The organism is Paeniglutamicibacter selenitireducens, from assembly GCF_051550675.1.
GTDB lineage: Bacteria > Actinomycetota > Actinomycetes > Actinomycetales > Micrococcaceae > Paeniglutamicibacter.
This window is the reverse complement of record NZ_JBPULF010000003.1, coordinates 225,411-282,248: the sequence shown is the minus strand read 5'-3', so window position 1 is coordinate 282,248 and position 56,838 is coordinate 225,411. Positions and strand designations below refer to the sequence as shown.

At 68.1% G+C, this 56,838-nt stretch carries 50 protein-coding genes and 1 tRNA gene (2 of these 51 running past the window's edge); 34 read left to right on the top strand and 17 right to left on the bottom strand.

What is annotated here, in order from left to right; translation table 11 throughout:
- Positions 1-465, bottom strand: partial view of an SDR family NAD(P)-dependent oxidoreductase gene (locus ACSYDW_RS08050; protein WP_438338207.1) — the 5' portion only. The gene continues 309 nt to the left of window position 1, outside the view; 465 of the gene's 774 nt are visible here — the first part of the coding sequence; its start codon is at positions 463-465; its stop codon lies off the left edge, out of view.
- Between the two features lie 217 nt (positions 466-682).
- Between ACSYDW_RS08050 and ACSYDW_RS08045 the strand changes: the two genes are divergently transcribed.
- From ACSYDW_RS08045 to ACSYDW_RS07985, 13 genes are all read left to right on the top strand, one after another.
- Positions 683-3,007, top strand: coding sequence for an aminotransferase class III-fold pyridoxal phosphate-dependent enzyme (locus ACSYDW_RS08045; protein WP_438338206.1), 2,325 nt, complete (start codon positions 683-685; stop codon positions 3,005-3,007).
- Positions 3,004-3,654 carry a TetR/AcrR family transcriptional regulator gene (locus tag ACSYDW_RS08040; RefSeq protein ID WP_438338205.1) on the top strand — a complete coding sequence of 217 codons (651 nt, stop codon included), beginning with the start codon at positions 3,004-3,006 and terminating at the stop codon, positions 3,652-3,654. The genes ACSYDW_RS08045 and ACSYDW_RS08040 overlap by 4 nt, the downstream gene beginning before the upstream one ends.
- A 123-nt stretch (positions 3,655-3,777) precedes the next feature.
- Positions 3,778-4,275, top strand: a complete 498-nt coding sequence (bcp, locus tag ACSYDW_RS08035) for a thioredoxin-dependent thiol peroxidase (RefSeq protein ID WP_438338204.1) — start codon at positions 3,778-3,780, stop codon at positions 4,273-4,275.
- Positions 4,276-4,363: 88 nt separating this feature from the next.
- Positions 4,364-4,445: transfer RNA gene (locus ACSYDW_RS08030), tRNA-Leu, on the top strand.
- 133 nt (positions 4,446-4,578) lie between these two features.
- Entirely contained in the window at positions 4,579-6,426 is a 1,848-nt protein-coding gene (locus tag ACSYDW_RS08025) for an ABC transporter substrate-binding protein (protein ID WP_438338203.1), read from the top strand.
- A gap of 89 nt (positions 6,427-6,515) precedes the next feature.
- Positions 6,516-7,997 (top strand): malate:quinone oxidoreductase, encoded by a 1,482-nt coding sequence (locus ACSYDW_RS08020; protein ID WP_438338202.1) that lies wholly within the window; start codon positions 6,516-6,518, stop codon positions 7,995-7,997.
- Between the two features lie 333 nt (positions 7,998-8,330).
- Positions 8,331-8,987, top strand: a complete 657-nt coding sequence (locus ACSYDW_RS08015) for a DUF4352 domain-containing protein (protein WP_438338201.1) — start codon at positions 8,331-8,333, stop codon at positions 8,985-8,987.
- On the top strand, positions 8,980-10,434 hold the full coding sequence (locus ACSYDW_RS08010; RefSeq protein WP_438338200.1) for a multicopper oxidase domain-containing protein: 1,455 nt from the start codon (positions 8,980-8,982) through the stop codon (positions 10,432-10,434). Before ACSYDW_RS08015 ends, ACSYDW_RS08010 begins: the two co-directional genes overlap by 8 nt.
- A 4-nt stretch (positions 10,435-10,438) precedes the next feature.
- Positions 10,439-11,968, top strand: coding sequence for a multicopper oxidase domain-containing protein (locus ACSYDW_RS08005; protein ID WP_438338199.1), 1,530 nt, complete (start codon positions 10,439-10,441; stop codon positions 11,966-11,968).
- Positions 11,969-12,032: 64 nt separating this feature from the next.
- A complete protein-coding gene (locus ACSYDW_RS08000) occupies positions 12,033-12,416 on the top strand; it encodes a PRC-barrel domain-containing protein (protein WP_438338198.1) in 384 nt (127 codons plus the stop codon).
- Between the two features lie 103 nt (positions 12,417-12,519).
- Positions 12,520-13,074 (top strand): PRC-barrel domain-containing protein, encoded by a 555-nt coding sequence (locus tag ACSYDW_RS07995; RefSeq protein WP_438338197.1) that lies wholly within the window; start codon positions 12,520-12,522, stop codon positions 13,072-13,074.
- Positions 13,075-13,160: 86 nt separating this feature from the next.
- Entirely contained in the window at positions 13,161-16,502 is a 3,342-nt protein-coding gene (locus ACSYDW_RS07990; protein WP_438338196.1) for an efflux RND transporter permease subunit, read from the top strand.
- A gap of 140 nt (positions 16,503-16,642) precedes the next feature.
- Positions 16,643-17,095, top strand: a complete 453-nt coding sequence (locus ACSYDW_RS07985) for a pyridoxamine 5'-phosphate oxidase family protein (RefSeq protein WP_438338195.1) — start codon at positions 16,643-16,645, stop codon at positions 17,093-17,095.
- Between the two features lie 23 nt (positions 17,096-17,118).
- Here the strand turns inward: ACSYDW_RS07985 and ACSYDW_RS07980 are convergent, their stop codons facing one another.
- Complete coding sequence (locus ACSYDW_RS07980) at positions 17,119-18,642, bottom strand: MFS transporter (protein ID WP_438338194.1); 1,524 nt, start codon at positions 18,640-18,642, stop codon at positions 17,119-17,121.
- A gap of 149 nt (positions 18,643-18,791) precedes the next feature.
- Here ACSYDW_RS07980 and ACSYDW_RS07975 point away from each other — a divergent pair, with 149 nt between their 5' ends.
- Complete coding sequence (locus tag ACSYDW_RS07975; protein ID WP_438338193.1) at positions 18,792-19,916, top strand: LLM class flavin-dependent oxidoreductase; 1,125 nt, start codon at positions 18,792-18,794, stop codon at positions 19,914-19,916.
- Positions 19,909-20,361 (top strand): MarR family winged helix-turn-helix transcriptional regulator, encoded by a 453-nt coding sequence (locus ACSYDW_RS07970; RefSeq protein ID WP_438338192.1) that lies wholly within the window; start codon positions 19,909-19,911, stop codon positions 20,359-20,361. Before ACSYDW_RS07975 ends, ACSYDW_RS07970 begins: the two co-directional genes overlap by 8 nt.
- Before the next feature lie 32 nt (positions 20,362-20,393).
- Here the strand turns inward: ACSYDW_RS07970 and ACSYDW_RS07965 are convergent, their stop codons facing one another.
- Together ACSYDW_RS07965 and ACSYDW_RS07960 are read right to left on the bottom strand one after the other, a co-directional pair.
- Complete coding sequence (locus ACSYDW_RS07965) at positions 20,394-20,903, bottom strand: GNAT family N-acetyltransferase (RefSeq protein ID WP_438338191.1); 510 nt, start codon at positions 20,901-20,903, stop codon at positions 20,394-20,396.
- 78 nt (positions 20,904-20,981) lie between these two features.
- The gene (locus ACSYDW_RS07960; protein WP_438338190.1) at positions 20,982-21,347 is read right to left on the bottom strand and encodes an SPW repeat domain-containing protein; all 366 of its coding nucleotides are present in this window, start codon (positions 21,345-21,347) and stop codon (positions 20,982-20,984) included.
- A gap of 212 nt (positions 21,348-21,559) precedes the next feature.
- Between ACSYDW_RS07960 and ACSYDW_RS07955 the strand changes: the two genes are divergently transcribed.
- From ACSYDW_RS07955 to ACSYDW_RS07930, 6 genes are all read left to right on the top strand, one after another.
- Complete coding sequence (locus tag ACSYDW_RS07955; RefSeq protein ID WP_438338189.1) at positions 21,560-21,769, top strand: DUF4287 domain-containing protein; 210 nt, start codon at positions 21,560-21,562, stop codon at positions 21,767-21,769.
- A gap of 116 nt (positions 21,770-21,885) precedes the next feature.
- The gene (locus ACSYDW_RS07950) at positions 21,886-22,794 is read left to right on the top strand and encodes a D-alanyl-D-alanine carboxypeptidase family protein (protein WP_438338188.1); all 909 of its coding nucleotides are present in this window, start codon (positions 21,886-21,888) and stop codon (positions 22,792-22,794) included.
- 89 nt (positions 22,795-22,883) lie between these two features.
- Complete coding sequence (locus tag ACSYDW_RS07945; protein WP_438338187.1) at positions 22,884-24,530, top strand: ABC-F family ATP-binding cassette domain-containing protein; 1,647 nt, start codon at positions 22,884-22,886, stop codon at positions 24,528-24,530.
- Between the two features lie 312 nt (positions 24,531-24,842).
- Complete coding sequence (locus ACSYDW_RS07940; protein ID WP_438338186.1) at positions 24,843-26,126, top strand: HNH endonuclease; 1,284 nt, start codon at positions 24,843-24,845, stop codon at positions 26,124-26,126.
- 40 nt (positions 26,127-26,166) lie between these two features.
- Positions 26,167-26,787 (top strand): GNAT family N-acetyltransferase, encoded by a 621-nt coding sequence (locus ACSYDW_RS07935; RefSeq protein ID WP_438338185.1) that lies wholly within the window; start codon positions 26,167-26,169, stop codon positions 26,785-26,787.
- Between the two features lie 50 nt (positions 26,788-26,837).
- Positions 26,838-27,542 (top strand): response regulator, encoded by a 705-nt coding sequence (locus ACSYDW_RS07930; protein ID WP_438338184.1) that lies wholly within the window; start codon positions 26,838-26,840, stop codon positions 27,540-27,542.
- A 5-nt stretch (positions 27,543-27,547) separates the two neighbouring features.
- Here ACSYDW_RS07930 and ACSYDW_RS07925 read toward each other — a convergent pair whose 3' ends face one another.
- Entirely contained in the window at positions 27,548-29,077 is a 1,530-nt protein-coding gene (locus ACSYDW_RS07925; protein ID WP_438338183.1) for a sensor histidine kinase, read from the bottom strand.
- A gap of 215 nt (positions 29,078-29,292) precedes the next feature.
- Here ACSYDW_RS07925 and ACSYDW_RS07920 point away from each other — a divergent pair, with 215 nt between their 5' ends.
- Positions 29,293-29,724, top strand: coding sequence for a hypothetical protein (locus ACSYDW_RS07920; RefSeq protein WP_438338182.1), 432 nt, complete (start codon positions 29,293-29,295; stop codon positions 29,722-29,724).
- Between the two features lie 75 nt (positions 29,725-29,799).
- Positions 29,800-30,360, top strand: a complete 561-nt coding sequence (locus ACSYDW_RS07915) for a Dps family protein (protein ID WP_438338181.1) — start codon at positions 29,800-29,802, stop codon at positions 30,358-30,360.
- Between the two features lie 276 nt (positions 30,361-30,636).
- Here ACSYDW_RS07915 and ACSYDW_RS07910 read toward each other — a convergent pair whose 3' ends face one another.
- The 8 genes from ACSYDW_RS07910 to ACSYDW_RS07875 form a co-directional block, all read right to left on the bottom strand.
- On the bottom strand, positions 30,637-31,986 hold the full coding sequence (locus ACSYDW_RS07910; protein WP_438338180.1) for a M20/M25/M40 family metallo-hydrolase: 1,350 nt from the start codon (positions 31,984-31,986) through the stop codon (positions 30,637-30,639).
- Positions 31,983-32,522 carry an ATP-dependent endonuclease gene (locus ACSYDW_RS07905; protein ID WP_438338179.1) on the bottom strand — a complete coding sequence of 180 codons (540 nt, stop codon included), beginning with the start codon at positions 32,520-32,522 and terminating at the stop codon, positions 31,983-31,985. Before ACSYDW_RS07905 ends, ACSYDW_RS07910 begins: the two co-directional genes overlap by 4 nt.
- Positions 32,523-32,555: 33 nt before the next feature.
- A complete protein-coding gene (locus ACSYDW_RS07900) occupies positions 32,556-33,701 on the bottom strand; it encodes a cysteine desulfurase family protein (RefSeq protein WP_438338178.1) in 1,146 nt (381 codons plus the stop codon).
- The gene (gene nadC / locus ACSYDW_RS07895) at positions 33,698-34,588 is read right to left on the bottom strand and encodes a carboxylating nicotinate-nucleotide diphosphorylase (protein WP_438338177.1); all 891 of its coding nucleotides are present in this window, start codon (positions 34,586-34,588) and stop codon (positions 33,698-33,700) included. Before nadC ends, ACSYDW_RS07900 begins: the two co-directional genes overlap by 4 nt.
- Before the next feature lie 2 nt (positions 34,589-34,590).
- On the bottom strand, positions 34,591-36,240 hold the full coding sequence (nadB, locus tag ACSYDW_RS07890) for an L-aspartate oxidase (protein WP_438338176.1): 1,650 nt from the start codon (positions 36,238-36,240) through the stop codon (positions 34,591-34,593).
- Entirely contained in the window at positions 36,237-37,505 is a 1,269-nt protein-coding gene (gene nadA / locus ACSYDW_RS07885; RefSeq protein ID WP_438338175.1) for a quinolinate synthase NadA, read from the bottom strand. The genes nadB and nadA overlap by 4 nt, the downstream gene beginning before the upstream one ends.
- Entirely contained in the window at positions 37,502-38,266 is a 765-nt protein-coding gene (locus ACSYDW_RS07880; protein WP_438338174.1) for an NUDIX hydrolase, read from the bottom strand. Before ACSYDW_RS07880 ends, nadA begins: the two co-directional genes overlap by 4 nt.
- 254 nt (positions 38,267-38,520) lie before the next feature.
- Positions 38,521-39,378: an aldo/keto reductase gene (locus tag ACSYDW_RS07875; protein ID WP_438338173.1), complete on the bottom strand. Its 858-nt coding sequence runs from the start codon at positions 39,376-39,378 to the stop codon at positions 38,521-38,523.
- A 195-nt stretch (positions 39,379-39,573) separates the two neighbouring features.
- On the opposite strand from ACSYDW_RS07875, the gene ACSYDW_RS07870 reads away from it, so the two are divergent.
- The 9 genes from ACSYDW_RS07870 to ACSYDW_RS07830 all read left to right on the top strand — a co-directional run bounded on the left by ACSYDW_RS07870 (position 39,574) and on the right by ACSYDW_RS07830 (position 50,441).
- Positions 39,574-40,485: a helix-turn-helix transcriptional regulator gene (locus ACSYDW_RS07870; RefSeq protein ID WP_438338172.1), complete on the top strand. Its 912-nt coding sequence runs from the start codon at positions 39,574-39,576 to the stop codon at positions 40,483-40,485.
- A 354-nt stretch (positions 40,486-40,839) separates the two neighbouring features.
- Positions 40,840-41,652, top strand: a complete 813-nt coding sequence (locus ACSYDW_RS07865; protein ID WP_438338171.1) for an alpha/beta fold hydrolase — start codon at positions 40,840-40,842, stop codon at positions 41,650-41,652.
- Between the two features lie 767 nt (positions 41,653-42,419).
- Positions 42,420-44,048, top strand: coding sequence for a hypothetical protein (locus ACSYDW_RS07860; protein ID WP_438338170.1), 1,629 nt, complete (start codon positions 42,420-42,422; stop codon positions 44,046-44,048).
- 221 nt (positions 44,049-44,269) lie between these two features.
- Positions 44,270-45,775 carry a fumarylacetoacetate hydrolase family protein gene (locus ACSYDW_RS07855; protein ID WP_438338169.1) on the top strand — a complete coding sequence of 502 codons (1,506 nt, stop codon included), beginning with the start codon at positions 44,270-44,272 and terminating at the stop codon, positions 45,773-45,775.
- A gap of 7 nt (positions 45,776-45,782) precedes the next feature.
- Complete coding sequence (locus ACSYDW_RS07850; RefSeq protein WP_438338168.1) at positions 45,783-46,442, top strand: GntR family transcriptional regulator; 660 nt, start codon at positions 45,783-45,785, stop codon at positions 46,440-46,442.
- 79 nt (positions 46,443-46,521) lie between these two features.
- Complete coding sequence (gene hpaE / locus ACSYDW_RS07845; protein WP_438338167.1) at positions 46,522-48,027, top strand: 5-carboxymethyl-2-hydroxymuconate semialdehyde dehydrogenase; 1,506 nt, start codon at positions 46,522-46,524, stop codon at positions 48,025-48,027.
- A gap of 40 nt (positions 48,028-48,067) precedes the next feature.
- Positions 48,068-49,177: a 3,4-dihydroxyphenylacetate 2,3-dioxygenase gene (gene hpaD / locus ACSYDW_RS07840; RefSeq protein ID WP_438338166.1), complete on the top strand. Its 1,110-nt coding sequence runs from the start codon at positions 48,068-48,070 to the stop codon at positions 49,175-49,177.
- A gap of 164 nt (positions 49,178-49,341) precedes the next feature.
- Positions 49,342-50,013, top strand: coding sequence for a phosphoribosyltransferase (locus tag ACSYDW_RS07835; protein WP_438338165.1), 672 nt, complete (start codon positions 49,342-49,344; stop codon positions 50,011-50,013).
- A 149-nt stretch (positions 50,014-50,162) separates the two neighbouring features.
- Positions 50,163-50,441 carry a GlsB/YeaQ/YmgE family stress response membrane protein gene (locus tag ACSYDW_RS07830; protein ID WP_438338164.1) on the top strand — a complete coding sequence of 93 codons (279 nt, stop codon included), beginning with the start codon at positions 50,163-50,165 and terminating at the stop codon, positions 50,439-50,441.
- 31 nt (positions 50,442-50,472) lie between these two features.
- Here the strand turns inward: ACSYDW_RS07830 and ACSYDW_RS07825 are convergent, their stop codons facing one another.
- Complete coding sequence (locus ACSYDW_RS07825) at positions 50,473-50,850, bottom strand: META domain-containing protein (protein ID WP_438338163.1); 378 nt, start codon at positions 50,848-50,850, stop codon at positions 50,473-50,475.
- Between the two features lie 106 nt (positions 50,851-50,956).
- Between ACSYDW_RS07825 and ACSYDW_RS07820 the strand changes: the two genes are divergently transcribed.
- Positions 50,957-51,637 carry a phosphoribosyltransferase gene (locus ACSYDW_RS07820; protein WP_438338162.1) on the top strand — a complete coding sequence of 227 codons (681 nt, stop codon included), beginning with the start codon at positions 50,957-50,959 and terminating at the stop codon, positions 51,635-51,637.
- Positions 51,638-51,769: 132 nt separating this feature from the next.
- Here ACSYDW_RS07820 and ACSYDW_RS07815 read toward each other — a convergent pair whose 3' ends face one another.
- On the bottom strand, positions 51,770-53,140 hold the full coding sequence (locus tag ACSYDW_RS07815) for an MFS transporter (RefSeq protein ID WP_438338161.1): 1,371 nt from the start codon (positions 53,138-53,140) through the stop codon (positions 51,770-51,772).
- Between the two features lie 518 nt (positions 53,141-53,658).
- Here ACSYDW_RS07815 and ACSYDW_RS07810 point away from each other — a divergent pair.
- Entirely contained in the window at positions 53,659-54,375 is a 717-nt protein-coding gene (locus ACSYDW_RS07810; protein ID WP_438338160.1) for an IclR family transcriptional regulator, read from the top strand.
- A gap of 29 nt (positions 54,376-54,404) precedes the next feature.
- On the opposite strand, the gene ACSYDW_RS07805 is transcribed toward ACSYDW_RS07810, so the two are convergent.
- Positions 54,405-55,664, bottom strand: coding sequence for an MFS transporter (locus ACSYDW_RS07805; RefSeq protein ID WP_438338159.1), 1,260 nt, complete (start codon positions 55,662-55,664; stop codon positions 54,405-54,407).
- 99 nt (positions 55,665-55,763) lie between these two features.
- Positions 55,764-56,838: the final stretch of an AAA family ATPase gene (locus tag ACSYDW_RS07800; RefSeq protein ID WP_438338158.1), read on the bottom strand. It continues 2,060 nt past the right edge of the window; 1,075 of the gene's 3,135 nt are visible here — the last part of the coding sequence; the start codon falls outside the window, past its right edge; it ends in the stop codon at positions 55,764-55,766.

Genomic DNA, 56,838 nt, shown 5'->3' with positions numbered 1-56,838 from the left:
GGCAACGAACCCCGAATCCGATCCCACGATCACGACGCTTGCCGACGGGGATTGCTTCAGGTGCGGCAAGGCGTGTTTCACGGCCAGGAATGTTCCAAGCACGTTCACGTCAAGCACGTCGCGAAACGATGCGGCCGTCACGTCCTCGCACGCGGCCCCCATTTCGCCGTCGGTCCCCGCCGAGGCGACGACGAGGCCGATGCCGCCCAGCTTCTGCGCAAGCTCGTCCATCGCGGCCCGGACTTCATCCTCGTCGGCGACGTTTGCCTGCGCCACCGCCAGCCGGTCCGGCGACGCCGGGGCCAGTTGGGCCACGGCGTCGCCCAACTTGGCGGCGTCGCGCCCGATGATCCCGACACTGGCCGACCGATCGAGAAAGTACCTGGCGACGGCCAACCCGATTCCGGATGAACCTCCGGTGATGACCACCCGCTGCGGCAGGCCCAAAGCGTCAAGGGCACCCATGATCCCCACTCTTCCTTTCACTTCAACCGGACTGCCGAAGCTGCTGGATCGGCGTGAAGTGAATCTACAGATGTGACGCGGGCCATTTGAATAGCGTTCTGGAACCTAGAATCAGATTCTGGTAACTAGAACGCTATTCCTCGCCGGCGCCAGCGCTGGGAGTATTGGTTCCAGAATCCACGTTCGGTCCCACGAGGACACATCCGAAAGGACCACCATGTCGAAGCTGTCCCGCGACGAAGCGCTCTCACTTGCCCGACGGGCCTTGCCGCACTTTTCGCTGTCCGCCGATTCCGAGATCTCCTTCGTGAAGCACCGGGAGAACGTCGTGTTCCGCGTCGCCGACCGGCAAGCCTCCTTCGCCCTGCGCATCCACCGGCACGGCCACCGCAGCGACGAGCAGGTGCGCACCGAGAACGCGTATGTCGTTGCCCTGCATGAGACCGGTTTTGCCGTACCCGATGTCGTTCGTTCACAGGACGGCGAACTTTTTGCCCTCGTGCCGGACGACCGGGGAACCGCCCACCAGGTGGATCTCCAGCGCTGGGTCGAAGACTCCTCTCCCCTGGGCGATGCCGATGATGCACTGGTTGGCCTGGACAATCCCGACGTGCAGGTCTTTGTGCAACTGGGGGATCTGTGTGGGCGCTTCCACCGCGTTTCCCGCGAGGTCGGCCGCATCCCGGGCTATTCACGCGACGCGTGGGATGCCGAGGGACTGGTGGGGCCTTCTCCGCTCTGGGGCGACCCGCGCGGCCTGGCGGACTCCGCTGCGGACCGCACCCTGATCGACGCCACCATGGCTTCGCTGCGCCAGGTGCTGGCGGACCTCGGCACCGGCCCCGAGGTCTACGGCGTGGTCCATTCCGACTTCAGCCCCGAGAACGTGCTCACCTCGAAAGCAGGCCTCACGCTGATCGACTTCGACGACTTCGGCGAGGGCTGGTGGCTCTTTGACATTGCGACGGTGTTGTTCTGGTACCACCGCCATCCACGGGGCCTCGAGTACAAGGACGCACTGCTGGCGGCCTACGAAAAACACATGGACATCCCCGCCGCCGCGCGGGCGGCCCTGGACGCCTTCGTCCTGGCCCGCGGGCTCACCTACCTCGGCTGGGCGGCGGACCGACCCGAAGTGGACACCAGCGCCTTCCTGCGCGCCGAGGCCCTTCCGGCGGTCCTGGAACTCTGCCGCACCTTCAACACCACCCACTCCCCCCTGGAAGGGAACACCATGTCCGACAGTGACCTGGACCTGCTCGCTCGACGCGCACGGACCCTTGGACCGTACTCGCCGCTCTTCTACGACCGCCCCCGCCACTTCGTGGCCGGCGAGGGGGTCTGGCTGACCGACGCCGACGGGCAGCGCTACCTCGACGCCTACAACAACGTGCCGCAGGTGGGGCACGCCAACCGCCGCGTGGCCGATGCCGTCGCCGAACAGTTGCGCACCTACAACCTGCATACCCGCTACCTCAGCGAACCGGTTGTCGACTACGCGGAGGAGCTGCTGGCGACCTTCGGCGGACAGCTGGACCGGGTGTACCTGACCAACAGCGGATCGGAGGCCAACGAACTTGCGCTGCGCATCGCCCGGCACCGGACGGGCCGCCGCGGCGTCATCGTCACCGACCACAGCTACCACGGCAACACGATTTCCCTTGCCGCCCTCACCACGGGGCTGCAGGTTTCCGAACCCCTGGGCGACCACGTACGGACCATCACCGTCCCCGACCTCGACGCAGCGCATGGCACGCACCCGGACCACTTGCTGGCCGAGTCCCTGGCCCAGGTCGATGCCGCGATTTCCGCGCTCCAGGCGGACGGGCACGGGCTTGCGGCGCTGTTGATCGAGCCCGCGTTTTCCACCGAGGGGCTGCCGCGCCTCCCGGAGCGCTACCTGGCCGGGCTGGTCGAGCGGGTCCACGCAGCGGGTGGACTCGTCATTTCCGACGAGGTCCAGGTTGGACTCGGGCGGCTGGGGGACGTGTGGTGGGGCCACCAGGCAACCGGCATCGACCCGGACCTGGTGACGCTGGGCAAGCCGCTGGGCAACGGCTACCCCATGGGCGGGGTCGTCACCAGCGAGGCGGTGCTCAACGACTTCAGCAGCGCCAACCTGTACTTCAACACGTTCGCCGGAACGCCCGCCGCCGCGGCGGCGGGCCTGGCGGTGCTGCGGGAGGTCAAGGACCGGGACCTCGTGGCCCGCACCGGGGACCTCGGGCGCCTTGTCGCGGAACGGCTCGGGTCGATTGCCGCGAAGCACGCGACGGTGGCGGCAGCCAAGGGCCGGGGGTTGTTCTTCGGGCTGGCCCTCGTCGACGTGGACGGCAAGCCAAACGGCCCGCTCGCCAAGGCCGTCGTGGAGGCGCTGCTGGGCGAGAACATCCTGATCAGCCGGATCGGCCCTCACGAAAACGTACTCAAGATCCGCCCGCCGCTGGTGATCGAGAAGCACGAGCTCGAGCAGGTGCTCGATGCCCTGGACACCGCGCTGCATGCCGCGGCGGGCGCCGCCGCGGAACGGGCCCGGGCATGACGGCGGATCCCGCGGCAGCCCTCGCGCCCCCGCAGGGCGACGGCCTCGAACCCGACGGGCCTCCCACATCGCTCAGGCAACGCCAGCAGATGCGGACCCGCCGGGACCTGGTGCGCACCGTCATCGGGATCATCGGCGCCGGCGGGCTCACCTCGGCCACCATCGAACGCATCACCAAGCGGGCCGGGACCTCGCGGGCGACCCTTTACGCACATTTCCCCGGCGGCAGGACGGAACTGGTCTCGGAGGCGTACCAGCAAATGGGCCGGGACCTGATCGCCGCCGCGGAACGCGATGCCGCACAGCAGTCGGATTGGATCGAACGGCTGTGCGCCTACCCCCGGGCCATGCTGGAACTGGCGACCATGCGTGAACTGGGACTGTTCTACAACGTGTCCGGGCCGCAGATCGTTGGCATGGAACGCCGGGGCGCCGGCTCGCAGCGCACGCTCGACGCGCTTGTCGATGGGCTGCGCGGCGCCCAGGAAGCCGGCGAGATAGCACCCAGCTTCGACGTGGAGGCGATTGCCTCCCTGCTCGTGGGCGCGATCAGGGAGACGGGGATCGACGCCTCCCGCGATCCCGCGACGGCCCGGCGCCGACTCGACGCCTTCCGGCAGCTGCTGGAGGCGATCGCGGCCCGCTGACCCGGCCGCCGGGACGTCGTCGACTCCGCGTGCGCGGCACATTGGCGATAGGCTCGTGTGAAAGACCAACGGGTTACCGGGTGCTTCGCCGCGCCCGGAACCACGACCAGGGAGCGCACCCCCATGAGCGAAAACGCAACAACCGAAGCCGTCCGCCTCGCGGCAGGCGACGCCGCACCGGAGTTCACCCTTCCGGACGCGAACGGCGAGAGCCTGTCGCTGGCCTCGCTGCGCGGCAAGAAGACCATCGTCTACTTCTACCCGGCGGCATCCACCCCGGGCTGCACCAAGCAGGCCTGCGACTTCCGCGATTCCCTGGGATCCCTGAAGTCCGCCGGCTACCAGGTCGTCGGCATCTCCCCCGACGCCCCTGCCAAGCTTGCCAAGTTCGCCGCCAAGGAGGAGCTCGGCTTCCCCCTGCTTTCCGACGAGGACCACGCCGTTGCCGCGGCGTACGGCGCCTGGGGCGAGAAGAAGAACTACGGCCGCGTCTACGAGGGCCTGATCCGTTCGACCTTCGCCATCGGCGAGGACGGAAACATCGAGGTGGCGCAGTACAACGTGCGCGCCACGGGGCACGTCGCGAAACTCCGCCGTGATCTGGGACTCGATCCGAAGTAACATTCGCCTGCAGCCCCCAAGTGGACAAAGAGGCCGCCGGAATCCGCTACACTGATTCATGCTGAACCACGAAAGCGGTTGCGGCCTTGCGAGCGTGGCGAAATTGGCAGACGCGCTGGATTTAGGTTCCAGTGTCTTCGGACGTGGGGGTTCAAGTCCCCCCGCTCGCACAAACCGCCGAAGGGCAATCCATTCCCCCAGGCACCCGAACGAGGCCCCCGGATATTTCCGGGGGCCTCGTTCGTTAGTACAGTGCAGGGGTCCGTGCGTTGCGGGCCCAACCCACGTGAAGGAGTCCCCCAGGTGCCCACGCCGCCGCCAGTTCCCGTTTCGGCAGCAGCCTCCCGCCGCGCTTTCCTTGCCGGAGGACTAGGGGTCGCCGCGCTGGCACTCACCGCCTGCGTCCCCGAGCGGACCCCGGGCCCGACGGCCTCCCCCACGGGAACCACCGCACCCGCGGCCAAGACCTTCCGGCTGGGCACCGCAGCCAACCCCGCAACCCTTGATCCGGCGGTCTCCGGGGACAACGAGGCCTTCCGCATCACCCGGCAGATCTACGAGGGCCTGATCGGGGTCGACGGCGAAACCGGCGCCCCGATCCCCCTGCTGGCGACCGACTGGATCTCCAGCCCCGACCGCCTGCAGCACACCTTCATCCTGCGCCGCGGCGTGAAGTTCCATGACGGGACCGAGTTCAACGCCGAGGCCGTCGTCATCAACTTCCAGCGTTGGGCGGCGCTTCCGAAGGATGCCAAGGCCGACTCGGACCAAGGGTTCAACCAGGTCTTCCGGTACAGCGACTCGATTCCCAAGCTGCCCGACTCGATCCCCGCGCCGAAGCCCGTCAAGGGGCCGGACGGCCAGGACGTTGTCGACCCGCAGGCGGAGGCCGCCCACCAGTCCGAGGTGCAACGCCTTGAGGCCCTGCGCGCGCAGCTGAAGTCCAACCCGTTCACCGGGGCCAGCACCGGGGGCAGCGCCAGCTACTTCGGTTCGATCAAGACCGCCGGCACCCACACCGTCGTGCTGACGCTGCGCCGCCCCATCACCGGGCTCATCGAGGCGCTGACACTGCCGGGACTGGTCATCGCCTCCCCCAAGGCGCTGGCCGGGGAAGCCACCGAACCGGGGCACTCCTCATCGGTTTCCAGCCACCCGGTGGGCACCGGCCCCTACGCCTTTGCCTCATGGAAGGACCAGACCGTCGAAGTGACCCGCTTCGAGGGCTACTGGGATGCCGCGGCCGCCGCCGCAAACACCGAGGCACCGACCCGGGTGGCCTTCCGCGAAACCAGCACGCCCGCCAAGCGGCTGGGCGACCTGCGTCGCGGAGACATCGACGGATTCGACATGGTCACCGTCTCGGGCCTGCGCGAGCTTGTCCGCGAGGGCAAGCTGATCGTGCAGCGCGACCCGTTCTCCGTGTCCTACCTGGGCATGAACCAGCAGAACAAGTGGCTCGCGAAACCCGGCTTCCGCCAGGCCGTCGCACATGCCATCGACCGGCAGCGCCTCATCGACGCCTTCTACATCTCGGGGACCAAGGAAGCGCGCAGCTTCCTTCCCGCCTCGCTGGGCGTCAAGCCCTCCGACACCTATTTCGCCCCGGACCTGCAACGGTCCAAGGACTTGCTGGCCGAGGCCGGCTACGACGGATCCCCCATCCCGTTCCTGTACCCGCTGAACATCTCCCGCGCCTACCTGCCGCTGCCCGAGCTCATCTATGCGGAGATCTCCCGCCAGCTGGCGACAGCGGGCATCGTCGTCGAACCGATCCCCGTGGACTGGACGGAAGGCTACGTCGGCCGGGTGCGCTCGGGCACCACCCCCGGGCTGCACCTGCTGGGCTTCAACGGCGGCTACAGGGATCCCGACGACTTCCTGGGCGGGATCTTCTCCGAGACCACCAAGCAGTTCGGCTACAGTTCCCCGGTCCTGCAGGCGCAGATCCTGCTCGCCCGTTCGATTCCCGGCGGGGAGGAGCGCGTGAATGCGTACCAGGACATTTCCCGCACGCTGGCCTCGGAGCTGCCGGCGCTGCCCCTGGTGTTCCCCATTTCCGCGTTGGCATTCAACGACACCGTGAAGAACTACCCGTCCTCGCCGGTGCTGGACGAGGTTTTCTCGGACGTGAAACTAAACAGCAAGTGACGAAGTAGTCAAGACCCCAATTTCTTGGAGTCGGAAGCACCGCGCTATTCTTGGCTGGAGTCTAGAAGAACTTTCAACGGAGATAGCCTGTGCCTTCTGCAGCCACCAGTCAATCATTTGACGTCGTTCTCATCGGCGCCGGTGTCATGAGCGCAACGCTCGGAACCCTGATCAAGCAGCTGGAGCCGGGGTGGAGCATCGGGCTGTTCGAGAACCTGGACCAGGCGGGCCTCGAATCCTCGTCGCCCTGGAACAACGCCGGCACCGGCCACTCGGCCCTGTGCGAGCTGAACTACACGGCCGCGGCGGCCGACGGATCCATCGACCCGACCAAGGCCATCGGCATCAACGAGCAGTTCCAGGTCTCGCGCCAGTTCTACTCCCACCTGGTGCAGAACAAGCACGTCGGCGATGCCTCGAGCTTCATCAACGCGCTGCCTCACATGAGCTTCGTCATCGGCGACGACCACTCGGACTACCTCAAGACCCGCTACGAGGCCCTCAAGCCCCACACGCTGTTCAACGAGATCGAGCACACCGAGGACCTGTCCACCATCGAGTCCTGGACCCCGCTGGTCGCCAAGGGCCGCGACGGTTCGCAGCGCGTTGCCGCATCCCGCGTCACCTCCGGCACCGACGTCGACTTCGGCTCGCTGACTCGCCAGATGACCGAAAACCTTGCCGCCAACGGCGTCGAGGTCAACTACGGCCACAAGGTCAAGGGCATCAAGCGCGACGGCGCCGGCTGGTCCCTGACGGTCAAGGACAACGCGACGAACGCCAAGCGCACCGTCAACGCGAAATTCGTCTTCGTTGGCGCCGGCGGCGGCGCACTGGGCCTGCTGCAGAAAGCGGGCATCGAGGAGATCAAGGGCTTCGGCGGCTTCCCCGTCTCCGGCCAGTTCCTGCGCTGCACCGATGAAACCGTCATCGACCAGCACCACGCCAAGGTCTACGGCCAGGCCTCGGTCGGCGCCCCGCCGATGAGCGTCCCGCACCTTGACACCCGCTTTGTCGACGGCAAGCGTTCGCTGATGTTCGGCCCGTACGCCGGCTTCTCCACGAACTTCCTGAAGTCGTCCTCGCTGTGGGACCTGCCGCTGTCGATCCGCCCGCACAACATCATCCCGATGCTGGCCGTGGGCAAGGACAACATGTCCCTCACCGCCTACCTGATCAAGGAGGTGCTCAAGTCGCGTGCGAAGAAGGACGATTCGCTGCGCGAGTACTTCCCGGAGGCCAACGGCGAGAAGTGGGAACTGATCACCGCCGGGCAGCGCGTCCAGGTCATCAAGAAGGACGCCAAGAAGGGCGGCGCCCTGCAGTTCGGCACCGAGGTCATCACCTCCGCCGACGGCACCATCTCCGGCCTGCTCGGTGCCTCCCCGGGCGCCTCGACGGCCACCCCGATCATGATCGGACTGCTGGGCCGCTGCTTCCCGAAGCAGTTCTCCGGCTGGGAGTCCAAGCTCAAGGAGATCATTCCCTCCTACGGCGTGAAGCTCAATGAGAATCCGTCGCTGTACGCAGAGGTCCGCGCGGAGACCGACAAGGTCCTGAAGCTGGCATAGCCCCGCGGCCGGTTGAGTCCCGGCCGGCGAACATGTTCCACCGGCGAATGCCCGGTTCACTTGCACGTCCCCCACGGGGGCGGGCGGTGGACCGGGCATCCGTGTTTCCACGCCCTTGACACACCCCGGAACCCGTGTCCCGGGGACAGCCGAAACCTTGGAGAAACCTTGTGACTAGGGCAAATGCAGCCCGGCACACCTTTACACCCCGGCCGCAGCCGCGGCATACTGGGCCTCACCACGGAGGCGGGATCCACGTACTTGGGGGGGAATCGCATTCCCCGGATCCGCCGTCCGCGGGGACAGGCTCGGCACCACAGGGGGAACAAGATCATGCTTGCGGTTTGGGGAAAACAGCACAAGGCACGCCACCGGTTCCACGGGGCGGATCCCGCCGAGCCGGGCCCAGGGGAAGAACGGCTGCTCTCGCGGCGCACCCTGGGCATCACTCTGGGAACCTCACTGGTGGTGGGTTCCGGCGGCATCACCGCGCTGGCGATGGCTTTCGCGGCCGCCGGCCCTCCCGGGACCACCACCGTGGGCACCTCCTTCGGCAAGGCCAGGATCTCGCGGGCCGAACGCCAATCAAGGCTCCCCTCCGACTCCGCCTCGTCAACCACACATGCCGGGCACGGAACTTCCGGCGGCAGGTCCTCGCAGCCGGTGAACATGACCTACGGCGACCACGTACTGGTCCAGCTCGAGGTCTTCAACGAAAGCGACAAGGACCAGATGTTCTCCCCGGGGCAGCTTCGACTGCGGGGAAACAGCCAGCCGTGGCTGGTCGTCAACCGGTGGAACGACCTGCTGCCGGGCCTGCTCGCACCGGGCGAAAGCGTACGGGCCAACATCAGTTTCCTCGTCCCGTCCGACGCGACGGCCTTCACCGCGCTCTTCGAGGACATTGGCAGCCCGGGTGAGGCACCCGTCGAACTGCCGCTGCCCTCCGTTTCATGGCGCCCCGGGTTCCTGGAGGCCAACCATGTCTGAGTCCCGGATTCCCGCCACCCGGGGCGAGCGCCCCGGGGAACAGTCCCCGGGGGCAACGTCCGCCGAGACGAAGCCCGGCATCCTCGACCGGGCCGGTGCCCTGAGGCTCGGCGCCGCCGCCGGGTTCGGCGTGTTGGCGGCCATGGCCTCCGTCGCCCGGCCCGCCCAGGCCGCCCCCGTCTCGGCTCGCAGCCGCGTCGCCGCGGCCGCAGCCACCCCGCTGCCCGGGGTGCTGGACCTCTACATCAACGAGGGCTACGCCCGGATGGTCGACGACTCGCTCGTCTACCAGCGCGGCTTCGGCGACAAGCCCACGGACCTGCGCGACACCCGCCCGTCCCTGCGCATTGCACCGAGGATCTTCACCCGCGGCGGCGACGTTGTCGAATCGCGGACCTATCCGCTGGGTGCTGCGCTTCCCCCCGAAGGAACACCGCTGCCCGCCGGGCCCGACCCGGCGAACCCCGGCCAATTCCTGATCCGGCGCAACCACTGGGCCAGCTATTTCCCGCAGCGCACCATCATCGCCGAAACCGGGTCGACCATCAGGATCCGCGTCTTCAACCGCCTGGCGAAAACCCACGAGCTGACCTTCGCGCAGGCCGCGCACGGCCGGCAGGACGTCTCGACCGGGCCGATCCCCCCGGGCGGGGAGGGCTACCTCCAGTTCCCCGCCCCCTACGCCGGGACCTACATCTACCACGATCCGACAAACGCCCCGGTGCAGCGGGCCCTGGGCCTCTTCGGCAGCCTCGTGGTGCTCAACCCCGACGACGCCTGGCGGGTGGCACCGGGACAGGCAGGTTTCGAGCGGCAGTGGCTGTGGGTCACCCACGCGGTGGACACCGTCTGGGCCGGCATCGAGGCCGCCGGGGGAAACGTCGACCCGACGTCGGACCCCGCGGTGCCACGCTACTTCCTGCTCAACGACCGCAGCGGCTACGAGGCACTGGGCCACTCGCCGGACCGTGCGATCAACCGTGCGGCGCACGAGGAATCCCTGGTCTCCGGCTACCCGCGGCAGATCGACATCCGCGAGTTCGGCGAGGACCTCGCCCTCGGAACGATCAGGGCCGGCCAGATGGTCCGGATGGTCAACCCCGGGATCGCCAACCACCAGATCCACTTCCACGGCAACCACCTGTGGACGGTGCGCCGCAACAACGTCGAGTGGCCGCGCGAGTTCGGGCATGTCGATGACCGGGGGCACGTGGTGCTCCAGCAGTGGGAGGACGTCGTCGAGCTCTCGCCCATGGACCGCAAGGACTGCATGATCCCGATGAAGCGGCCGCCCGACGCCACGGACCAGGTGTGGAACAACAGGGCCGAGGACTGGAAGTACCCCATGCACTGCCACGCGGAGATGTCGCAGACCGCGGCCGGCGGGCTCTACCCCGGCGGGCTGGTTGCCCACTGGGAACTCAAATCAGCGGTGAGCGGAGGCTAGGACCATGAACACGCCATTCTGGGGATCGCTCGGAGCCGCAGCACCCGGCGGCAGCCGCGACATGGCCCGGGACAAGCCAAAGAAGAAGCGCCGGCCCAAGGCCACCGCCACGAAGCCCAAGCCCAAGCCCAAGCCCAAGCCAACGGCAAAGCCCAAGCCAAAGCCCACACCCAAGCCGACACCAAAACCAACGCCAAAGCCGCCACCAAAGCCAACACCGAAACCCACGTCGACCCCGACGTCTTCCCCGTCAACCAGTGCCGCGCCAACCACTGCAGCGCCAACCAGTGCCGCATCGACGAGCGCGGCCCCGACCACGGGCCCGGCACCGACCACCGCCGCGACGCAGTCCACGGCATCGACCTCCCCCTCGCCGCGCCCCACCGTCGCGCCGCCCTCGCCCACGGGCGATGACGACGACCATGAGCCGCGGGACTACGATTCCCAGGCGGACTTCGCCTCGCACCAGATGCAGCAGGACGCCCCGGAAACGCAGTTCCGCCAGGACCCGCAGCTCGCCGTGGACCTGGACGTCGCCAACAAGCGGCTGCTCTTCCCGGACGGGGCGGAGTTCGAGATGTGGGTCTTCCACTCCCCCGAATCGGGCCGCGGGTTCCCCGGGCCCACGCTGCGGCCCCGCGAACGGGACATCTTCCACGCCCGGGTCGAGCCGAGCATGGGCCCGCACACCATCCACTGGCACGGCATGGAACCGGACCCGCGCAACGACGGGGTGGGGCACACCTCCTTCGAGATCGACGACCACTACACCTACCAGTGGCAGCCCGAACCCGGGCGGGTGCGCGACCCCAACTACGGGGCGGCGGGCACCTACTTCTACCACTGCCACGTCAATACGCCCCTGCACGCGCAGATGGGGCTGCTCGGACCGCTGGTCATCGATCCCGTGGTGCTGCCGGACTTCCCGGTGGGCCCGGGCAACCGCCGGGCCTTCGCCGACGGGCCCGAGTACGACATCGCCACCGAGTCGCTGATCATGATGTACTCGGTCGACGCCCGCTGGCACGATCTGGGCCACGCCGCCGGCCTCTCCGGCGAGGACGTGGGGCTCAACCGCTTCGAGCCCCAACACTTCTACATCACCGGCGGCCTGCTGGACGCGCGCCGCGAACGCGAGGGCGCCGTGTGGGCGCCCACGCAGCTGCCGGTCAACGTGGCCGGCGGCGGGAAGGCCCCGACGCTGATGCGGCTGCTCGATGGCAACTACCTGCCCAACCGCGTCTCGTTCCACACCGCGGACGGAACCCCCGCCCGCATCGCGGAGCTCATCGCGCACGACGGGCGTCCCTACCGGCACACGGCCCACCCGGGCGCCCCGGCCATCCCGACGAGCATGCACGAGGACCCGCGTGCCCACCTCTTCACCGACGTGGTGGCGATGGGCGCCGCCGAGCGCTACGACGTGCTGCTGCACCCGCCGACGGCCGGGGACTACATCCTGCGCATCGAGTGGAACGACTGGATCACCGGGGCCAGGTTGGCCAGGCGGGAACTCCGGCTCGTGGCCGGCTGAGGCAGGCCCGCGACAGCATCCCGCCGATGCCTTGAAAGGGCACCGGCGGGATGCTTTGCTTGGCATGGATGCCCGTGCCACCGGCGGCAGGGCGCGAGAATCCGGCAAGGAAGCGGCAATGCTCGGCCACGGCTACGTGATCGCCCTGAAGCGGGCCAAGAGCGGTGTCCTCGGGCCCCGCGGCGAGCGGATCGGCACGCTGGGCAGCATCTTCATGGACCTGGCCACCGGGGACGCGGACTTCGTCACGGTGCGGCTGGGGCCCTTCGGCGCCCGGGAGTGCTTCGTCTCCCTCGCCGGCGCCCGGATCGAGCACGGACACCTGCACGTCGCCTTCGGGAAGGAACGGATCCGGCGCGCCCCGCCCCTGGACCCGGCCGGCCCGCTGAGCGACGAGGGCAAGGCGCTGCTCGAGCGCCACTACGCGCCGGGTCCCTGCGCCCCTTGAACCGGGCCGCGCACGGTGCTTAGCTGGGAATGGATGCCCGCCGGCACGAACGCCCCCCGCTGCGGCACGGCCGGCAGAACACACATCCGGTGAGGACACCGCCATGCTTGGCCGCGAGGAACTGCGCCCGCTGCTGGAAGACCATGCCCCCGTCGTCGGCCCGACCGGGGAGCGGATCGGCACCGCCGGCCACCTGCTCATCGACGCCAGGACCGGGGAACCGGGATTCGTCACCGTGGACACCGGCCTCTTCGGCACGGCCCACAGCATCGCCCCGCTCGCCGGCGCCGGCATCGTCCGCGGCGTGCTCCACCTTGCCTACGACAAGGACACCGTGCGGCATGCCCCGAACATCGACCCCGTCGCGGAGCTGGGTCTCCCCGACGAGGACCGGCTCTTCGCGTACTACGGGATGGAACCCGGGCCGCGGCACGGTGCCCACGCTGCGGATGCCCCTGCGGCCCACGCGGGCCGCAGCTCCGGTTTCGAGACCGAGGAGCGGGTCATCGCCGTGGACGACGCCCAGGGCCGCCCGCTGCTGCGCAAGTACGTGGTGACGGCCACCGAAGCCGCGCCGGAGGGCACCGGCGGCACGGCGCGGCGGCATGCACGGAACCCGCGGCACGAGGCACCGCCGGAGCCCCGAACCGGGCCCTGACGCCCGCCGGTTCCCCCTGGGGCGTGCCGGGTCGATAGAGTGGTGGGAGCGCACAACCACACACCACGAATTCACAAGGATGGCAGATGCATCGGCTGGCCGCACTCTCCCTGGGCAACCGCGCCCTGATCGCGTTGATCACCGTGTTCGTCGCGGTCTTCGGCGTGATCACCATGGGGCAACTCAAGCAGGAACTGATCCCCTCGCTGGAGTTCCCGCGGATCTCGGTCGTCGCCTCCCAGCCCGGTGCCTCCCCGGAGGTCATCGACAAGCAGGTCGCCCAGCCGCTGGAGGGAGCGCTGCAGGCCGTGGAGGGCCTCGAGTCCTCCACCTCGACCTCGCAGACCGGCTTCACCACCGTCTCGCTGTCCTTCGCCTACGGCACCGACCTCGACCGCGCGCGCGCCCAGGTGGACAAGGCCATCTCCAACGCCAAGGCCACGCTGCCGCAGGACGTCGAGCCTTCGGCCTTCGCCGGCTCCATCTCCGACTTCCCGATCGTCTACCTGGCGGTGGCCGGCGACGGTGACCTGAACACGCTGCGCGCCGACGTCGAGCGCCTGGTGCTGCCCAAACTCTCCAAGGTGGAGGGCGTGCGCACCGCGGAGGTCTCCGGCGGCACCTCCCAGCACATCGCCGTGCTGCCCGACGCCAAGAAACTCGCCGCCGAGAAGCTCACCGTCAACGACCTGAAGGACGCCATCGAGGAGGGCTCCGGCCTGATGCCGGTGGGCCGGCTGGAGACCGGCGGGCTCGACCTGCCTGTGACAAGCGGCTCCCCCGTCGACTCGCTCAAGGCCGTGAAGGACCTGCCGCTCAAGGGCTCCTCCGGCGTGGTCAAGGTCTCCGAGCTGGCCACGGTGAAGATGCAGGACGACGCCGCAACCTCCGTGACGCGCACCAACGGCGTCGAGACCCTCGCGGTCTCCGTGACGAAGAAGCCCGACGGGGACACCGTGGGCATCTCCCACGCCGTGAACGCCATGCTCCCGGAGCTCGCCGCGCAGCTGGGCGACGGCGCCACGTTCACCACGGTCTTCGACCAGGCCCCGTTCATCGAGCAATCCATCCACGACCTCACCGTCGAGGGCCTGCTGGGCCTGGGCTTCGCCGTCGTCGTCATCCTCATCTTCCTCTTCTCCGTGCGCTCCACGCTTGTCACGGCGATCTCCATCCCGCTCTCCCTGCTTGTCACGTTCATCGGGCTGCGCGTCGGCGGCTACTCGCTGAACATGCTGACTCTGGGCGCGCTGACCATCTCGATCGGCCGCGTGGTCGACGACTCGATCGTCGTCATCGAGAACATCAAGCGCCACCTGGCCTACGGCGAGGACAAGAAGACAGCGATCACCACCGCGGTGCGCGAGGTCGCCACCGCGGTCACGGCCGCGACGCTCACCACCGTGGCGGTGTTCCTCCCGGTGGCGCTGGTCGGCGGCATGGCCGGGGAGCTCTTCCGCCCCTTCGCGCTCACCGTGACCATTGCGCTGCTGGCCTCGCTGCTGGTGTCCCTGACGATCGTCCCGGTGCTGGCGTACTGGTTCCTGGGGCAATCCCAGCCCGGCGCCGTGGACCGCGATGCGGCCCGCGCGGCGGCCGAGGCCAAGGAACGCAACTCCTGGCTGCAGCGCGGCTACGCGCCGGTGCTGCGCGGCACCCAGCGCCACCCGGTCATCACGCTGCTGGCCTCCGTGGCGATCCTGGCCGGCACCGTGGCCATGGTCCCGCTGGTTCCCACCAACCTGCTCGGCGGCACCGGCCAGAACACCTTCTCCGCCACGCAGTCCCTGCCGGCCGGCTCCTCGCTTGAGACAACGCTGAAGGCCGCCGAACCCGTCGAGAAGGTGCTGCGCGAGGTCCCCGGGGTGCAGGACGTGCAGATGACCGTGGGCACGCCCTCGGGCAGTTTCGCCTCCTTCCTGGCCGGAGGCTCGGACACCGCGAGCTTCACCGTGATGACCGACGCCAAGGCCGACCAGCAGACCATCATGGACGCGGCCCGCACGGCCGTCGAACCGCTGGCCAAGGACGCCGTGATCACGATCTCCGGATCCGAGGGCGGCATGGGCGGCACCAGCGACGTGACCCTCCAGGTCGGCGCGCCCACCCCCGAACTGCTCACCGAGGCCACCGACGCCACGGTGAAGGCGATGGCCGGCATCCCCGGCGCCACGGGGGTCGTGGACAACCTCTCCGAGGCCCGCCCGCAGGTCTCCGTCACGGTGGACCGTGTGAAGGCCGCCAAGGCCGGGCTTTCCGAGGCGCAGATCGGCGCGCTTGCCGCCGGCACCATCTCCCCCATCCCCGCCGGCACGGTGCGCGTGGGCTACACCGACTACCCGGTGCGCATCGGCGAGGGCACGGACCTGACGTCGCTGAACCAGCTGCGCGACCTGGCGCTGCCGACCCCCGGAGGCCCGGTGAAGCTGGGCGAGGTGGCAACCGTGGAACGCACCGAGTCCCCCGCCACCATCACCTCCTCTAACGGCGACCGCATTGCGACGGTGTCCATCACCCCGGGCGAGAACGACCTGGGCTCCGTCTCCGCGGAGGTCTCCAAGCGGCTGGACGCGCTGGAACTGCCGGCGGGCACCACCGCCGAGCTCGGCGGCGCCGCCACCCAGCAGGCCGAGTCCTTCGCCCAGCTGTACCTGGCGCTGTTGGCCGCCGTCGCCATCGTCTACGTGGTCATGGTTGCCACGTTCAAGTCGTTGGTGCAGCCGCTGATCCTGCTGGTTTCCGTGCCGTTCGCCGCCACCGGCGCGATTGGCCTGCTGCTGCTCACCGGCGTCCCGCTGGGGCTGCCCTCGCTGATCGGCATGCTGATGCTGGTGGGCATCGTCGTCACCAACGCGATCGTGCTGATCGACCTGATCAACCAGTACCGGCTCGCGGCCCCGGGCCGTGCGGCGATGGGCCTGCAGGAGGCCATCCACCACGGCGCCCGGCAGCGCCTGCGCCCGATCCTGATGACGGCGGCCGCCACGATCTTCGCCCTGGTCCCGATGGCGCTGGGGCTCACCGGCGGCGGCGGGTTCATCTCCCAGCCGCTGGCCGTGGTGGTCATCGGCGGCCTTGTCTCCTCAACGGCGCTGACCCTGGTCCTTGTCCCGGTGCTCTACCGCCTGGTGGAGGGCGCCAAGGAACGCCGCGAGGCGCGCCGGGCGGACAAGCGCCGCACCCCCGGCGGCCCTGCCACCTCCACCAGCGACCTGATCAAGGCGATGGACCAGGCCACCAAGGTCCCGGTCTACGGGTCCTCGGGCACCAAGGCCGACACCAACAGCATGGGCGCGGTTCCGCCGCCGGTCAGCGCCACCGGCGCCTACCCGCCGGGCACGCTGATCAACCCGGCGACCGGATCGATCCCGCTGACCCGCCGCGAACGCAAGGAAGTCGAGGAGGGGCAGCACGGGCCGCTGGCCTGAGCGCCCGCACGCAAGGGCCGCACCGCCTCCCCGGGGTGCGGCCCTTGCCGTTTTCCCCGCCGGTCCACACGGGGACGCCGGTGCGGACCGCGAAAAACCCGCTCTGGCCACGGCGCCCGACTCCGTCGTACGCTCGTGCCATGGAGAAAACAGAGCACCACCCGGAGACCGAAATCCTCGAGGCACACCAGTGCTGGGAGCAGCTGCGCGGCGTCTCGCTCGGGCACCTGGCCGTCAGCCACGGTGACCAGCCGCGGATCTTCCCCATCAACTTCACCGTCGACCACGGCACCGTCGTCTTCCGCACCGGCCCGGGAAACAAGCTCGACGTGATGCGGCTGCAACCCAACGTCGCGTTCGAGGCCGACGGCGTCGACCAGGAGACAGGCATCGCCTGGTCGGTCATGGTCGAAGGCACCGTGGAGCTGTTCCAGGGGATCGAGGACGTCATCGACTCGTTCTCGCTCATGCTCTTCCCGTGGGAACCCGGCCCGAAGGACCAGTTCGTGCGGATCGTGCCGGCCAGCGTCACGGGCCGCCGCTTCCGCGTGGCAGACCCGGGCGTCTGGTGGAAGAACATGAAACACGGCTGAGCCGGCGCACCACCCGGTTCCGGCTATCCTTCCACCCGGCCCGATGGGTGCGAAGCGCCAACCGCGGCATCCCCCAGCGCGCCGCGCGGGACGGCCAGCAGCGCCAGGGCGCACACGATGGCGGTTCCGCCGCAGATCCCCCACACCACCATGTACCCGGCCAGCGGTGCGGCAAAGTCCTCTCCACCTCCCGCGCCCGCGGCACCCGCGGCCTGCCCGACCAGCGCCAGCCCGAACACCGCCGAGGCGAACGATCCGCCGATCGTCTTGACGGCGTTGGTCAGCCCCGTGGCCATGCCCGTCCGGTGGAACGGCGCAGCGGCGGCCGCGGCCGCCGGAAGCGCGGCTACAAGGGCCCCGGAACCGAGCCCGGCCACCACCATGTTGGTGAGCACCTGGGTCAGCGATCCGTGCATCGGCAGGAACATCAGGTACCCGGCGCCCACCAGCGCACTCGCCGCGACAAGCGTCCCCCGGGTGCCCATCAAGCGGGCGCCCGCTGGGAAAAGGAGCGCACCGAGCAGCAGCGAGAGGACGTAGGCCCCGATGATGACCGAGACCCCCGAGGCACCCAGGCCCAGCCCGTAGCCGTTGGCCGCCGGGTCGGTGCGCGCGAACGTGCTCATGGGGATCTGCGCGCCGAGCACCGAAACGCCGAAAAGCCCCGCGGTGAGCTGCAGCGGCCACATGGAGCGCGCGAAGAGCACCTTGAAGTCGATCAGCGGGTCGTCCTGCTTGTTTTCGTGCCTGTAGAACACGTACAGCACCCCGAGCCCCACCACCAGGCAGCCCCAGACCAGCGGACTGGCCGGGCCGTTGATGCGCAGGAAGCTCAACCCGCTGGTCAGCAGCAGCAGGCCCACGGCCAGGTAGCCGAACCCGCCGCCGTCGATCCGCGCCCCGTTGCGCACCCCGTCGTCGGGCACGCCGAACCCCACGGCGAAGATGCACAGCGTCGTGGCGACGGCGGGGACCACCAGGGTCGGCGCCAGGTTCCCGCCGAAGAGCCCGATCAGCGCGCCGCCGGCCAGGGCGCCGCCGATGACCCCGAGCTCCAGCGCTCCGACCAGCAGGCCGGCGGCCCGCCGCGTGGTCGGCCCCGGGGCGCCGAGCTTGCGCGCACGGGAGAAGACAATGGCGATTTCCAGCGGCAGCCACACCGCGTAGAACCCCTGGAGCGCCCACGCGAGAAGGAAGGTGGTGAAGGACCCGGCGAACACCACGGCCCAGGACGCCGCGGCCGTGACGATCGCCGAGACAAGCAGCATGCGCTTGTGCCCGAAGATGTCCCCGAGCGATGCCAGCAGCGGCACGGCCAGCGCGGAGACCATCAGCTGGGCGGCCTCGAACCAGTTCACGTCGGCGTCGTGGATACCCAGGTGCCGGGCGATGTCCGTCATCAGCGGCGTGTAGTAGCCCTGCAAGATGCCGCTGGTGATCTCCACCAGGGCCAGGAATCCGACGATCGAGGCGACGGCGCGGAAGCGCACCGGGGCCCGGGCGGCAAGGTCCGCGGGACGTGCGGGCGGGGTGGGCGAGTGGTCCATAGGCGGACTCTACCGCGATCCCTCCCGCGGGTGAGGCACCCCACAGGTGCGGGCGGGAATTATTTCGGCGCCCGCACCGCTATTACATGCAAATGCATACAAACCATGACACCATGGGGAGTAGCCACACCACAGCCCAGGAGGCAAGAATGCAGTTCGGCATCTTCAGCGTCAGCGACGTCACCCGCAACCCCGTCACCGGCAACACCCCGAGCGAGAAGCAGCGCATCGACGACATCGTCGCCATCGCCAAGAAGACCGAAGAGGTCGGGATGGACGTCTTCGCCATCGGCGAGCACCACAACCGCCCGTTCTTCTCCTCCTCCCCCACCACCACGCTGGCGTACATCGCGGCGCAGACCGAGAAGCTGATCCTCTCCACGGCCACCACCCTGATCACCACCAACGACCCGGTGAAGATCGCCGAGGACTTCGCGATGCTGCAGAACCTCGCCGGCGGCCGCGTGGACCTGGTGCTGGGCCGCGGCAACACCGCCCCGGTCTACCCCTGGTTTGGCAAGAACATGCAGGACTCGGTGAACCTGACGGTGGAGAACTACAACCTGCTGCGACGCCTCTGGGACGAGGACGTCGTGAACTGGGAGGGCAAGTACCGCACCCCGCTGCAGAACTTCACCTCGACCCCGCGCCCGCTGGACGGCGTGGCCCCGTTCGTCTGGCACGGCTCGATCCGCACCCCGCAGGTCGCCGAGATCGCCGCCTACTACGGCGACGGCTTCTTCGCCAACAACATCTTCTGGCCCAAGGAGCACTACCAGCAGCTGATCGGCCTCTACCGCGAACGCTACGAGCACTACGGCCACGGCCGCGCCGACCAGGCGGTCGTCGGCCTCGGCGGCCAGTTCTTCATCCGCAAGAACTCCCAGGACGCGAAGAACGAGTTCCGCCCCTACTTCAACAACGCTCCGGTCTACGGCCACGGCCCCTCCATGGAGGACTTCATGGAGCAGACCCCGCTGACCGTCGGCTCGCCGCAGGAAATGATCGAGAAGACCCTGACCTTCCAGGAGGCGTTCGGCAACTACCACCGCCAGCTCTTCCTGGTCGACCACGCGGGCCTGCCGGTCAAGACGGTGCTGGAGCAGCTCGACCTCTTCGGCGAGTACGTGCTGCCGGAGCTGCGCAAGGAGCTCGACGCCCGCCGGCCCGCCGACCACCCGGAAGCACCGACCCACGCCAACCGCGTCGCCGCCCGGGACGCCAAGCTCGCCGCGGCAACCACGGCCGACGCCGGGGACGGCACCCATGCCTGATCCGGCCTCGCTGCGCGACTCGAACGCGGCCTGGGAGTCGCTCTTCCGGGCGCAGGTCTCGGTGATGCGCAAACTCCAGAAGCTGCCGGAGTTCAAGCTGCTGAGCACCCGCGAATACGACGTGCTCTTCAACCTCTCCCGCTGCCCTTCGGGCTCCAGCCGGCTCTCGGACCTGAACCAGCACCTGCTCATTTCGCAGCCGAGCCTCAGCCGCATGGCCGACCGGCTGGAGGCCAAGGGCCTGGTCACCCGCCAGCCGGACCCCACCGACCAGCGGGCGGTGCTTTTCACGCTGACCGACGCCGGTGCCAAGCTGCAAAAGGAGATCGGCCGCGAGCACGTCAAGGGCATCCACGCGCTGATCGGCGACGCGCTCTCGGCCGAGGAGTTCGCGCAGCTCACCCGGCTGAGCACCCGGCTGCGCAACCACGTCGAGGCCGGGTAGCCGGGGAAGGGCCCCGTCCCCGGCCGGCGGTTTCAGACCCCGAACGGCGACGCGTACCTGAACGTCCCCCGCGGCACACTGTGTCCCTCAAGCGCCAGCACCATGAAGTGGTCCCCCCACGAGGGGTCAGAGGGCAGCAGGCCCTCCGGGATGGCCGGGACGTAGCCGAAGCGCGGGTAGTAGCCGGTGTGGCCGAGCAGGACGATGGCGCGCTCCCCGGCGGCGGAGGCCCGGTTGCGGATCTCGGCCAGCAGCGCGGCCCCGATGCCCTTGCCCTGGTGTTCGGGTGCCACCGAGATCGGCCCCAGCCCCAGCAGCGGGATATCGCCGTCCACCCAGCCGCGGGTCGCTATCACGTGGCCGACGATGGTCCCGTCGACCTCTGCGACCACAGAGAACTCCTCCAGGTACTCCCCGCATTCGAAGAGGGCATCCAGCAGCGCGGCCTCGCCGGGCTCGGCGTCGTTCTCGGGATCGGCAAACGCCTGGACCGTCAGCTCACGGATCCGGGCGCGGTCATCTGGGGTTTCGGTGCGCAGCAACATCCTTCAAGGGTAGCGCCGTGGCGTGGAGCAGGGCCCGACCAACTCGGCCGGGCCCCGCACCGCTGTCGTGTTCTCCTAGTGTGATGTCGCGTGGTGGTGCTCGTGGTATTCGCGCATCGCCGGCTTGACCGCCATGCCCGTGGCCGCCAGTGCCACCACTCCCGGAATCCAGGTGTTCCAGGCGACGCCCGGCATGCCGGAGGCGAAGCTGCCCATCCACGGGGCCGCTACCACCAGCAGGGCCACAACCATCTGCACCCATTCGGCGGCGGGCATCCCCGGCATCGCCAGATTGACGGCGCCCACCACAATCAGGGCGATGCCACCGGCCGTCATGTACGCGGTGGACATCCCCATCGCGGTGGTCCAGGTCATGGCAAGCAGCGTGTAGACGCCGCAGGCCACCACCAACCAGTTCTGCCATCCAGTAAACCGCTTCATGGCCCAGGTCTCCTTGCCTTCCATCCCGTCGCCCGTTCGGGCTGCGGCGGACACCTCGGGCGGGGCACATCCGCGCGGCCCGCATCCGTCCACCGGCTACTCCCATCCTGCTCCCGCGCCACGGGCACCGACAGGGTACAAAGTCACCGGCACCGCCTCCCGGCCGGCCCCGGGACCTTGCGGGAGTAGCCGCCGCATGCTGGGATGGACCCATGAGCGATGCACCCAAGGGCCCCAAGTCCTACTTCCCGTCGATCGAAACGACCTACGGCCAGCCCATCGAGCACTGGATGGGCCTGCTGGACTCGGTCGCCGGGCAAAAGCACCTGGAGCAGGTCAACTGGCTGAAATCGGAGCACGGAATCGGCCACGGGCATGCAAACGCACTCGTCCACGTCTACCGGGCCGAACACCAGGCCTGACCGGCACCGGACCGCGTCGCGGGGTTTTCGCCACCGATTGTGGATAAGATGGTGCCCACGGCACGCCGCTCGGCGACGGCCGGGCATCCTCGAGCGAACGGAACCCGAAAGACCCCATGCGAAAAAACCTGAGGGCACCTGCCGTGCTGGCAACTGCCGCACTTTCCCTGACGCTTGGATTCGGCGGCGCCGCGGCACCGGCATCCGCTTCGGCCCCCGTTGCCGCGCCGGCGATTTCCCCCGCAGCCCTGACGCTGGCCCCGCAGCTGGCCAAGAAGTCCTCCCCGCCGCGGAACCCGAAGAACGTGAACGTGTTGGTCAACAAGGCCTACCCGCTGGCTCCCAAGACCTACGCGCCAAGGACCACAACGATCCCGGGCACCGGCGGCATCAAGCTGGAGACCAGGACCGCCACCGCCTACAAGAAACTTGCGGCGGCAGCGAAAAGGGACGGGGTGAACATCAAGCTCACCTCCGGCTACCGGTCCTACACGTCGCAAAAGCGGATCGTCGAGGACTACACCCGCTGGTACGGGGAAGAGACAGCGCTGCGCCTCGCCGCGAAGCCCGGAACCTCGGAGCACCAGACCGGGCTGAGCCTGGACGTCGGAAACTTCAACAGGAAATGTGCGCTGCAGGATTGCTTCGCCACCACGCCGGTTGGCCGGTGGATGGGCCGGAACGCACCCAAGTACGGCTTCGTGCTGCGCTACCCCAAGAACCAGGAAGCGATCACCGGTTACAACTACGAACCGTGGCACTTCCGCTACGTCGGTACCACGCAGGCCCGCGCCATGACCCAGAAGAAGACCAAGACGCTGGAGCACTACTACGGCGTCGCGGCCACCACCAAGACCACCACCACCAAGGTGAACCTCCGCCGCAGCGCCACCACGGCCTCGGCCCAGCTGGCCCGCGTCCCCAAGGGCACCCGGGTCAAGCTGACCGGCAAGGGCTCCGGCATCTGGTTCCAGGTGAAGGTCGGGTCCAAGACCGGCTGGATGAGCTCCCAGTACCTGCGCTGACCCACGGCCCGCCCCGCAGTTCCACTGGTACGGAGCGGGGCGCCGGAGCCGATGCCGGGCGAGTGCCCGCGGGAAACTAAACTGGGTACATGACTGCAACACTCGTGGCCAAGGACCTTGCCGGTGGCCACGCCCACCGAACCCTGTTTTCCAAGCTGAACTTCACCGTCTCCCCCGGCGACGTGATAGGCGTGGTGGGCGCCAACGGCGCCGGGAAGTCGACGCTGCTGCGCCTGCTGGCCGGCGTCGACGAGCCGCTGGGCGGCACCGTCTCCTCGGCACCGGACGGCGCGTTCATCGGGTGGCTGCCGCAGGAGCACGAGCGCATCGAGGGCGAGACCATCGAGGCCTACCTGGCCCGCCGGACCGGGTGCGCCCAGGCGACCTCCGCCATGGAATCCTCGGCGGAGGCACTGGGGTCCGGGGCCCCGGGCGCCGACGACGCCTACGCCGCGGCGTTCGACCACTGGATGGCCTCAGGCGCCATGGACCTTGAGGACCGCGCGCCGGCGACGCTCGCGGAACTAGGATTCGAGCTGCCCACCGACACCCTGATGACGGCGCTCTCCGGCGGCCAGGTGGCCCGCGTGGCGCTTGCCGCGCTGCTGCTTTCCCGCTTCGACCTGGTGCTGCTGGACGAGCCGACGAACGACCTGGACCTGGCGGGGCTCGAACGCCTGGAGTCCTTCGTGTCCTCGCTGCGCACCGGCGTCGTGCTGGTCTCCCACGACCGCGAGTTCCTGGCCCGCTGCGTGACCCGCATCGTCGAACTGGACCTGGCGCAGAACCAGGTGGCGGTCTACGACGGCGGCTACGACTCCTACCTGGAGGAGCGCGCCATCAACCGCCGGCACGCCCGCGAGGCGTACGACGAATTCGCCGACAAGAAGGCGGACCTCGTCTCGCGCGCCCGCACCCAGCGCGAGTGGTCCTCCCAGGGCGTGCGCAACGCCATGAAGAAGAACCCCGACAACGACAAGCTGCGCCGCAAGGCCTCCAACGAGTCCTCGGAGAAGCAGGCGCAGAAAGTGCGCCAAATGGAATCCCGCATCGCGCGGCTCGAAGAGGTCGTCGAGCCGCGCAAGGAATGGGTGCTGCAGTTCCAGATCGCCGCGGCACCACGCGGCTCAACCGTCGTCTCGACGCTCAACGACGCCTCCATCACGCGCGGGGACTTCACGTTCGGTCCCGTCTCCGCCCAGGTCAACGCCGGGGATCGGATTGGCATCACGGGCCCCAACGGTGCCGGCAAGTCCACCCTGCTGAACCTGCTGCTTGGCCACCTGGCCCCGGATGCCGGCACCGCATCGCTGGGGTCCTCGGTGGCGATCGGCGAGATCGACCAGGCACGCAGCTACCTGGGCGAGGACGCAGCCCTGGGCGACGCGTTCGAGGCGGCAGTCCCGGAGATGTCGCCGGCCGACGCCCGCACACTTTTGGCGAAGTTCGGCCTCAAGGCGCACCAGACCGCATCGCTGGTCCGCGACCTGTCCCCCGGCGAACGCACCAGGTCCGGCCTGGCCCTGCTTCAGGCTCGCGGGGTCAACCTGCTGGTGCTCGACGAGCCGACAAACCACCTCGACCTCCCGGCCATCGAACAGCTGGAGGAGGCATTGGAATCCTACGAGGGGGCATTGCTGCTCGTGACCCACGACCGCCGCCTGCTGGACAACGTCCGCCTCGATGCGCATTGGCTGGTCGAGAACGGCAAGGTCAGCATCGGGGTAAATTCCTGACATTCTGTTTCAGCTATTGATGCTTGGTCCGCGCGCGGTTCCCCGCGAGCGGACCAAGCCCTTTTGTGCAACTATTCGGGGTGTCGTCAAGCCCTCGGCAGCGCATTGTGGACAACCACATATCGCACTTGACTAGGCCATTTGATCAGAATTGAAGCAAAGTAATCCCTTCACATGCGTTCCATCGAGACGTACAATGGATATATGTTCGAAGAAATTACTTCAGGTAATTGCGCTCTCGAACCCCTCAGCGAAGAGGGTGTCGGAGCCCCTTCGAATGCGGGCTCCACAACCCCGCCGAACATTTCCACGATGGACTTCGGCTCCGTGGAACAGATGGGCAAAGCCATCCTCGACCTGAACCTCGATCTCGATGCCCACGGGCTCATCGAAGTCTTCCACGCACTTGAGGCTTTGAAGTCAACCATTGCCTCGGTGGAGGCCATGGCAGCCACACTGTTCGAAGCCCAAGTCATCTCGCGACACCGCGAGCTGGACAAGTACCGTTCGACCCCCAACTACGGAGCCGGCAGCCAGCTGGCACTGGCCCGCCACGAGTCGCCGGACGCCGGCAACCGCTACCTCAAGTTCTCCAAGCAACTCATCCTGGAACTTCCGTACACACTCGGCGCGCTGGCAGAAGGCAGGATTTCGGAGCAGCAAGCCATGGTCATTGCCACCGAAACGGCGGACCTGACCAGCGAAGACCGACATCTCGTCGACGAGGAGCTGCTCAAGGACCCCCGTCGAATCGACGGAATGGGCACCAAGGAACTCGCAAACCTCGCCAAGAAACTCGCGTACACCTTCGATTCGAGGGACACTGTCACCACCCTGGCCGAAGCCAAGCGCAAGCGGCATTTCTCCGTGTTCAACTCGCGGGAGGGAACCATGACCATCCATGGATCCCTCCCGGTCGAGCAGGGGCTTGCCCTCAAGCAGGCCCTCGAAGCCGCGGCACAGCAACTAAAAAGTTCTGGCGACGAACGGACCCTGGACCAGCTCCGGTGCGATCTCGCCGTTGAACGAATCACCGGCGGACCCGAGAAGTGCAGCACCAAGGTCTTGGTCAATCTCGTGATGACGGACAGGACGCTGTTCCAGGGCGAAAGCGAACCCGCTTACCTTGACGGGTACGGAACCGTCCCCGCCAGCTGGGCACGGGCCCTGATTGCCGGCGGCAACCAGCGTGATTGCTTCCTTTCGAAGGCCGCTTTTTCCCTGGTTCGGCTCTACACGGCACCCGGGACGGGTCAACTTGTAGGCATGGACTCCAGGCAACGGCAATTCCCGATCGCGCTCAGGCATTTCATCACCATCAGGGACCAGATCTGCCGCACACCGTACTGCAACGCGCCGATCAAGCACATGGACCACGTTCTCCAGCACGCACTCGGAGGCCCGACCAGCGAATTCAACGGCAACGGAAGATGCCGGCGGTGCAATCTCACCAAGGAACTCGATGGCTGGAAGGAACGGGTGGTTCCGGGGCTTCGGCACACCATCGAGGTGGAGACCCCCTACGGGTTCACCTACTCGTCCATGGCTCCCCCGTTGCCCGGAACATCGCTGGGCGAGACTTCGAATTCTTCCTGATTCCCGTGGCACCGGATGTGTGCACGGCGCACAATGAGGCATGGGAATCCTGTTGCAAACAACCCGCCTTGTCATGCGCGAGTTCACCGAAAACGACGCTGACCTCTTGGTGGCGCTCGACTCCGACCCCGCTGTCATGCACTACATCAGCAACGGGATTCCCACGTCCCGCGCAGAAGTGGTCGCCGAGCAGCTTCCCGCCTTCCTGGCCTACCACCGGGAATCGAAGCACCTTGGATTCTGGGCGGCACACAGGAGGGCGACGCAGGAATTCCTCGGCTGGTTCCACCTGCGCCCCGAGCCCGGCAGACCGGAGACCGAACCGGAACTGGGCTACCGGTTGCGGCGGGCCTGCTGGGGCGAGGGGCTAGCCACAGAAGGATCCCGGGCGCTGATCGACCACACGTTCGAAAACACCCCCGCCACCAGGATCACCGCGAGCACCATGGCTGTCCACCTTGCCTCCCGCCGAGTCATGGAAAAGGCCGGAATGGGCCTTGCGCGGCACTTCGACGCCGAGTGGCCGGTGCACATCGAGGGCGATGAACATGGTGACGTCGAGTACGAGATCACCCGACAGACCTGGCAGGAACAGCTGTCGCGAACATCCGGCACAGGCCTTTGGCCCCTTGCCGGAAGCGGGCCGTTCGCCCAAGAATGAGAGTGCCGAGTGAAACCCGGACAAGAATCGGGAAGGGGAAACGGGGGGTCATGGACAACGTATCGGCAGCAGGCCCGCCGCCGGCCCCGGAAACCGGGGACGCCTCCCCCATCCGCGTCTTCATTCTGGACGACCATGAGCTGGTGCGCCGCGGGCTTCGCGAGCTGCTGGAGGGAGAGGGCTTCGAGGTCGTCGGCACCTCCGGCAGCGCCAAGGACGCCCGCAAACAGATCCCGGCGCTGCGCCCTGACGTCTCGGTGCTCGATGCGCGGCTGCCCGACGGCACCGGCATCGAGGTCTGCCGGGACGTGCGCTCCATAGACGGATCGCTGAATTGCCTGATCCTCACCAGCTACGACGACGAACAGGCGTTGCGCGGGGCGGTGCTGGCCGGCGCCGTCGGCTATGTGCTCAAGCAGATCGGCGGCACCGACCTGATCGGCGCGCTGCGCCGGGCCGCACGCGGCGAATCGCTCTTCACCCCCGGGCTCAAGCAACGGATTGTCTCGGGGTTGTTCGCGCACGAAAACCCGGATCCGCGCATGGGCGCACTCACCACGCAGGAACGCCGGGTGCTGGAGCTGGTCGGCGAGGGCATGAGCAACCGGCAGATCGGCGAGCGCATGCGCCTGGCGGAGAAGACGGTGAAGAACTACGTGTCCTCGATGCTGGCGAAGCTGGGGTTCGAGTCGCGGACGCAGGCAGCGGTGTTCGTGACGCATCCGCCTGCCGGTCCCAACGACGGCGGCACCTGAGCCGCTTAGCTCAGCGGCACGCTCCAGCGCAGCGTGGTTCCCCCTCCGGGCGTCGGATCCAGCGCGAGGGCACCGCCGCGTTCGAGGGCGCGCTGGCGCATGTTCGCCACGCCGCTTTCGGCCACGGGCCCGGTGATGCCGATGCCGTCGTCGACCACGTGGAGGACCAGCGCGGTGCCGGTGGGTTCCGGTCCGTGGAGCGGACGGATCGACACGTCGATGGCCAGGGAGCCGGCGCGGGAGTGGCGCACCGCATTGGAAAGCGACTCGGTGACCACGGCGAGCAGGTCGGTGAGCAGGGTTTGGTCCTCCAGGGCGTCGACGGCGTCGCCGATGCGCACCTGCGGGGTGAAGTCCAGCGGTTCGCAGGCCAGCCGGACGGCACGCAGGATGCGGCTGCTGGGCAGCTCCCGTTCCCCGGCGCCGGCGCGCAGCGAGTAGATGGTGGCGCGCAGCTCCGCGATGGTGGTGTCCAGCTCCCGGGTGATGCCTGCCGCGCGTTCCCGTGTGGCGGCGGTGGGCAGGTGCTTGCCCAGGGCGCTGATGCTCAGGCCCGCGGCGAAGATGCGCTGGATGACGACGTCGTGCAGGTCGCGGGCGATGCGTTCGCGTTCCAGGTACAGCCGGAGGTCCTCATGCAGGTGGTGCATCCGCGCCAGTCCTAGCCCCTGCGCGATGTTGGAGCCGAAGAGCGCCGCCATCTGGGTTTCGGCGGCGCGGTACGCCGGCTGCCCCTTCCCCCTGACGGCCACCAGGATCCCGTAGTGGGTGCCGTGGGCGCTGAGCTCGGTGAGCAGCGTGTGCCCGCCATCGGAAAGCTCCCCCAGCGGCAGCACCTGCTCCGGACCAGGGAGGATGAGGGGGTCGGGTTCGCGGAAGCCGGCGAGGATCCGCCCGGCGTCGTGCAGGATGCGTCCGGAAAGGTTCGGGTGCACCTGGGCACTGATGCCCGCGATCCGGTAGGCGTGCAGCGGGGCGCCCGCCTCGTCCACCGGGGTGAGCACCAGCCCGTACCTGGCCCGGGCCTCGCGGCACGCCAGCTCGGCAACGCCGTCCAGCCCCCGCGGTTGCCTCTCGTCCCCGCCGAGCAGCTCCCCGATGCGTGAGCTTGCCTCGAGCCAGCGCACCCGGTCAGCGGCGTCCCGGTAGAGCTGGGCGTTCTCGAGTGCGACGCCGGCGGCCCCGGCGAGCGCCTCGGCCAGGCCGCGGTCGACGCGCGAGTAGCGGTCCTTCCCGTTCTTGGGTCCCAGGGTGAGCCTGCCCAGGGGCCTGTCGCGGGTCTTCAGTTCGACGCGCAGGCGCCTGCCTTCCTCCCGCCCCGCTTCCCCGTCCAGTGCCGACGCGTCCTTGCCCCGCACCAGGCGCCCCTCGGCGGCTGTGGCGTCGGTGAGTTCGAGCAGCCCGGCGGAGGCTCCGAAGATCTTCATCGCCTCCTCCAGCAGGCGCCGCGCCACGGTGTCCACGTCGAGGTCGCTGCTGACGCCGGCCATCGAGGCGAGCAGTTCGCGGATGCGGGCGTCGCTGCGCTTGGACATGAAGTGCCATCCCCTTTCCGTCCCCGGCCAGCTCCCCCATGCGCCACACTACTCATCCGGACGTCGCGCGCAAGGTGCACGGCGAATGCCGATAGAACACACGTTCGAACGCGTTGCGGGGTGGATCGTCCCGCCGCTCCTTGCCCGGGGCGGTCGATGAGTCTAGGTTTGCCACAGGAGGAGATTCCCACGGCCGAGGCGCGAAGGGGCCAGCCATGCCAACACATGCCGAAAAGCAGATGAACGACATCACCAGGAGGCTCGAGTGCTGGTCACGCAAGGCCAAGCAGGAGTACCCGCAACAGCTCGAGGATTCGCTGCGCCGCATCGTGGACCGGATCGACCCGGAGGGCCTCGCCCGCGCCTCGGAGGACGTGCTCGCCACAGTGACCGGCAACCACGCGATGGCCAGGCGTGCCAGGAAGTCGATCGGCAGGTCGTTGTCCAGTGCCCAGCGGAAGTACGGCACGCATCCCTCCAAGGCACGCGGGGCGTTGGTGGTCCTGGGCGTCACCTGCCTGATCGCCGCCGCCTGCGCCGCTGCCATGTGGCGGGCCACCCACCGGATCGAGCCCATGCCCAAGCCCACGTACGACCCCGGCGACGCCGGCTACGAGTCCCGGGGCGTCGATCCCGACCTGCGCTGACCCAACCAACAACATCCGAACCAACAACACCCATGCGCGCCGCGGTTCCCTGGCGCCTACCCGCAGGAGGAAGACATGTCGGCAAGCAACGGCTCGAAGGCGCAATTCACGGTGCCCGGCCTGGAACTCAAGGACGGACAGAAGGTCGGCAAGGCCCTGCAGTTGCGCCTGCACGCGCTCAACGACCTGCAACTGACCCTCAAGCACGCGCACTGGAACGTGGTGGGGCCCAACTTCATCGGCGTCCACGAGATGCTCGACCCGCAGGTCGCCGCGGTGCGGCTGATGGTCGACGCGCTCGCCGAGCGCATGGCGACCCTGGGGGTGTCCCCCAACGGCCTGCCCGGCGACCTGGTCAGGCAACGCAGCTGGGACGACTACTCGATCAACAGGGCCGGCACCGGCGAGCACCTTGCGGCGCTTGACCTGGTCTTCTCCGGCGTCATCGGGGGCATGCGCGAGTGCATCGCCGACGTCGGCGGGCTGGACCCCGTCACCGAGGACCTGCTGATCGGCCAGACCGCAGAGCTGGAGCAGTTCCAGTGGTTCATCCGCGCCCATCTCGAGAACGACGGCGGGGTGCTGCTCAATACCGGGGCACGCACCGAAAAGGGCGCCGCGGCAAGGGCACGCTAGGGGCTCCCGACCCCAGGGCGGTTCACCAGGGCTCGGGGGCCGACGGCGGCGTTGTCGGGTACACCGGGTCCGGATCGGTGGGCGGGGACGTCGGGTAGACCGGATCGGGTCCGGGCGACGGTCCCGGCACCGGCTCGGGCACGGGTTCGTGGCGCGGCGGCAGCGTGCCGTCCGGTTCGCTGGGGAACATGCTCTCTCCTCGGTCATCGGGTGCACGGCGGGTTCTTCATGATGCCACGGAGCCCCGGCCCGATCCACCCATCCGCAGGAGCGCGCTCAGAGCGCGGTGAGCAGGTGCCTATAGAAGGCCACGCCCTTGCCCAGCTCCGCGACGGCGACGGATTCGTCGGTTCCGTGGATGGAGCCGCGCTGGGCCTTGTCCATGGACAGCGGGGCGAAGCGGTAGACGTGCGCGCTGACCGCGGCGAAGAAGCGGGCGTCGGTGGCGGCCATCATGAGGTAGGGAACGGGCAGCGCCTCCGGGTGGGAGTGGCGCAGGCAGGTCTCCAGGAGCGCGAACTGGTCGCAGTCCACGGGCGAGATCGGCGAGGGCTCGCTCGCGGAAAGGACGGTGTGGCCGATCCGCGGGTCCGCGATGCGCCGGCGGATCCCGGCCGTCACCGAGGCCACCGATTCGGTGACGGCGATGCGGATGTTCAGCGTGACCGAGGCGTGGCGGGCCAGCACGTTCGACCCGTCGCTGCCCTTCAGCTCCGTGGCGGCGACGGTGGTGCGTGCCATTGCCGCGGGTTCGGCGCCCGCGCGCGCCAGCAGCCACCCGGCCACCCGGCCCGGGCGGGCGACGAGTTTCAGCGCCGCGCGCACCGGCACCGGGGCGGTGGCGCCCAGGCGCCCGAACATCTCCTGCGTGACGGGGTGCACCCCGGCGGGGAACGGCTTGCGCTGCAGGCGGGTGATGGCGCGGGCGATGCGCTGCACGGCGCCGAACGCGGGCGGGGCGGAGGCGTGGCCGCCGGAGTCCTCGGCCTCCAGGCGCAGGTCCATGAGGCCCTTCTCGCCCACGCCGATGACCCCCACCGGGGCACGCACGCCGGGGAACGCCTGGTGGGCGACGGCTCCGCCCTCGTCGAGCACCAGCCAGGGGGCCACCTCCCGCCCGCGCAGGAAGTCCACCGCCTCGGTGGCCGTGGCGCCCGCGGTCTCCTCGCAGTCGCCGAAGAAGAAGTACACGTCCTGGCCGGGGACGAAGCCGGTGGCGGCCAGGGAGTCGGCGGCCTCCAGGATGCAGGCGAGGTCGCCCTTGTCGTCCAGGGCGCCGCGGCCGTGGACGCGGCCGTCGGCGATGGCCCCGGCGAAGGGCGGGTGCACCCAGTGTTCCTCCCCTTCCACGGGGACCACGTCCTGGTGGGCCATGAGCACGACGGGACGGGTGGATGCGCTGCCGCGCCAGTGCCAGAGCTGCCCGGTGATGCCCACGGTGTGTTGCTCGACGGCGCCGGCTATCGCCGGGAAGAGGTCCTGCATCGCCCGCACGTGCCGGGTGAACTCCTCCCGGTCCTCCTGGGTGCGGTCCGGCCGCGAGACGGTGCGGCAGCGGATGAGCTCCGCCAGCTTGGCGGCAACGCGCAGCGAGGCGTCCTCGGGGGCGTGTGGGGTCGGGGTCATGGTTCGAAGTCTATGCCGGGCACCGGTTCCCCGGCGTGCACCGGCGCGGCGAGGGCGGCCAGCAGGTCGCCCAGGGGAGGCGGGATGCGGTCCAGGTCGACGGCCTGCGCGAGGAACCGCGCGTAGCGCGCCTTGTTGCCGCTGCGCCCGCCGAAGAACCGTGCCAGCTGGTGCTCGACCGGTTTTCCGCGCAGGAAGGGTTGGGCCTGCAGCCGGCGGAAGGATTCCAGCTCGCCCTGCTGCGCCATGACCTCCTCGACGCCCTCCACCCCCAGGGCGCGGACGAACTCGGCCTCGAGGTCCGGGTCGCAGACGAAGACGGTGTCCAGCACGGACTCGAAGTCGCGGCGTTCGGCGGCGTCGACAAGCCCCACGAGCCGCTGCCCGCCCAGTGCGGCGGCGGCCCGGCGCACCCCCTTGGACCCGCCCACGGCAAGCACCCGCGGCGCCGGCAGGCCCAGCCTCTCGGCCAGCACCTGCACGGCTATCGCGTCGCTTGGCCCCTCAACCAGCACCGTGTCCATGCCCATGCCCATGCAGCAAGGGATACCACGTGCCGGCCCGCGACCTCAAGGGCCGGCGATGGCCTTGACCGCCGCCACCACAGCGCGGGCGGCGGTGGCGATCTCCGATTCCTTCACCGAGCGGGTGAAACTCAGCCGCACGGCGGTGTGGGCCTCCTGCTCGTCACGGCCCAGCGCCAGCAGCACGTGGGAGGCGTCGGTGGACCCGGCGGCGCAGGCCGACCCGGAGGAGGCGATGACCCCGCGGCGCTCGAGCTCCAGCAGCACCGTCTCACCCCCGGTTTCCGGGAAGGTGAAGGAGACGATGCCCGGCACGCGGTGCGTGGCGTGGCCGGTGAGCGTGGCGCGGGTGCGGCCCTCGGTGTTCAGGCCGCCCAGCACCGTGCGCACGATGAAGTCGCCGTGGCCGTTTGCCGCGCCGACCGCGTTTGCCTCGGCGGCCAGGCGAAGCGCCGTGGCGGTGGAGACGGCGCCGGCGACGTTCTCGGTGCCGGAACGGCGTTCGCGCTCCTGCCCGCCGCCGTGGACCAGCGGCTCCAGGGCCAGCCTGCCGCGCACCATGAGCAGCCCGGCGCCCTTGAGGCCGCCGAGCTTGTGCCCGGAGATACCCAGCGCGTCGACGTGGCCGGCGAGTTCGGCGACGTCGAGCCAGCCGGCGGCCTGCACGGCGTCGGTGTGCATCAGGGCGCCGACGCGGTGCGCGGCCGCAGCGAGGTCCGCGATCGGCTGGATCGTGCCGACCTCGTTGTTCACCGCCATGACGGAGACCAGCGTGGTGTCCGGGCGCAGCAGTGCGGCGAGGGCCGCCGGGTCTACGATGCCGTCGGCATCCACCGGCGCCACATCGAGCGTGAACCCGTGGTGCCGCACCAGGTAGGCGCAGGACTCGATGACCGAGGCGTGCTCGATCGCCGAGCGCACCAGGTGCCGGCCGCGCGGGTTTGCCAGCGCCAGGCCCTTGATGGCCAGGTTGTTGGACTCGGTGCCGCCCGAGGTGAAGACCACGTCCCCGGTGCGCACCCCGAGCGTCGCCGCGGCGGTCTCGCGGGCGTAGTCCAGGGCGCGGGCGGCGGTGCGGCCCATCGAGTGCACGCTTGAGGGGTTTCCGTAGTCGCTGGTCAGCAGCGGGATGATGACATCGAGCACCTCCTGGCGGACGGGGGTGGTGGCTGCGGCGTCGAGGTAGATCATGGTTGCTGCGCTTCAATCCTGCTATCTAGTCCGAGGTCCAGCGCGCGCACCGAGTGGGTGAGCGCGCCGGAGGAGATGACGTCGACACCGGTGGCCGCGATCGCTGCGACGGTGTCCAGCTTGACGTTACCCGATGCCTCGACAAGTGCCGCGCCGTTGATGCGGCGCACGCCCTCGGCGAGGTCGGCCAGGGAGAAGTTGTCGAGCATGATGGTGTCCACCCCGGCGGCGAGCACCGCGTCGAGCTGGTCCAGGGAGTCGATCTCCACCTCGAAGTGCACGGTGTGGCCGAGCTGTGCGCGGGCGTTGCGCAGGGCGGCGGTGAGCGCCGCGCCGGTGCCGAGCAGGGCCAGGTGGTTGTCCTTGGCCATGACGGCGTCGGAAAGGTTGTCGCGGTGGTTGTGCCCGCCGCCGCAGCGCACCGCGTAGCGTTCCAGGATGCGCAGGCCCGGGGTGGTCTTGCGGGTGTCCACGATGCGGGCCCCGGTTCCCGCCGCCGCCGCGACGTAGGCGCGGGTGGCCGTGGCGATGCCGGAGAGGCGCTGGAGCAGGTTCAGGCCCACGCGTTCGCCGGCCAGCAGGGACCGGGCGGGCCCGGAAACCGTGATGAGGGTGTCGCCGGCGGCGAAGTCGTCGCCGTCGGCCAGCGCCGGGGCGAGTTCCAGGGCCGGGTCGGTCAGTTTCATGGCGGCGGTGAAGGTGTCCAGGCCGGCGCAGGTGCCCGGTTCGCGGGCGATCACCGCGGCGGTGGCGCGGGCATCGGCGGGGATGAGCACGTTGCCGGTGAGGTCGCCGCGCGGGTTGTCCTCGGCGAGCGCCGCGGAGACTATCTGGTTGATCGCGCGGGACGGGACCGGCAGCGGGAGGACGGTGGTGGTGTTCTGCAAGGTCAGGATCCGATGTTCGAGGTGAGGAGGTTCGAGGTGGCGTGGTGGACAACGGCAGGAGCCGTCTGGAAGCCGAGGCGCGGCAGGGTCCCGTTGGCCGGTTCCGGAGGCCACGGGGCATCGCTCCGGTAGTGCGCGCCGATCGAGTTGTCCCGGGCGAGCGCCGCGGTGGCCACGACGCGGGCCAGCGTGAGCAGGTTCCCCAGCTCGCGGGCCGCCCGGTCGGTGCCTTCGACGTGCCAGCGGGAAAGCTGCAGCAGGGCGGCTTCCACGCCTTCGGCGGTGCGTTCGACGCCGAGGTGGCGGCTGGCCAGGGCCTGCAGCGCCGGAAGGCCGACCGGGGTGGTGCCGTCTGCCGGGGCCACCAGGGCGCGGACGGTGATCGCCGGGGTGTCTGCGGCGGTGTGGCCGCCGGCATCCGTGCGGACCGAGGGCAGGTTTGCGACGGCGGACCAGGCGAAGACCAGCGCCTCCAGCAGGGAGTTGGAGGCCAGGCGGTTGGCGCCGTGCACGCCGGTGCAGGCCGTCTCCCCCGCGGCGTAGAGCCCGGGCAGCGTGGTGCGCCCGAGCCGGTCGGTGAACACCCCGCCCATCCAGTAGTGGGCCGCCTCGGTGACGGGCACCGGAGCCGCGGCCAGGTCGTGCCCGAGCTTCGCCAGCGCCGCGGTGATGGACGGGAAGCGCCGGGCCAGGAAGCCGGGGCCGCGCGCGGCCTCCACCCCCGTGGCATCCAGGTAGGCCTGGCCGCCGGACGCGTTGACCGCGTGGATGGCGCGGGCCACCACGTCGCGGGGAGCCAGCTCGGCGTCGGGGTGGATGGCGGGCATGAAGCGGTGCCCGGTGTGGTCCACGAGCACGGCACCCTCGCCGCGCACTGCCTCGGAGACCATGAAGCCGCGTCCCGCATACCCTTCGGGGCGCACCAGCGTGGGGTGGAACTGGACGAACTCGCCGTCCACCAGCAGGGCGCCGGCGCGGTAGGCCAGCGCGGCACCATCGCCGGTGGCCCCGTGCGGGTTGGTGGTTGCGGCGAAAAGGTTGCCCAGTCCCCCGGTGGCCAGCAGCACCGCATCGGCGGTCAGCTCGCCGGTAGTGCCGTCGGCATCGAGCACGCGGACGCCGGTGATGCGCCGGGGGTCCGCGGCGTCGCGGGCCAGCAGCTCGGTGGCGAAGCTGCGTTCGCGGATGCGCAGGGTGCCGGCGGCCTCCTGCCTGAGGCAGGCGTCGATCAGCGCTCCGGCCAGTGCCTTGCCCGTGGCGTCGCCGCCGGCGTGCAGGATGCGCGGGTGCGCATGCGCGGCCTCCAAGCCCAGGGCGTACCCGCCGCCCGGTGCCGAATCGAAGGCGGCGCCGGCCTCGGTGAGCCGTTCGACGTGTTCCCAGGCGGCGTCGCACATGGCGGCCACGGCGTCGGCGTCGTTAAGCCTGGCACCTGCCACAAGCGTGTCCGCGATGTGGCTGGCCACGGAGTCCCCGCGGGCGATGCCTTCCGGCCCCACGGCACTCAGCCCGCCCTGGGCGTACCAGGAGTTCGAGTTCTCCAGGTTGTCTTTGGTCAGCAGCGTGACCTGAAGCCCGCGGGCCGCGGCGGTCAGCGCCGCGTAGAGCCCGGCGACGCCGGAGCCGACGACCAGCAGGCCGGTGGCTGTCATGGCCGCGCCGCCAGCATCCGGTCGAGGGCCACGCGGGCATCGGCCGCGACGCCCGGTTCCACGACGATCCGGTTGGGCACCTCGCCGCGCACCAGCGCCTCGAGCACCCAGGCCAGGTAGCCCGGGTGGATGCGGTACATGGTCGAGCACGGGCAGATCACCGGGTCCAGGCAGAAGATGGTGTGCTGCGGGTACTCGGCGGCCAGCCGGTTGACCATGTTCACCTCGGTGCCGATCGCGAAGGTGGAGCCGGCCGGGGCCGCGGCAACGGCCTTGCGGATGTAGTCGGTGGAGCCTGCAGCGTCGGCCGCGTCAACGACCTCCATGGGGCACTCGGGGTGCACGATCACCTGCACGCCCGGGAAGTCGGCGCGCGCCTTGTCGATCTGGGCGGTGTTGAAGCGACGGTGCACCGAGCAGAAGCCGTGCCACAGGATGACCCGGGAATCGAGCAGGGTCTGCGCGTCGTTCCCGCCCAGCGGCTTGCGCGGGTTCCACATGGGCATCTGCTCCAGCGGAACGCCCATGGCCTTGGCGGTGTTGCGGCCCAGGTGCTGGTCGGGGAAGAAGAGCACGCGCTGGCCGCGCTCGAACGCCCACTCCAGCACCGTTGCGGCGTTGGAGGAGGTGCAGACGATGCCGCCGTGCTTTCCGACGAATGCCTTCAGCGCGGCGGAGCAGTTCATGTAGGTCACCGGGATGACCGGGGCCAGGCCCTCCGGGGTCTTTTCGGTGCCGTAGAGCTCCATGAGCTGTTCCCAGCATTCCTCCACGGAAGACTCGTCGGCCATGTCGGCCATCGAGCAGCCGGCGGCGAGGTTGGGCAGGATGACCTTCTGCTCGTCGGTGGAGAGGATGTCGGCGGTCTCCGCCATGAAGTGCACGCCGCAGAAGACGATGTACTCGGCTTCCTCGCGGGTCAGCGCCGCGTTGGCCAGCTGGAAGGAGTCCCCCACGAAGTCCGCGAACTTCACGACCTCGTCGCGCTGGTAGAAGTGGCCCAGGATCACCAGGCGCGAACCGAGCGAGTCCTTGGCGGCGAGGATGCGTGCCGTCAGCTCCTCGTCGGAGGCCTCGCGGTACTCGGCCGGGATGTCGCCCTGCTTCGGGGTCGAGGCCGGGGTGGCGTCGGCTTCCGAGGCGCCGGGGCCGTAGGACGGGGCGCCCTTGTCGAAGGCCCAGGGCCCCTTGGCCAGGTCCGTGTTGCAGGTGGATTCCGGGGAGATCAGCGTGAGGCGCTGGATGGTGGAGTTGATGCTGCTCATGAGATGTTCTCGCTCTCAAGTGGGTGGGAAGTGGAGCCGGTGTAGCGATAGAGGCGTGGGGGGCGGTGTTTGCCGCCGGAGAGGAACTCGTCGGTTTCCTCGAGGTCGGTTGCCGAGCGCAGCTGGCGGCGGAAGTTTGCCGGGTCCAGCGACTTGTTCAGCACCGCCTCGTAGACCTCGCGCACCTGGGCGAGGGTGAAGCGCTCGCCCAGCAACCGGTGGGCAACGGATCCGTACTCGACCTTGTTGCGCAGGCGCCAGAGTGCGTACTCGATGATCCGCCGGTGGTCGAAGGCCACGTCCGACAGCACCGCCTCGTCGTCGGCGCGGAACCAGGCGACGTTGGGGTCATCGAGCAGCACCGAGGTCGCGGCGGTGTCGGTGTTCGGGGCGTCGTCCTCGCGCACCAGCGCCCAGTAGACGATGGAGACCACACGGCGTGTGGGCGAACGGTCCAGGTCGCCGAAGGCGTAGAGCTGTTCGAGGTAGCGCGGGACGAGCCCTGTGGTGTCGAGCAGGTTCGCGGCGGCGGCGTCGAGCAGCGAGTCGCGGGCACCGAGCGGGCCGCCGGGCAATGCCCACTGGCCGCGGAAGGGGTCGCGGGTGCGGCGCACCAGCGGGAGCCAGAGGCTCTTGCGCCCGGTGCGCTCGTCGTCGCGCAGCGCGAAAATGACAGTCGAGACTGCCAGCGTCGGCGGTTGTTCGCGGCGTTCCGCCACGTTTGCGAAGGGAATCGAACTCACCATCTTAGTTAATGTCATGTTGACCAAAACTAAGGATACGACTGCGGACGCGGACGCACAAGCCGCGTAACGAAGGTTCCCGGTCACTACCGCCGATGCAGGGAATCACGGGAAACGAAAGTCCGCGCGCGGGTTCGCGGCAGTAGGGCAAAGGGCGGCGAGCCGGTGCACAGGGCGTGGCCCTCGATGGCCCCTCCGACATGGGGCGCCTGTATGGGAGCCGTCCGTTGGGGGCGAGCAAGCCGCTCACCTCCAACGGACGGAGGACTGTCTTAGTTGTACCGGCGTCCGCCCAGCCAGCTGACCATGGCGGGGTCGCGGTGGTCGAAGAAGAGGCTGGCGCCGGCGTCGAGGGAGGCAATCTGGCCCATCTGTTCATCGGTGAGCGAGAAGTCGAAGATGTCCAGGTTCTGGGACATGCGCTGCGGCTTCACCGATTTGGGGATCACAACGACTCCGCGCTGGGTAAGCCACCGGAGCACGACCTGGGCGACGGACTTGCCGCATGCTTCACCGATGGCACCGAGGAGCGGATTGGTGAACAGGTCGTTCTTGCCTTCGGCAAACGGCCCCCACGACTCGATTTGGACGCCGCGTTCGGCCATCAACTCCTGGTCGGCGACTCGTTGGAAGAAGGGATGGGTTTCTATCTGGTTGACTGCCGGCACGATCTCGTTGTGGTCGATGAGATCCACGAGCCGGTCGGGGTGGAAGTTGGACACACCGATGGCCCGTGCCACGCCCTCTTTGTTCAGTTTCTGCATGGCCCGCCATTCGCTGTAATAGTCCCCGAGTGGCTGGTGGATCAGGTAAAGGTCCAGGTAGTCCAGTCCGAGCCTTGCCAAGGAGTTGTCGAACGAACGTCTGGTGTCCTCCTCGACGTTTCCGGAAGGTGCGTGCTGGATCCAGAGCTTGGTGGTGACGAAGAGGTCTTCGCGGGCAATGCCACTGGCCCTGATCGCCGCCCCCACTGCTTCCTCGTTGCCGTAGGAGGCAGCGGTGTCCAGGTGACGGTACCCGGTCGCGAGCGCGGTTTCCACGGCTTCCTGGGTTTCCCCGTCGGGAATCTGGAAGACGCCGAAACCGAGGATCGGCATCTGGACACCGTTGTTGAGTGTCACGTTTTGCATGGGATGCTCCTTTGAAGGTGGGTGTGGTTTCGCAGTCCTGGGAATCAAGCACGGAGACAAATGTGGCGGTCTTGCCGCAGCCGGGACTGGTGTTGATACAAGAAAACCGTGTCCGGACCAAACGAGGAAGAACCTGCTGTGCGGTGTACTGGCAGTACCTGTTAGCGCGGCCACGGCCGCCGTAATGTGGAGGCCATGGACAACAGCCAAGACGTCCGCGAGTTCCTCACGAGCCGCCGATCCCGCATCACCCCCACCCAAGCAGGGCTACCCACTTACAGCGGAACCCGAAGGGTCCCCGGCCTCAAACGCGAGGAAGTGGCCATGTTGGCCGGGGTCAGCACCGAATACTATGCCCGGCTCGAACGAGGAAACCTGCGTGGCGTTTCTGGCGGCGTCCTTGAATCCCTCGCTGGCGCCCTTCATCTCGACGAAGCCGAGCGGGCCCACCTCTTTGACCTGGCAAAGGCCGCCGCACCATCGCATCGAAGCGGAACGCGCCGGTTCCGGGCAGAAGTGCGCCCGAGCATCCAAAGGATTCTGGATGGCATGACCGACACGCCCGCCTATGTCCGCAACTCACGCATGGACATCCTGGCCGCCAACAACGTCTGCTTCGCCCTCTACTCCGGCATCCTCAGCGCTGAGACGCTGCCACTTAATCTCGCCAGGTTGATGTTCCTCGACCCTCGCGCCCGGGACTTCTTCCTCGAGTGGAACAAGCTGGCGGACGACTTGGCCGCAGCGCTCCGCAGCGAAGCCGGACGCAGCCCAAACGACAAGGCAATAAGCAGCCTCATTGGAGACCTCGCCACCGGGAGCACGGAATTTTCCCAACGCTGGGCACGACACAACGTCCGCTTCCACCGAACATCCCGCAAGACCCTCCGCAATCCACTCGTGGGCGACATCGAACTCACAGGGGAATCACTGGACATCCCTGCCGATGGCCTCACGATGATTGCCTATACCGTCGAACCGGGAAGCCACGCTCGGGAACAGCTCGACTTCCTCGCCAACTGGAGTGCCACCCAGCAACGGGCGAGTGGACCTGCGCCAGCACACCTTCATGCCGACCTTGTCACACCACCCGATTCAAGAACCTGACAGTTGGAGTCAACCGGCGTTCCTGGTTCGGTACCACCTGTCGCAGCGATTCCCGTCCCAGGAGCGCCTAAGGTTCAGGAGTTAAGCCAAAACCCCTGGAATACCTATGGAGCGCCCGGATGGAAGGATGTAGCACGTGGCACTGCAACACGTGCCGAATCCCGGCCGTTCCGAGGAACACCTGCGATGACATGAAGTGCAAGGCATGGGCAGTTCAGTCCCAGGAAGCAACATGGAAACCCCCTTTGACCCTGTTCAGCATGGGCTTTCCCTCGACCAGCACCCGGTTGCCTCGCGGCACCTATGTGGCCTACGGAACTCGCAAATCCATGTCCGATCTGAAAGGATTTGCCCATGGGATCCACACATGAGCACCTCGTCGAGGGCACTGCCAACGCATTGAGCCTGACCACCTACGAACCGGAAAACACCACCGGTCTCCGCCCAGTGGTACTGCTTCACGGGTTCGCGTCCTCCAGCGAGTTGAACTGGGTGAAATCCGGCTGGATCCGTTCCCTGACCGAGGCCGGTCGCAGGGTCATGACCGTCGACCTTCCCGGGCACGGCACCTCGCCCGCCCCCGAGGACCTGGACGCCTACACCCCGAGCCGGATGCGCGCGGACCTGCTGCAGCTGCTGCTGGACAACGGCGCCTTGATGCTCAAGGACGGCGACCCCCTCTCCGGCGTGGACCTGGTCGGCTATTCGCTCGGCGCCCGCCTGGCCTGGGAATTCGGCGGAACCCAGCCGCAGCTGGTGAACCGGCTGGTACTCGGCGGCCCGGCCAGCATCGACCCGCTTGCCGCATTCGACCTGACGGCGGCCCAGAAGTTCCTGGCCGACGGGACATCGATCGCCGACGAGGCCACCGCGGACCTGCTCCGCATGGCCCAGACCGTCCCGTCCAACGACATGTTCTCGCTCATGAGCATGATCCAGGCGATCAAGACCGAGCCCTTCGCCCCCGAGCAGATGATCCCGACGATGCCCACGCTGCTGGTTGCCGGTGACGGCGATTCGTTGGCCACCACCATGCCGCGGCTCACGGAGCTTCTCGGCACCCGCCAGACGGCAAAGTCCGTTCTCTGGCTGCAGGCCCGCGACCACGCCAACGCCGTGACGAGCCGGGAGTTCAAGAACGCGGCCGTGGAGTTCCTCAACGCCTGAACGCTCCCCGCACGGCACATGCCGGCACGCGACCGCCCTCGACATTCGTGACAAAGGCCGGCCCAAATGTCCTGACCGTTGCCTTCCCCAGATCATCTGGTGGCTGTACTGCAAAACCACAGGCTGGGCTTCGAGCTCCCCCAGCGCCAGACTGCCCCCGTTACTTTTAGTACCCCGCGGCAGCACCACTTCTCTGCAGTCGTTTTCTTTATCGATCCCCGCAGGATCCACATGGAAAATTCTTCACCTCGGTCGCGGGTTTATCCTGCTTCCCGCGCCCTTCACCCAAGATGACTCTGGCTCCACGGAATCGTGACGCGAAAAACTCGAAGAACTTTGAAACGTTTCCCCAACCACTTAGGCCTTTTGATCAGGCCCGTTGAGCAAGACAGTTTCCCCAAGAAATCACTCATTGGGTGGAAATATATTCCGCTCGATTCCCGCACCCAGCCGCGAGTCCGGTTGATTTTGAATCCTGCGGTCAACAGATGTCCTACATCTGCTTTGAGCACGTTGCTTGCCGCAATCCCGAACGAAGAATCGGGTCATCACCACATTGCCAAGATGGATCGTCGAAGGCGATGCACATAAGCATTCGATGACACGCGGTGGCAGCCTCGAACAGTTCCGAAACGAGTGTGAAGGATATGATCAATCGCGTACGGTCTGCGGTGGTGCTGACCTTTTCCACATCGTATCTGCCTAAAAGGATTCCACGCCGTCCGCATCATCTCTGCAACGGAAGTTGGGACCGGAAAGTTCACTTCATGTCTGTAACAGAAGTCCAGTCCCCTGATCATGGCGAAATTGCCAATGTCAAAGATTCCGCGGAAATCGTCGCCAGCCAAAACAACGAAATGGCTCTGTTAGGAATCGAAGACGGATTCGCCGTGCTTTTCGCGGACCATGCTCCTAAGGACCTGGACCTGATTGGGTTCGATGTCCTAGGCACCCGGGCCGGTAAGGAGTTATCGGACAAGTTTGCCTCCACCGCAGTCTTGGGAAACCTCGCAACTCTCTCCCAAGTCGGCAATGCATCAGCACTCAGCGCCCAAGGACTCGTGCAACTTGCCCCTGAGTCCTTGGCGATACTAAACCAAGCCGGAAACACGTTGATGCAAACCGGAGGGCAAAGTCTCGGTACCATCGTCAACGCCCAAGGAACCATCGTTGCAAGCGCGCGATTCTTGCCTGTCGCTGCCGGCCAGGCCGCGTCATTGCCCATGATGCTGGGACCCTCCGTAGCCCTACTGGCATTGCAAATGCAGCTCGCTTCCATTTCCCGCCGTGTCGACGAGAACATCGAACTCACCCGGGATGTTCTTCGTGCCCTTCACCAAGACCAGTGGGCAACCTTACTGGGTCTGCATGAGACTTCACTACGCGCCTTGGAAGAAGCAAGAGTCACCGGAACCGTCAACGACCACATCTTCGCTCCGCTTGCCAGCCGTGATGCAGACCTTCGCAAGCAGCGTCACCTTTTCACAAATTTGGTCAAGGACCACATTAAGTCACTCGAGGCCGATCTCAAGACACGTCGCGGCTACATCCAGAAGAACTTTGACCAGATCATCGCGGACACCCACGGAATGCTAATGGCGGAATTCGCTTGGTACCGCACCCAGGTCCTGCGCTGCAGCCTGATCAGCCACGACGATGCTAACGCTGTTGAAAACGAGCCACTGCTTGCCTCACTGGTTGAGGAAACCAAGAACGAACACGCCAATGCCATGAATGAGGTGACAGGCCTGTTGTCTACGGTGGAAAGACAGGTGCGTCTGCTCGCTGTGCTTCCTGCGGCCAGAAGTCTCCCGTTTACCTCCAAGCGTCGAAGTATTGACGATGCGCTGGCTATGTCCGCAGCCCTGGCAGATATCGTGGCTAAGCTCCGCAACACGGTGCGGCCACAGCCCACCGAGGTCGATCCAGAGGTGACTGTTTTCAAGGCCGAAATACCCCAAAAGTTGGCTGAGATTCTCGAGTGGACTCTGCCCAATTCCAACCCTGTGCTTGCCCTGGCAGATGTCAACGAAGAAAAGCTCATCAGCAACAACGCCTACCTCGGACTCACCAAGGATTCCTTCTTCGTCGCCGGCCAGGGCGAGCTATTGAAAGAGGGTGTGGTTGATCGGATCATTCCATTGGCAGATGTCCGTTACGCACGCTTTATGGAACGACCTAAGAAGGGACCGGCACTGGATATCATCACTAAGGACGAGAACCTTAGCTTTACCTTCGATTCCTGGGCCACAGATGGTCAGGCGCTGGCCGATGCGCAGCGTTTGGCTTACCTCTTTGCGACCGCGATGAACCTGCCCGAGCAAGAACAACGGAGTGACCCACTCCTGCAGCCAGATGAAGAACTCACTGGGGCAGATAAACAGCTGAATCCCTAACCCGCCAAGGCCGAAGAGATCGGTCACGGAATCTTAGCAGGGCCCCGGAACGCTCAATATCCACGAGTTTTCCGGGGCCTTGCTATTTGTCTTCCGGAGTTGATCCAGTCTTTGAGCCCGGGAACGACTTCAGACTTAGGCAAATGTCGCGAACACTTGACAGCTAGTGAGATTGAGGCCACACTCGATCGTATACGATTTCATACATCACAGGAGGAAACGTGAGCAGCGACGCCACAGCCACCGATCTGGTCCAGGTCGACCAGTCCGTATTCGATGCAGCCGGCAAGGTGCTTGCGGTCCATCTCTCCTACTCCTCGCGTGCCGCCCAGCGCGGCCGCACCCCGGCCTTCCCGTCCTACTTCATGAAGGCCTCCTCCTCCCTCGCAGCTTCCGGCGGGACCGTCGAGCGCCCCGCGGGCACCGAGCTGCTGGCCTTCGAGGGCGAGATCGCCCTGGTCATCGGAACCGACGCCCGCCGCGTGGCCGTGGAGGACGCCTGGAGCCACGTCGGCTCGGTCACCGCCTCCAACGACCTGGGCGTGTACGACATGAAGTACGCCGACAAGGGATCGAACATCCGCTCCAAGTCCGGCGACGGCTACACCCCGATGGGCCCGGTCCTGCTGCCGGCAGCCGCGGTGAACCCCGACGCCCTGCGCATCCGCACCTGGGTCAACGGCGAGCTTGCCCAGGACGCCACCACCGCCGAACTCATCTTCCCCTTCGCACAGATCGTCGCGGACCTCTCGCAGCAGATGACGTTGAAGGCCGGCGACGTGATCCTCACCGGCACCCCGGCCGGTTCCTCCGTGATCGTCCCGGGCGATACCGTCGAAATCCAGGTCGACGACGAGGCAGCGGGCCTGTCCACCGGGCGCCTGGCCACCACCGTCGTGGAGGGCACCGACGCCTTCGCCGCCTTCGGCAACCAGCCCAAGATCGCCGACGCGGACCGCATCGACGCCTTCGGCACCGCCGCCGCCGCAGGCATCGAGCTGCCGATCACCGGCAAGCAGGCACTGACCGACGATGTGAAAGCCAAGCTGCTCTCGGTCGCCACCGCCACCATCTCCGGCGCCCTGCGCAAGCGCGGGCTGAACAACGTCTCGGTCGACGGCCTGCAGGCCACCAAGGGCATGAGAAAGGTCATCGGCACGGCCCGCACGCTGCGCTACGTACCGAACCGCGAGGACCTCTTCAAGTCCCACGGCGGCGGCTACAACGCCCAGAAGCGCGTCATCGACTCCGTGGGCCCGGGCGAAATCCTGCTCATGGAGGCCCGCGGCGAAAAGGGCTCCGGCACCCTGGGCGACATCCTGGCGATGCGCACCCAGGTGGCAGGCGCGGAGGCCATCATCACCGACGGCGGCGTGCGCGACCTCGACGCCGTGGCCGCCCTGGACATCCCGACCTTCCACAACGGTGCCCACCCGGCCGTGCTCGGACGCAAGCACGTGCCGTGGGACACCGACGTGACCATCGGCTGCGGCGGCGCCACCATCCAGCCCGGCGACATCGTTGTCGCCGATGCCGACGGCATCCTGGTCATCCCGCCGCACCTGGCCGCGGAGATCGCCGACGAGGTCGTCGAGTCCGAACGCCAGGACACCTTCGTGTTCAAGAACGTCGCACTCGGCGCCGAGATCAAGGGCCTGTTCCCGATGAACGCCGGCTGGAAGGCCAAGTACAACCAGTGGGTCGCCGACGGCGAACCGGAGTTCTAGGCCGGTCATGAACGCGAGCAAATCAGAGGCGGCCTACCGGCTGCTGCACGAGCGGATCGTCGAGGGCACCTTCACCCCCGGCTACCGGCTGGTGCTCGGAACCATCGCGGCCGAGCTCGGTTGCTCGGTGGTCCCGGTGCGCGAGGCCATCCGCCGTCTGGAGGCCGAGGGGATGGTGAGCTTCGAACGCAACGTCGGGGCCACCGTCGCGGCCGCCGACAACACGCTCTACCTGCACACCATGCAGACCCTGGCGATCATCGAGGGCGCCGCCACGGCACTGAGCGCGCCCTTCGTGGATGCGGATCAGCTGGCGGCGGCGCGGGCCATCAACCAGGCGATGACCGACCTGCTCACCGACTTCGACCCGCCGCGCTTCACCGAGCTGAACAACGAGTTCCACCAGGTGCTCTACCGCAACTGCCCCAACCCGCACATCCTGGACCTGGTGCACCGCGGCTGGAACCGGCTGGCGCTCATGCGCTCCTCGTCCTTCACCCACATCCCGGGCCGCGCCCGGGAATCGGTGCGGGAGCACGGGCAGCTGTTGGACCTGATCGAGGCGCAGGCCCCGGCCGGCGAGATCGAGCAGGCGGCCCGCGCGCACCGCACCAACACGCTCAACGCCTACCTGGCCGCGGCAAACCTGCCGGCCTCGCCGCTCTAGCGGGAAACACCCTGCACCGAACGCCCAACACCTTGCACGGCTTACTTCCAAAAACTTGTCACACCAAAGGAGACACCACATGAGCAAGCACTTCGTACCGGAGAACCTGCCCTCGCACTTGCAGCACTACATCGGCGGCAAGTTCGTCGACTCCATCGGCGGGGAAACCTTCGAGGTCCTGGACCCGGTGACCAACAAGACCTACGCCACCGCCGCCGCAGGCCAGAAGGCCGACATCGACGCCGCCGTCGATGCCGCCACCGAGGCCTTCAAGAACGGCCCGTGGCCCACCATGAGCCCGCGCGCCCGCGCCAAGGTCCTGTACAAGATCGCCGACGCCGTCGTCGCCCAGGAAGACCGCCTCGCGGAGATGGAAACCTTCGACACCGGCCTGCCGATCACCCAGGCGCGCGGCCAGGCGCAGCGCGCCGCGGAGAACTTCCGCTTCTTTGCCGATTTGATCGTCGCCCAGCACGACACCGCGCTGAAGGTCCCCGGTTCCCAGCTGAACTACGTGAACCGCAAGCCGATCGGCGTCGCCGGCCTGATCACCCCGTGGAACACCCCGTTCATGCTGGAGTCCTGGAAGCTGGCCCCGTCCATCGCCTCCGGCTGCACCGTGGTGCTCAAGCCGGCCGAGTTCACCCCGCTGTCGGCCTCCCTGTGGGCCACCATCTTCGAGGAGGCGGGCCTGCCGGCCGGCGTCTTCAACCTTGTCAACGGCATCGGCGAGGAGGCCGGCGACGCGCTGGTCAAGCACCCCAGGGTCCCGCTGATCTCCTTCACCGGCGAGTCCTCCACCGGCCAGCTGATCTACCGCAACTGCGCGGAGAACCTCAAGGGCATGAGCATGGAGCTCGGCGGCAAGTCCCCGGCCATCGTGTTCGCCGACGCCGACTTCGACGCCGCGATCGACTCCACCCTCTTCGGCGTGTTCTCGCTGAACGGCGAGCGCTGCACCGCCGGCTCCCGCATCCTTGTCGAGCGCCCGATCTACGAGAAGTTCATCGAGGCCTACGCCGCACGCGCCAAGAACATCAAGGTCGGCGACCCGCACGACCCGGCCACCCAGGTCGGCGCGCTGGTCCACCCGGAGCACTACAACAAGGTCATGGGCTACGTGGAGATCGGCAAGACCGAGGGCCGCGTCGTGGCCGGCGGCGGACGCCCGGAGAACCTGCCCGAGGGCCAGGAAAACGGCTCCTACGTCGCACCGACGGTGTTCGTCGACGTGGCGCCGGACGCCCGCATCTTCCAGGAGGAGATCTTCGGCCCCGTCGTCGCGATCACCCCGTTCGACACCGACGCCGAGGCGCTCGCGCTGGCCAACAACACCAAGTACGGCCTGGCCGCCTACGTGTGGACCAACGACCTGAAGCGTGCCCACAACTTCGCGCAGGACGTCGAAGCCGGCATGGTCTGGCTCAACAGCCACAACGTGCGCGACCTGCGTTCGCCCTTCGGCGGCGTGAAGGCCTCGGGCCTGGGCCACGAGGGCGGCTACCGCTCGATCGACTTCTACACCGACCAGCAGGCCGTGCACATCACCCTCGGCGAGGTCCACACCCCGAAGTTCGGCGCCTAGCCTTCCCCCCCACCAAGATTTTCCCGCAAAGGAGCGAACCATGAGCACCAACGAAGCAAACACCATCCCCAAGCCGTCGGTACCGGCCCCGGACATCCTGCGCTGCGCCTACGCCGAACTGGTTGTCACCGACCTCGCCGCGTCGCGCAAGTTCTACGTCGACGTGCTGGGACTGCATGTGTCCTACGAGGACGACGAACAGATCTACCTGCGCTCCTTCGAGGAGTTCATCCACCACAACCTGGTCCTCACCAAGGGCCCTGTCGCCGCGCTGAAGGCCATGGCCTTCCGCGTGCGTTCGACCGAAGAGGTCGACAAGGCCGAGGCCTACTACAAGGAACTTGGCTGCCGCACCGAGCGCCGCAAGGAAGGCTTCGTGCGCGGCATCGGCGATGCCCTGCGCGTGGAGGACCCGCTGGGCTTCCCCTACGAGTTCTTCTTCGAGACCACCCACGTCGAGCGCCTGCACATGCGCTACGACCTGTACTCGGCCGGCGAGCTGGTCCGCCTTGACCACTTCAACCAGGTCACCCCGGACGTGCCGCGCGGGCGCAAGTACCTCGAGGACCTGGGCTTCCGCGTCACCGAGGACATCCAGGACGACGAGGGCACCACCTACGCCGCGTGGATGCACCGCAAGGGCACCGTGCACGACACCGCGCTGACCGGCGGCAACGGCCCGCGCCTGCACCACGTGGCCTTCTCCACCCACGAGAAGCACAACATCATCCAGATCTGCGACAAGATGGGCGCCCTGCGCATCTCCGACCGGATCGAGCGCGGCCCGGGCCGCCACGGCGTGTCCAACGCGTTCTACCTGTACATCCTGGACCCGGACAACCACCGCATCGAGATCTACACCCAGGACTACTACACCGGCGACCCGGACAACCCGACCATCACCTGGAACGTGCACGACAACCAGCGCCGCGACTGGTGGGGCAACCCGGTGGTTCCGTCCTGGTACACCGAGGCATCCAAGGTGCTGGACCTGGATGGCAACGTGCAGGAAATCATCGAGCGCACCGACGACTCGGAGCTGGAAGTCACCATCGGCGCCGACGGCTTCTCCTACACCCGCGCCGGGGACGAGGACGGCTCGTACCACGGCCAGGCCTCGAAGGGCTTCAAGCTGGGCAACCAGCTCTAGGCACACCCGACCCCGCGGCCGGTTTCCGCCCATCGCGCACCATGCGCGACGGGTCGGGAACCGGCCGCGGCCGTTTAAGGGCAGGGGTTTCCCCGGTGGGGGGGTACACACGGCTCGTACGCAAGGCATGGCACAGGCGGCGCCGGACGGGGAGACTGGATTCCATGGACAGCGTTGGACAGCAGCGGTTCGCCGACCGCCGGGCGGCGGGTGAGCTGCTCGGCGAACTGCTGGCCGCCCAGGGCCCGTGGCCCGGGACCGTGGTGCTTGGCCTGCTGCGCGGCGGGGTCCCGGTGGCGGCACGCGTTGCCGCGCGGCTCGGCGCCCCGCTGGGTGCCGTGGCGGTGCGGAAGCTGGGCCTGCCCGACGAACCCGAGGTGGCCTTCGGCGCCGTGGCCCGCTACCGGAGCCACCGGGTGGTGCACCACGTTCCGGCCATCCACGAACATGCCCTGCGCAACTACTCCCCCGCGGAGCTCGAGGCCGTGGAACGCCGTGCCGCCGCGGCCCTGCGGAAACTGGCCCGTGTGTTCGGCGCCTTCGAGCCGGAATGTGCGGGGCGGACCGTGGTGCTGTGCGACGACGGGCTGGCCACCGGCGCGACCATGGCGGCGGCGCTGCGCGTACTCTCCCGGTGCGGCCCGGCGCGCATCATCGTGGCCGTTCCCGTCGCCCCCTCCCGGGTGCTGCAGGAGCTCTCGCTGCGCGCGGATGCGGTGGTCTGCCACAGCTCCCCGCCGGGCTTTTCCTCGGTGGGCGCCAGCTACGGGGACTTCTCGCAGGTCCCCGAAACGGAGGTGCTGCGGATCCTGGCCGAATACCGCGACGGTGCCTAGCTGCGCACCGCCGCCCGCGCCCCCTGTACAGGGCCTATCGACCCTGTGCTTCGCCACCGGAACCGGCGTACGTTGTGTGCGTCGGCACCCGCCGGCACAGCGGCCCCACCGTCACCCGGACGGCCGGGCCTCGTTCAAAGGAGCGGATCGTGGGGTTCATCAGCTGGATCATTCTTGGGCTCATCGTTGGCGTCCTGGTCAAGCAGTTCATGCCTGGCAGGGTCAACGGCGGGTGGGTCACCTCGCTCGTGCTGGGCGTCGTCGGCGCCGTGGTGGGCGGTTGGCTCGGGTCGCTGATCTTCAGCACCGGGCTGGGCGGGTTCTTCGACATCCGCACCTGGTTGCTGGCCATCCTCGGCGGCGTCGTGGTTGCCGGAGCATACGGCCTTCTCAAGGGCCGAGGCACGGGCCACCGGGCGGCACACTAGAGGCCGCCCCGCCGCACGGTGCGGGCCGGGATCAGTGCGCGGCACCCTCGTGGGCCAGCACGCCGATCTCGGCCCGCTGCGCGTCGAAAACCCTCAGGTTCATGCCCTCGACCGTGGCGCTCGAGGCACTTGACAGCCACGTGTCGAGGCCCTCGCAGGCCATCAGGGTCATGGTCATGCCCTCCAGGACGATGCCGTCGCCGTCCCGCGTCCAGGATCCGCCCAACGTGTTGCACCCGTCGTTCCCGGTGAACGTGCCCTCCTGGGAGAACACGAGGACCGGAGAGCCGTCGGGCACCCCGCCCCACTGGCCCACCACCGGGGCGCCTTCCTGCCCCGGGCTCGCCGCGCATCCGGCAAGGCCCAGGCCCGCAGACAATGCCAGTGCCAGGGCCGCGATTCGCTTCATGCCCCCATGCTACAGCCGCCCGACGGACCCGCATCCCCTCCCCCGCATGCGATGTCCCCACGCCCTGCCGATCGCCGTGGCGCGCGCCAGGGTGCAGACTTGACCCATGGCAGAGGACTACACGGCACCGGACCACGTCGCACCCGTGCGCTTTGCGGACCGCACCGAAGCCGGCGGCTACCTCGCCGCGGAGCTGGGGCACCACGCCGCAGGCGGCGCGGTGGTCCTGGGGCTGCTGCACGGCGGGGTGCCCGTCGCCGCGGAGATCGGGCGGCAACTGGGGACCGGGTTCGACGCCCTGGCCGTCACCCGGCTGGTCCTGCCCGAACGGAGCACCGTCGCCTACGCCGCCCTGGCCGCCTTCGGGGACCACGTGGCGCTGAAGTACGTGGCCAAGGTGTGGGCCCCCGCCCGGCAGCACTTCGCCGCCGGGGTGCTGGACGGGGTGGAGTCGACGGCCCGCCGGGAACTCGCGGACCTGCAGCAACGGATGCTCGGCGGCGGGCCGCCTTCGGTGGACGGGCGCACCGTGGTCCTCTGCGAGGACGGGACGGGAACCGGCGCCGCGCTGCTCGCCGCGATCGAGGTGGTGCGCCGCGCCGGTGCCGCACGCGTCGTCGTCGCACTGCCTGTGGCCTCGCCGGCGGCCCGCCAGCTGCTCGAACCCGAGGCCGACGAGTTCCTTTGCGCCATCAAGCCCAAGGTGTTCAACACCGTGGGCGCGTTCTATTCGCGCTTCGACGCGGTCGGCGACGGGGACGTCGCCGAGCTCCTCGGGCGCGCCTGACCCCGGCCGCCGTGCCGCGCACGGGATGCTGCCACGCAGCACAAGGGCCGGCCGACGCGCCGCTCCCCCGCAGGGTGCGGGATGCGGCGGGCCGACCGGCCCCCTGGTGCCCGGAGTACCCGGGAAGGAAAGTCAGGCGTTCTGGCCGTGCTGTTCCGTGTCGTGCGCTTCCTGCAGCGCCGGGTCGATGTCCTCCACGTGGAGGTTGTTGCCCTTGGTCTCGCCGACCCAGAACACGGCTGCCACGGAGATGACGGTCATGACCATGATGTAGATGGCGATGGAGATCGACTTGCCGGTCTCCTCCAGCAGCACCTGGGCGATGGTCGCGGCGAAGGCGCCGCCGAGGATCGCGCCGAGGGCGTAGCCGATCGAGATGCCGGAGTAGCGGATGTGCGCCGGGAACATCTCGGCGTACATCGCCGACTGCGGGCCGTAGGACAGGCCCAGGCCGATGGTCAGGATGAAGACCGAGAGTCCGTAGAGGAAGATGTTGCCGGTGTCGATGAGCATGAACATCGGGATCATCCAGACAAAGACGATGCCGTAGCCCAGCACGAAAGTGTTGCGGCGGCCGATGATGTCCGAGAGCCAGCCGCCGACCAGGGTGAAGATGAGCCAGCCGACCGAGCCGATGGTGGTGGCCAGCAGCACCGGGGCCGCCGGCATGTTCAGGACCTTGGTGGTGTAGGAGATGAAGAACGCGATGACCAGGTAGCCGGCCGCATTGTTGGAGATGAAGATCAGCGCGGCCTGGATGACTTCCTTGGTGTTCGACTTGAACAGCTGCTTCAGCGGGGTGTGCTCGGAGGCCTTGCGCAGCGCCAGCTGCTTGAAGATCGGGGATTCCTCGACGGCCTTGCGGATCATGTAGCCGACGACGATCAGCAGCACGGAGAGCAGGAACGGGATGCGCCAGCCCCACGCGGTGAACTGCTCGGGGGTCATCGACACGCGCAGGATGTAGAGCATGCCGGTGGCCAGGATCATACCGATCGGGACACCGATCTGCGGGTAGGCGCCGAAGTAGCCGCGCTTGTTCTCCGGTGCGTGCTCAACGGCCATCAGTGCCGCGCCGCCCCATTCGCCGCCGGCGGAGAAGCCCTGGACGATGCGCAGGAACACCAGCATCAGCGGGGCCCAGAAGCCGATCTGTGCGTAGACCGGCAGCACGCCGATCAGCGCGGTGGCCGCACCCATCATGATCAGGGTTGCGACAAGGACGCGCTTGCGTCCGTACTTGTCACCCAGGTGGCCGGCAACGATGGCGCCAAGCGGGCGGAAGAGGAAGGAGATGCCGATCATCGCAAAGGCCAGGATCTGCGCCAGGCCCGGGTTGGATTCACCCAACGGCTTCAGGAAGAGCGGGGTCAGCAGCGTCGCGGTGAGCTGCGCGAAGATGAAGAAGTCGTACCACTCGATGGTGGTGCCTACCAGGGTGCCCGCAAGGACGCGACGTTCCTCGGAACGTTTGGCGTTTGCGGCCAGGGAAGCTGAAGCCATGGGAACTCCAAGTGTGGGGGCGCTAGGCGCTGCGAATGAGGGGCGGAGTCACTCGTTACCGACCGTTCGGACGGTAATGTGATGTGAATCATGATAGCGCACTTTTAGTGACGCCACTCACCCCCTCGGTCGAAAAATGCGACGAACGGTCGAATTCCTCCCGAACATCGGCGCTTCGGAAGAATTCCGGCTCCCACGTGCCGCGATGCAAATCCACCAATCACGCGCAACGGTTTCGCACCACCCCGCCGGTGCAACGACGCCGCAGCCACACCCGTCGCCAGGGCCCCTGGATGCGGCCCGCGGCCACGGCGCCGGTCCGGGCAGCGTCCGCCGGCGAACGGGCTCCGCCGCCGATGCTCCCCCGCGGGGTGCGCGGCTCGCACTGAGGAGCGATGTGTTCTAATATCGAACCACTGGTTCACATAGTGAAATTGTGGCCAGGCCACGGCCGGGATCCGCAGGACCGCGGGAGGCGCGTGGCCCGGGAACGTCTTGGCGAAAGGGTCGTCCACCCCATGGCACAGTCCGAAACATCTGCTCCTGCCTCGCAAACGCTATCCAGGGGCATCCGCATGCTGGAGCTCCTGGCCGAGGCCCCGGGTCCCCGGACCATTGCCCAGCTGGCCGAGGACATGGGCGTGCACCGTTCGATCGCCTACAGGATCCTGCGGACGCTCGAATCGCACCGTCTTGTCACCCGGGATGAATCGGGCCGCGTCCACGCAGCGCCCGGCCTGGCAGTGCTGGCCCGGGGCGTGCAGCGGGACCTGCAGAGCGCGGCCCTGCCGGAACTGACGGTGCTGGCGAATGAGCTGAAGATGTGCGCGTTCATCGCCGTCTGGGACCAACCCGACTGCACCACGCTGGTGACGGTGGAACCGCGCCACGTGCATGCCGCGGTGGTCCAGCACCCGGGCACCCGGCACCCGTTCGGCCACGGTGCGCCGGGCATCGCGATGCAGTCGACACTCACCGAGGGCCAGTGGAACGCCATGAACCACGAGACCCCGTACCGGCAGAATGCCGCGCTGGCCCGCAGCCGGGGATACGCCACGAGCATCGACGAGGTCATTCCGGGGCTGTCATCCGTGGCAGCACCCATCGAGGTGCCTGGCCGCCTTCCGGCGGCCGTTGCCGTCGTCTACAGCACCGGGTCGAACGCCGCCGAGGTCGAGGCCATCGGCACCCGCCTGCGCGAGGCGGCCCTGGCCATCTCCGCCGAGCTCGGATAGCAGGGTTCCGCCCGCGAGGGGCAGGGGGGTCAGGCGGCCAGCATGCGGCGCTGCGCACGGGAGCGCAACACCGCCATGGCGCTGCCGGAGAGCAGCAGGAGCACCGCTGCGGCGGCAGAAACCCCGAAGGCACCGGCGTAGCCGTGGGAATCGGCGAAGACCCCCGCCATGCCGTTGCCGATGGCGGTGCCCACGACGATTCCCGAGGACAGCAACGTCATGACTGTCGACAGGCGTGCGGCCGGCGACACCTCTCCACCCAGGGTGAAGATGGTGACAAGGATCGGCCCGACGGGGATGCCGACGAGCAGCAGTACCACGACCATCCAGCCGATCCCGGTCGGGACCTGGAGCAGCAGGGCGGCCGGAACCATGAAGACGGCGCAGGCAAGCCAGCGGGCGGCCTGCGGCCAGCCGTGGGGCCAGAAAGCCACGGAGAGCGCAGCGGCGGAACTTGTCGCCCCGACCGCGGCGTAGAGCAGGCCGCCGACGTTCGCGTTGCCCTGGGCCCCGGCGAAGGCCAGGGTACCGGCGGCTGTCGCGCCGAAGAAAGTGCCCATGCCGATCATGCCCGTGACGGCCAGAGCGATGCCTGCGATCTGGTTCCCCGTCAGCTTGACCCGGCTGGCGCTCTTGACCTGCGGGACCACGGCCTTCTCGGTGCGGTGCACAGCAAAGAGCGGAACCAGGATCAGGGTCATCACCGCGGCGATGGCCAACGGCAGCCACGGCGCGATCAAGGCGGCGAAGAGCCCGACCGCCGCCGGGCCAAGCACGAAGCCGAGCTCGTCGACCATGCTTTCGTAGCTCAGCGCCGCGGAGAGTTCACGGCCTCCGGAGTCGCGCTTGCGGGTCAGGGCCATCCAACGGACCCTGGCCAGGGGGCCGATCTGCGGGCCCGTGGCACCGGCAAGCACCGACAGCAACACGACGACGCCGATGGGCGCCAAGGCGGTCGAGCCGCCAAACCACATGAGCGCGGCAATGAACACTGTCTGCAGGATCGCCACCGGGATCAGCACCTTGCGTTGCCCCAACCGGTCCGAGAGGTAGCCGACGGTGGGACCGCCCACGGCGGAACCGAGTCCTACCATGGCTGCGGCCAGGCCGCCCATGGCGTAGGAGCCCGTGGAATCGATGAGCAACGTCATCGAGCCGATGGTCAGCATGGCGAGAGGGAGCCGGGCGAAGAAGCCCAGCGGGAAGAAGGCCCAGCCAACAAGTGGGGGAAGCGCCGCGTAGGGCGAACCCTGGGCACTCTGGGTCCGGGAAGTGGTCTTGTGATTCAATTTGGGTGTGCTCCACTAAGGTGCGTGCACCGTCCCTGCCTCCCGTTGCACAAAACCCTTTTCAGACGTCCTCTATTCTAGCCGAAATGCGCTCCGGCGCTAGCCCCCGACTTCCATGGATACGGTGGATCCGTTGCGGCCCTTGTGGACATTGAGCCGCGTGGTGATTCGTTGTTTCATGTCGGCGACATGGGAGACGACACCGATGACCCGGCCGCCGCTGCGCAGCGCCTCGAGCGCGTCCATCACCTGCTCCAGCGTCTCCGGGTCAAGGGACCCGAAGCCCTCGTCGACGAAGAGCGTCTCGATGTCGATGCCCCCGCTCTGGTGCTGGATCACGTCGGCCAGCCCCAGGGCCAGGGACAGCGAGGCCATGAAGGATTCCCCTCCGGAGAGCGTCTGGGTGTCGCGCCGGACTCCGGTCCAGGCGTCGAGGATCTGCAGGCCCAGGCCCGACTTGTTGTTGCCGCGCGGGGTGTCGTCGTGGACCAGCGAGTAGCGCTGCCCGGTCATCAGCAGCAGCCGCTGCGTCGCAGCCAGCGCGACAGCCTCCAGCCGGGCGGCGAGCACGTACGTGCTCAACGTCATTTTCAGCCGGTTCTCCCCCAGCCCGCGAGCCAGGTCGGAGAGCGACTTGAGGGTGTTGAAGCGTTCCAGCACCGGCCCTTGGTCGCGGGCCAGGTCGGCAAGCTTGCGGCGGTTGGCCTGTAGCCGGGCGGTGTAGCTCTCCAGCACCGCGTCACCGGCAAGCACCGCGTCCCGGCGCTCGAGGGATTCCCTCACCGCCACTGCCGCTGCGAGCAACTCCCCGGCTTCGGGGGCTCCCGTGCCCGCCTCCGATTCGGCGCGCGCAAGGGCGGTTTCCGGTGCCTCCGCCAGCATCTTGATGCGCACGGAATGCTCGTGGTGGGCGTCAACGCGTTGCCGGGCCCACGCGCGCTCGGCATCGGGCAGCAGCTGTCCCTCCCACGCGGCGGTGTCGGCGATGCCGGCCTGCGCGAGGTTGTCCTCCCACAACGCGTCGGCTTCGGCCGCGGCACCATGTGCTGTGGCCAGCTCGGCGGCCGCCGTTGCGAGCGATTCAAGCCCGGCGGCACGGGTCTTGAGCGTGGCGTGCCGCCGGCGCAGGCCTTGGCCGCCGCCGCCGCCCAATGCGGCCAGCGACGCGGAGAGC

Coding starts and splice junctions, on each gene's coding strand:
- ACSYDW_RS07820 (WP_438338162.1), top strand. CDS start 50,957: ATGGCAGAGGACTACACGGCACCGGACCACGTCGCACCCGTGCGCTTT.
- ACSYDW_RS07860 (WP_438338170.1), top strand. CDS start 42,420: ATGTCTGTAACAGAAGTCCAGTCCCCTGATCATGGCGAAATTGCCAAT.
- ACSYDW_RS08015 (WP_438338201.1), top strand. CDS start 8,331: ATGCTTGCGGTTTGGGGAAAACAGCACAAGGCACGCCACCGGTTCCAC.
- ACSYDW_RS07920 (WP_438338182.1), top strand. CDS start 29,293: ATGCCAACACATGCCGAAAAGCAGATGAACGACATCACCAGGAGGCTC.
- ACSYDW_RS07915 (WP_438338181.1), top strand. CDS start 29,800: ATGTCGGCAAGCAACGGCTCGAAGGCGCAATTCACGGTGCCCGGCCTG.
- ACSYDW_RS07935 (WP_438338185.1), top strand. CDS start 26,167: ATGGGAATCCTGTTGCAAACAACCCGCCTTGTCATGCGCGAGTTCACC.
- ACSYDW_RS07900 (WP_438338178.1), bottom strand. CDS start 33,701: ATGATCTACCTCGACGCCGCAGCCACCACCCCCGTCCGCCAGGAGGTG.
- ACSYDW_RS07925 (WP_438338183.1), bottom strand. CDS start 29,077: ATGTCCAAGCGCAGCGACGCCCGCATCCGCGAACTGCTCGCCTCGATG.
- ACSYDW_RS08045 (WP_438338206.1), top strand. CDS start 683: ATGTCGAAGCTGTCCCGCGACGAAGCGCTCTCACTTGCCCGACGGGCC.
- ACSYDW_RS07880 (WP_438338174.1), bottom strand. CDS start 38,266: ATGACATTAACTAAGATGGTGAGTTCGATTCCCTTCGCAAACGTGGCG.
- ACSYDW_RS07945 (WP_438338187.1), top strand. CDS start 22,884: ATGACTGCAACACTCGTGGCCAAGGACCTTGCCGGTGGCCACGCCCAC.
- ACSYDW_RS07810 (WP_438338160.1), top strand. CDS start 53,659: ATGGCACAGTCCGAAACATCTGCTCCTGCCTCGCAAACGCTATCCAGG.
- hpaD (WP_438338166.1), top strand. CDS start 48,068: ATGAGCACCAACGAAGCAAACACCATCCCCAAGCCGTCGGTACCGGCC.
- ACSYDW_RS07870 (WP_438338172.1), top strand. CDS start 39,574: ATGGACAACAGCCAAGACGTCCGCGAGTTCCTCACGAGCCGCCGATCC.
- ACSYDW_RS07930 (WP_438338184.1), top strand. CDS start 26,838: ATGGACAACGTATCGGCAGCAGGCCCGCCGCCGGCCCCGGAAACCGGG.
- ACSYDW_RS07910 (WP_438338180.1), bottom strand. CDS start 31,986: ATGACCCCGACCCCACACGCCCCCGAGGACGCCTCGCTGCGCGTTGCC.
- ACSYDW_RS07835 (WP_438338165.1), top strand. CDS start 49,342: ATGGACAGCGTTGGACAGCAGCGGTTCGCCGACCGCCGGGCGGCGGGT.
- ACSYDW_RS07815 (WP_438338161.1), bottom strand. CDS start 53,140: ATGGCTTCAGCTTCCCTGGCCGCAAACGCCAAACGTTCCGAGGAACGT.
- ACSYDW_RS07940 (WP_438338186.1), top strand. CDS start 24,843: ATGGACTTCGGCTCCGTGGAACAGATGGGCAAAGCCATCCTCGACCTG.
- ACSYDW_RS07955 (WP_438338189.1), top strand. CDS start 21,560: ATGAGCGATGCACCCAAGGGCCCCAAGTCCTACTTCCCGTCGATCGAA.
- ACSYDW_RS07995 (WP_438338197.1), top strand. CDS start 12,520: ATGCTTGGCCGCGAGGAACTGCGCCCGCTGCTGGAAGACCATGCCCCC.
- ACSYDW_RS07865 (WP_438338171.1), top strand. CDS start 40,840: ATGGGATCCACACATGAGCACCTCGTCGAGGGCACTGCCAACGCATTG.
- ACSYDW_RS08005 (WP_438338199.1), top strand. CDS start 10,439: ATGAACACGCCATTCTGGGGATCGCTCGGAGCCGCAGCACCCGGCGGC.
- ACSYDW_RS07950 (WP_438338188.1), top strand. CDS start 21,886: ATGCGAAAAAACCTGAGGGCACCTGCCGTGCTGGCAACTGCCGCACTT.
- hpaE (WP_438338167.1), top strand. CDS start 46,522: ATGAGCAAGCACTTCGTACCGGAGAACCTGCCCTCGCACTTGCAGCAC.
- ACSYDW_RS07970 (WP_438338192.1), top strand. CDS start 19,909: ATGCCTGATCCGGCCTCGCTGCGCGACTCGAACGCGGCCTGGGAGTCG.
- nadA (WP_438338175.1), bottom strand. CDS start 37,505: ATGAGCAGCATCAACTCCACCATCCAGCGCCTCACGCTGATCTCCCCG.
- ACSYDW_RS07825 (WP_438338163.1), bottom strand. CDS start 50,850: ATGAAGCGAATCGCGGCCCTGGCACTGGCATTGTCTGCGGGCCTGGGC.
- ACSYDW_RS08010 (WP_438338200.1), top strand. CDS start 8,980: ATGTCTGAGTCCCGGATTCCCGCCACCCGGGGCGAGCGCCCCGGGGAA.
- ACSYDW_RS07990 (WP_438338196.1), top strand. CDS start 13,161: ATGCATCGGCTGGCCGCACTCTCCCTGGGCAACCGCGCCCTGATCGCG.
- nadB (WP_438338176.1), bottom strand. CDS start 36,240: ATGACAGCCACCGGCCTGCTGGTCGTCGGCTCCGGCGTCGCCGGGCTC.
- ACSYDW_RS07850 (WP_438338168.1), top strand. CDS start 45,783: ATGAACGCGAGCAAATCAGAGGCGGCCTACCGGCTGCTGCACGAGCGG.
- ACSYDW_RS07975 (WP_438338193.1), top strand. CDS start 18,792: ATGCAGTTCGGCATCTTCAGCGTCAGCGACGTCACCCGCAACCCCGTC.
- ACSYDW_RS07875 (WP_438338173.1), bottom strand. CDS start 39,378: ATGCAAAACGTGACACTCAACAACGGTGTCCAGATGCCGATCCTCGGT.
- bcp (WP_438338204.1), top strand. CDS start 3,778: ATGAGCGAAAACGCAACAACCGAAGCCGTCCGCCTCGCGGCAGGCGAC.
- ACSYDW_RS07960 (WP_438338190.1), bottom strand. CDS start 21,347: ATGAAGCGGTTTACTGGATGGCAGAACTGGTTGGTGGTGGCCTGCGGC.
- ACSYDW_RS08000 (WP_438338198.1), top strand. CDS start 12,033: ATGGATGCCCGTGCCACCGGCGGCAGGGCGCGAGAATCCGGCAAGGAA.
- ACSYDW_RS07985 (WP_438338195.1), top strand. CDS start 16,643: ATGGAGAAAACAGAGCACCACCCGGAGACCGAAATCCTCGAGGCACAC.
- ACSYDW_RS07905 (WP_438338179.1), bottom strand. CDS start 32,522: ATGGGCATGGGCATGGACACGGTGCTGGTTGAGGGGCCAAGCGACGCG.
- ACSYDW_RS08040 (WP_438338205.1), top strand. CDS start 3,004: ATGACGGCGGATCCCGCGGCAGCCCTCGCGCCCCCGCAGGGCGACGGC.
- ACSYDW_RS07980 (WP_438338194.1), bottom strand. CDS start 18,642: ATGGACCACTCGCCCACCCCGCCCGCACGTCCCGCGGACCTTGCCGCC.